A 57,671-nucleotide genomic window follows, 5' to 3' on the forward strand; every position below is an offset into this window, starting at 1 on the left:
TTCCACCCGTCTTGGTGCCACCTACTCGTTAAACTCCCAGGTGATCCCCTATATGTCTTATTCCACCGGGTTTTCTCCCCAGTCTGCAGAAGATCAAAATACCTCTGAAGACGGGAGTTTATTCGATCCGGAAGAAAGCCAACAATTTGAAATGGGTGTACGCAGCTTTTGGTTCGATAAAAAAATGAACCTAAACCTTGCCGCGTTTCATATCGAACGCAAAAACATGTTAGCCGAAGATGTAGACAACGATGACTATAACGTTGCCATTGGAAAAATTCGCAGCCAAGGCCTTGAGGTAGATATTATTACCGATATTACCTCACGCTGGGTGGCCAATATCAATTATGCATACAACGATGTCACCGTCAGTGACACCGATAATGATTACCAATATACGGCCAATATTCCACGACATCAATTAGGGGTATGGACCCGCTATGATTTCCCCAGTATCAACTCATCTATCGCCTTGGGTATGGATTATGTGAGTGAGCAGCGCAATCGCAGCAATCAAATTGTAAAACCCTATACAATTTTCGATTTGTCGTGGCAAACCCAATGGCAGGATTGGAAAATTCAGGCCAATGTGAAGAACCTATTTGATAAAGAATATGCCATCAGTGGCTTTACCGAAACCATTGGCTCGTACGTGGGTGAACGCCGCCGTCTTTATTTGATGACATCTTATGATTTTTAGTCGCACCGTTAGCGTGGGGTAAATGCGGCTTATAAGGCGACTATTTCATCTAACATAAGGGGCACGATTTCATAAGCCATTGTTTGACGCTGAAAGGTTGTTGCCTCGGTTTTGATAATTAGCTTTAAATACCGCGTCGTAAACTCCGCGACGTTTAGCGTTACGCTACTGCCATCATTTAGCAAATTATCTTCTTTGGCAGTTATCACTTTACTCCAACAAACCCCATCGTTTGACTGGCACAGTTGAACGTACCGGGGAGGAGCAAAGTGTCGGTGTAACCCCGGTGTATAACCTAAGGTTACCTGGCTGAAGGTTTGTGCTTGCATAACATCAATTTCAATTTGCGCTTCGCCGGTAGGAAAGTGCGCCCATTCATCAGCATGAAAACAGTTCAATTTACGACTTATTCCACTGACTAAGGTTTTTTCTGGTGCAGGGTTCCACTCTCGATTGACCTGACAATGACGTAAACTCAACCTTGCTCCCACCAGTTTACTGTTTAGGGTGTGAAATCGGCTTTTGGAGTACCATCGACCATGGATCTTATCCTGCGCTCTGACGCTTAAATTTGTATTCCCTGTTAACACCAATGGCTTATCAACGCGCTGACCATATTTAGGATCAGAGCCATCTAAAGAGTAATACCAAGTAATGTCATCTTTAATTTCAGCGGACAACGAAATGTGATGCTGTGCGCTTAGCCCAGTTCCTATCAAAGACGAGGAGATATCCGTCGCATAAATGGATTCAGAAACGTTTATTCCCATATAGGTGAATCGTTGCATCAGGTGCTTAAGCCGGCCACTAAACTCAGCCCAGTTTTTTTCTTCTGATTGTGTCCATGCCACTTCTGCTAGCGCCGTCATGCGTGGGATAGCCATATATTCCACTTGCGCTAACGTAGTAAAATACTCACTCCACAGCTGCCCCTGAATACCAATAATATGATCCTTTAACGGCGAATCGCGATGTTGTGCCGGTATGGGTTGGAAATGATAAACATCAGACGTAGACGTAAGCCCATGAATACTCATGGGTTCGTCAACAGATTTTGATTGATAAAAGTCGAAATAGGTACTCGATGCGGGGCTCATGATAACTTCATATCCTGCTTCAGCGGCATCTAATCCCACCTGGGCGTTTTGCCAACACATTATTGTGGTGCCAGGTATCTCGCCGCCTTCTATTACCTCATTCCAGCCTATGGGCTTTTTACCCAACGAGATAATGATGTCAGAAACCCGTTTAATGAAGTAATGGTGAACACGGTCGTAGCTTTGCCAACCCTGTTCTTTCATGAGTTCACTCACAAATGGACTTTGCTGCCACTGGGTCTTAACCACTTCGTCACCACCAAGGTGAATATAATCTCCAGGAAACAAATCGGCAATTTCCCGAAACAAAGTATGAAGGGCCTGGAAGGTTTCCTCGGTAGGACACAATACATGCTGGAAGATACCAAAACTTTCTTCGACTGGTGGCTTGTTGCCGGTACAACCAAAGTTTGGATAAGCATGCAAAAAGGCAGTAGCATGGCCAGGTAAGTCGATTTCTGGTACGACGACAACGTGTTTTGTTTGGGCATACGCCACAATATCCCGCACGTCGTCTTGGCTATAATACCCGCCATGGGCGATACCATCCCCGGTAAAATCGCCATCCAGCGTGTGACCGACTACGGTTTGATTGCGCCATGCTCCCTGCTCTGTCAGTTTGGGGAAAGCGCGAATTTCTATTCGCCAGCCTTGATCATCGGTAAGGTGCCAGTGAAAGCGATTGATTTTATGCAGCGCTAGCAAGTCAATAAAATGCTTAATAAAGGTGACCGGCATAAACCGTCTAGCCACGTCTAAATGCATCCCTCGATAAGAAAACCGTGGGCTATCTTTGATTTCAACCTGTGGTAAGAGCCAGCTTACCTGACCTCCCTTAAAGTCTAAAAAGGCGGCATTGGGTATCAGTTGAATTAGGGTTTGAAAAGCATAGAACACCCCTGTTGTGGACGATGCCGCAACACCAATAGCAGTTTGACTTACCTTCAGCGTATATTCTTCAGGTCCAAGAGCTGTGTTTTTTTCAACCGTCAGCCTGGGCACGCCGTCAACTTGTGCTTTTGCGAAGGATTGACTGTCAGTAGAGGTCGCTTGGCCTTCCCACTTAACATCGTCAAGTAGCAGCGAGACATTAAGCTCTAATTTAAACCAACGCTGCCAGCGCGTTATCTCGTCCACAAAACAGGCAGCCGTAAAAACCCGCAACTGCGAACCTAATGCAAACCTTCCGACATGAAATGTACAGTATTGCGGTTTGGGTATGATACTCGGTTGGCGCCAAGATAGTTTAGCGTTCCTAGTCATTTTATTTATATTACTGATAACCCATGCCCCTTGTTGTTTGCTACACAGATACGTTAACGCCCCATGAAACCATCGGCTGACTTGTCACTCGCGCCACCCCATCCATAGACAACGTTGTCAGTTATAGTAATTCATTGTAATATCTTTGCCTATCTAAAATGTGTCTTGTTGATCAACAATATGATGAGTGATCCTGCTTGTAAGCTTAGCAACAATAAAGTTATGCATACGATTTCAATTGGTGAGCATAAGGCCCTGTGTATTGACAATTTTTTAGACCAACCAACGCAGCTCATTGATTATGCCAGACACAGTCAGTACGACCCCTATCCCGGTTACCAATCAAAGAAAGGTTACCCTGGTGTACGGGCTCCGGCACCGCAAAATTATTCGTATAATTTAACCACCTACATCGAACCGATATTAAAACGCGTTTTTAATGTAGGAGCCGGTAAAGATATTCGAAAAAGCCTATGCGCCATGTCGCTGCTCACTATGGCAGAAGACAGCCTGAGCCCCATTCAATCTACCCCTCATTTTGATTCCAGCGAACCCAACCATTTAGCCGCAATTCTCTACCTTTCCGGCGCAGAACATGGCGGTACCGCCTTTTACCGGCATTGTTCCACTGGCATTGAACGCATCACCAAGCAAAATGTAGATGGTTACTTAGATCGTTATTACGAAGAACTCAATACGACTGCTTTGCCCACCCCAACCTATCGTTTCGACAGTAACTCACAGTACACTAAAATAGGGTATATCGAAGGCGTGTATAACCGATTAGTGGTTTATCCTGGGGGGCTTATCCACAACCCCTATATTAAGAACAGTGAACTAAGTATCAGTACCAGCCCGCAAAACGGACGTTTAACCGTCAACACATTTTTTGACTTCTAATCCACGCCTCCTTTGCATAACTACATGAACTTGCCCTTGTGAGTGGGGTTTTATACCTAGTTATTGGTGTGAAAACTGCGGATAAAAAAAGCCCAACGTGGGTTGGGCTTTTTTAGTCATCAATTATTTTTTACACGGTATTACTAGTACTTGTAGCTTACACCGAATTTCATTGTGCGCTCACCCATAAAGGACCATGCTGGGTAGCCTTCTTTAAGGGCATCTTTCACCGAGGTGTCCATATCTGCGGCACCATATTGCACGTCGTCTTCTTCTAGAATATTGGCTACTTCTAATGTGAATTTGAAGTTATCAGTGGCATTCCATGCAAAGCTCGCATCAAGGGTGCCGTAGTCGTCATGCATACGGTTTCCGTACCAACCTGTTTCACGAACCATATATTTTGAACGGTAGTTATAAGCCGTTCTTGCCGAGAACTGCTCATTTTCCCAATAAACAACAAGGTTTCCTGTGTGCTTAGATGAGTTGGTAAATACGGGTATTTCATCGGTGAAACTTTCTTTTGGCGCTTTGGCGTCAGCATAGGTGTAGTTAATTATCGTACCAAACCCATTTTCAAACGCATGCTGAATCTGAAACTCTGCACCGTATATATCGCCACTACCAGCATTAACATATTGGTTTACTGTCCAGCTATCTGCATCAATGTCAGGGCTGACAACACCAATCGACTGAGACACTTCCGTCTGAGAAACAATAAAGTTAGATACATGCTTGGTGAAAAGGCCCACCGACATTAAGTTACCTTGACCATAGTAGTATTCAAATGCGACGTCCGCTTGCGTACTTTTTTGCGGCTCAAGACCAGGATCACCAAAGGTGACTTCTTCGTTTCCTGATATATTGTCGTTATACCCTTCCATAGAAGCGAGGAACATACTTTCATAGTTCGCTCTTGTAATTGCTTGGGAAGCCGAGACTCGAATTATGATATTTTCGTCTAATTCGTACTTCAAATTAAAACTAGGTAAAAAGTCATCATAAGAGGAAGACTCAGAGGTAAGATCATATCCCCAGCCATCATTGTTGGAAACATCGTCGGCTGTGATCTCTGTGCCATCTAGACTATAACCGCTGGCTGACGCCTTAGTGCGAATATACCTAAGGCCTATGTCACCACTAAAATTATCCCCTTCAATGATTAACATGCCGTAAACCGAAAAATTATCTTCTTCAATCAATCCGTAATTGGAGCGCTCTTCTACCCAGCCGGCAACGTTATCTATGGTATTTGACACCATGGCAGAAATATTCGGGCGAGGGAATGACCAACCATTTTCACCCATTTCGATGGTACCGCTATAAAGGTCTGCCGTATCCACATAAACGATGTCATCATCATCGACCCAGGTTGCGCGATACTTTTTCTGCTCTAATTCATGGCTGGTTGCCCGGACACCGGTTTTAAAAGAGGAGAAGATGCCACGGTCAATATAGTACTCAAGATCTAGCTGAGCGTAAGTTTCTTCATCGGTATTAGGCCCTTTGGTGGTCGCCCATGCACCAGATGCAGTAGTTTCAGTAGGTAGGTTATCTAACGATACGCTTTGATCAGAAGTGGGGTTGATATCAATTTTATGCCCTGTGGCATCAATGGTTCCCGTCCAAGTGGGTAAACTGGCACCTTCAGTAGAGGCGTCATAAGAATAGTTAGTGGTTAAATCGGTTCCGCCATCAGCCTGCGTATTACCCACCACAGCCGTTAACTCGTAATTATCTCCGGTATATTTAAAGTCCAAAGTAACGCTATCGGAACTCATGGAAGCTGCACGTGCCCAGGTTTGCACAAACGCATCGGTGGCATTATCCGCTGATGTGTCACTGGCAATACAAACGCCGTCCGGGTTGTAGTCAGAGGTAACCTCGTTACGAAGCGTACAATTATCTTCATGGAAAATGTAATGGCTGGTGTTTGAGTTATCAGCATCCAATGTCATACTCAACCAATGAAAACCAATTTCCAGTGCATCAGTAGGTCGATACTGAGCTGAGATATCAAAAGCAGTACGCTTTCTTTCCTGTACAAAAGTAGTTGGAGAAACATCACTGGACCAGCGAGTATCGGCTTCTGTACCCCGACGGATATAATCTCCATCGGTAAATGCCCCGGCCACAAGCACCCCAAAGTTATTGTCGTCATTTTTCCAACTGTACAAGCCAGAGTATTCTTGACCGTCATCACTGACTGTACCGACAGAATATTTCGAGCCTAAGTAGAGAGTATTGGCATCTAAAGATAACGGCTTTCTGGTGTTTACGATAACCGTGCCGCCAATGCCTCCTTCGGGTAAATCGGCGCGAGACGTTTTATACACTTCCATACCACTGATCAATTCAGAGGGCAGCATTGAATAGTTAAACGAGCGATCCACAGCCACCTGGTCATACCAACCGGTTGACGCCACAGACTGACCGTTCAAGGTAGTGTACGTCATTTGTGGGTCCGTACCTCTAATAGACACTGAGGCGCCTTGGCCAAATGCGCGATCCACACTGACACCAGGAATTCGTCCAAGAGACTCACCCACATCAGAATCTGGTAGTTTACCCAAATCTTCCGCTGAGATGGCATCCAGTATACCTACCGAGGAACGCTTGGTTTCCACCGCTTTTTCTAATGCACCGCGCACACCCGTCACCTGGATGACCTCAGTACCATCGTTCGCCGCACCAGCCTCTTGACCGAATGCATAGGGAGTAGTTCCTGACAATGCTGCAAGGATAGAGACAACAGTTGGAGACAACGCGAATCGCTTAGGTTCGTTTGTGTGATTTTTTAGCCATGAACTCATATCAATTTCTCTCTGAATATTCTACTTATGTAGTGGTATTACTCGAATTCCACATCGACACTTATTGGTTTGCAAGCCGCTGGCAACGTTGTCATTTTAAACGAATAAAAAATGGTGTAACGCGAAAAATATTATTATGTTATTGGCCTGCTATTGTCTAAATTATTACCATGGGACAACGTTGTCAATGCACATTTAACATTTTTGTAAAATTTTTATATTTTACTGTCAGATTGCTACTTTTTTATGACGCCGTGTTGGCAGCTTTTTGTAACCAGATATCGTTTTCTAAAAGGTGGAACTTGAGCCCTAAAATTACCCTGTAAGACATTGTAATAACTGGTAAAAATAAAATCTATCTAGTTAAAATTCGGTGGTGGAATCTCTTACCAGAAGTTCTGGACAAAACACCTGATTATCCTGTGGTTTTTGCGTCGGGGACTTTATTTCTTTGATCAGCATTTTTGTGGCAATTTTAGCGATATCCACATTATGTTGCTTTGCTGTTGTCAGGTATGGCCATGTTTGACGGGAATAGGGACTATCTTCAAAGCCGGCAATACTTAATGTTGTGGGCACATCAATGCCTGCAGCACGAGCCGCAAACAAGCATCCTGCCGCAATTTCATCGTTACAGGCAAATATCGCCGAAGGTAATGCGGAACCTCTAGCGAGTAATTGATTTGTACGTAAAACCCCTGAATCAAAACTAAAATTGCCCGATAAGATGTTTTCGTCTTTCACATTAAGTCCCCTATTCGCTAATGCCTGTAAAAAGCCATTTAAACGCTCAGTATTACTTTTGTGTTGGGCATCTCCGCACATAAACACCAAATCTTTATGGCCAAGTTCAATAAGGTGAGTCGAGATTTCATAAGCGGCTTGCCTATCATCAATTAGCACAAAAGGCCCAAATTCATCGGGAGGGGCAGAACCTGAAACAATTCGCACAAACTTGATCTGTTTTTTAGCTAATTTTTTAACTAAGGCAATGTTGTCAGACACCGGAGGGGTAAGAATAAGGCCGCCCACCGTTGAACGAGAAATCATTTCAATGATTTCATCTTCCAGCGAGACATGGTCACTTTCACAGGGATGGATAAGCAATTCGTAACCGGAAGCTTGGCATTCTTTAAAAATCCCCTTTTGCATATCGATAACATAATTACTGTTCGGATTATCATATAAAAAACCGATAGACGATGTGCTTCCCCGCAACCCTCTGGCACTCAAGTTGGGCTTGTAATTCAGTTCTTGAATGGCTTGCCTAACTTTGACTTGCAACGCTTCGCTAACGGTACTCTCATTATTGATAACGCGACTTACCGTTTTAAAAGACACCCCGGCGACTTTCGCCACATCTTTAATGGTTGCATTCATTGTCATTATTTACACAGCACGTGAGTTTTAACCAAATATTTACCTTAGTTTACGAAAAAGAGCAGGTTTTGGCGAACCAAACAAAATCATCATGAAGATATGGGTGCCAGCAAAGGCCGAGAAAAGATGAGGTAACGGAATAATTTAAGGCGCAGCAAGGAACAAAAAAACAGGTAAAATGTGCCAGCGGGCATTGCTGACACATTTTTCAACGAATATTCGATTTATGACGACACGCAGATACGCCACTTATCGTGTATTAGCATGAAGGCTTTGTAAAACCCTTAGAGTGAATTATTTTTAACAAAAGCAATAATTTCACTGATATGGCCAAATGCGATCCCGACTACAGTATCCGCGGCACCGTAATACACTGCAATCTTGTCATCGTCAGAATGTAACGATGCACAAGGGAAGATAACATTCGGTACATCACCGTTTTGCTCATAGGAGGTCGCAGGGGCTAATAAATAAGGCTGAGTTCGGTATAGCACCTTATCTGGCTGTTCTAAATCAAGAAGGGCAGCCCCCATGGAATAACGCAAGCCACTACAGGTTTTAATTACGCCATGATAGAACATCAACCAACCTTCATCGGTTTTCACCGGCACACCGCCCGCCCCGACTTTGAGACACTGCCAAGCACTATCTTCAAAGGGGGTTGTTTTCATCACACAACGGTGTTCGCCCCAATACTTCATATCCGGGCTATAACTTAAGTAAATGTCACCAAAAGGCGTGTGTCCGTTATCACTTGGACGACTTAACATGCAGTACTTACCATTAATCTTTTCAGGAAATAAAACACCATTACGATTAAAGGGTAAAAATGCATTTTCACATTGGTGAAAGGTTTTAAAGTCAAAGGTATAAGCCATACCAATGGTGGGACCATGATAACCGTTACACCATGTGATCCAATAGCGGTCTTCGATAAAGGCGACTCTGGGATCATATTTGTAGTCCGACTCTATCATGGTGGTATTTCCGGCCTCCATGACGATTGGCTCATGCTCGATATCCCAGTTGATCCCATCCTTACTAAAACCAGCAAAAATGTTCATTTGAACGGCTTTGTTATCACATCTGAAAACACCAGCAAAACCATCACCGAAAGGGACAACCGCACTATTGAAAATACTGTTAGAACTGGGTATTGCATATCGATCAATGATGGGATTATTGGAATATCGCCACATCACATCATTGCAATCAGCTGGTTTGTCTTCCCATGGGATAACACTACTTTTAGACATTAAAAAATTCTCCAGTCTATTTTGCTAAACTATTATTGAAGGGCACATACTTTGCGACTAATAAAGAAGGAACAGTGGCAATTAGCACCCAGATAAAAAACTTTTCATAACCCAACCAATCACTGAGCACACCACTCATCATAGATGGCAGCATAAACCCTAGATTCATGATCCCAGTGGCAAATGCATAATGTGCAGTACGGTATTTACCCGGCGCTATTTGCTGCATCATAAATAAGATTAAGGCAACAAAACCAAAGCCGTAGCCAAAGTATTCAAAGACCACGGCCAGTGAAATAACCCACAGTTGATCAGGTTGAAACATGGCGAGAAGGGTATAAACGGCAAACGGTATGTTAAACACCAAAGCTAAGCGAAAAAGACTCTGTTTCAGGCCTTTAGACGAGATATAGTAACCCCCTAACAGAGAGCCTATAACGAAAGCGCCAGCGCCAAAAGTACCGTAAATCACCCCGATTTCGGAGGTGTCTAAACCCAAGCCTCCTTGTTCTGTGCTCGCTTTAAAAAACAAGGGGGCAATTTTTATGGCAAACCCTTCGGCAAACCGATAAAGCATGATAAAAACAACATACCAAATCACGTACTTCTTACTAAAAAAGGTTTTGATCACGTCAACCAGTACAGTAAGGCCTTCTTTTAATGACTTAACATTGGTATTCGCCTTTCCTTTGGGAAGAAATTTTATGTGGTAAATCCCCATTACCAGCATACAAATACCATAGGCTGACATAACCATTGACCAGGCGGAAATCACACCGATGGTTTTCTCTAACTCGCCAGCGACATAGACAAACGCGCCACCGGAGACGATTTTAGCAATGTTGTACGCGGCTCCTTGCCAACCGATATATTTTGCTTGTTCTTCTGAACTAAGCACATTGATATACACGCCATCAGCCGCTATATCATGGGTCGCACCACTAAGGGCAACCAGGCCTAACAGCGCAATAGAATATTGAAAGAAGTTATCTAATGGCAGCGTGAAAGCAACCAACACGAAGGTAATGCCCGTAAAAAGTTGCGTTGCAATAACGAAATACTTTTGCGTTCGAAACATCTCTAATAGCGGGCTCCACAGCGGCTTTAGTGTCCATGGCAGCATGATAAGACTGGTCCACAACGCGATTTGGGTATCGCTAACGCCGAGATTTTTATACATAAGCGCCGACGCCTGTGCGATTACCACAAAGGGCAGTCCCATGGCGAAATACATACTGGGGATCCAGCTTCCCGGATGAATACTCTCGCGACTGTTATTTTCGTTATTATTCAATTTGCTTACTCACCGTTGATATAGCCAATAGCGCGCTCTATGCGACATTACTGCTATAACACCATAGAAATTTTGCGGTGTTATATCACAGAGCTGAAAAAAGTCTTTAACAAAATGTAATCGATAACATTTCTATCCAGAGTAGTGCTTTAATCCTGTGGCTGTCAACAGAGTTTCATCTACAAAATATCAATGATGATACTAATTATTGAAAAATAAACGCTTTTAAAGTTAATACCAATTTTACTCGAACACAAAAAGTAGGCGGCGAGACCGTATTTATCACAAAAGGTCAACTCACTACTATCACTCTCTACGGGCTAATTTTTATCGGTATGGTCGTGAAATTTGCCTCATCGCCCACCACCAACGGGTAAGGAAAGCCGCTCGGAAAATTTTATAAACACATGTTTTATAATGACATTGAATAATATTTCAGCATTAGTTGTAAAAATATACTCATGAAATAAAAGCATGTGCCTCTAAGTCAGGCTCATGCTTTACACTTAGCCTCTAAGACACAATAAAAAATATATTTATTCCTTTACATTCATACTGATAGATAAAAATCGTGAATAATGGCTCTGGTAGACAACCAAGATGAAATCGATTACATTGCGTACTCTCATTACCTTTAATCCGTTCGTCATTCCCCGTTGTTCTACCACTTTACGATGGCGCCTTGGGTTGAGTTGGCATCTGTAGAGCACAAACAATTAACAATTTGCACTGTTGTTTCAGCGTAACAAGGAAATAAAATTTGATGACACGCCACCATAAATCTTGCCATGTTAGCCCTAAAATGAGCGTTCAGCTTTGGTCTGTTAATGATGCTTTACAAGAGGATTTTGAAGGTACGCTTACCAAGCTTGCTCAAATGGGCTTTGATGGCGTGGAATTGGCTGGTAGGTTTGGGCCTTTCGCTGACGACCCCTGCGCTCTTAAACGTTGCCTGAACAACTTGGGTTTAGAAGTAAGTGGTGCCCATGTGGCAATCGAAACCCTCGATGAAGAGAACCAAGAAGCGACCGTGAGGTTTTATCAGCAACTTGGGGTTGATTTGCTTATTATTCCTTACGATGAAAGGGCTTGGCATCCCCAACAAGTTAATCACTTTATTGACGATCTCAACAGGCTATCCACCCAATTGGCTCGCCATAACATGGGCATTGGGTTTCATAATCATGACAAGGAGTTTGGTGCATATAAAAATGCAACGTATTGGGACTATATTGCCGAAAACACCCACCAACAGGTTGCACTTCAGCAAGATGTTGGTTGGATAACCTATGCCGGTCATAACCCAACGCTCTACGTAAATCGGTATGCCGATAGATTACCTAGCATACATTTTAAAGCATGTGCGCTTGAAAACGCCGCCGCTCACATACCGCTCATTGGACAAGACTCCGTTGACTGGGCCCCGCTTATTGCGACCACCACATCCCTAGCTACAGTTCCTTGGGTAGTACTTGAACAGGAAGTTTATCCTTGTGGACTCACATCAATGCAAGCGGTGTCAGCATCTAAAAAAGGCTTAGATGAACTATTGTCTCAAGCGCTTGCTCAATAATACGGGTGTGCCAAGCCTTTAGATAGGATCCATGGTTAACAAGACGCGCCATTGATCATGTGCGAGGGCGCAGGAGCGATGCACTGCGCCTTGATGATTTTCATCCCACGCACTCCCTTTGAACAAGGCCACATCGCGGGTAGCTAACTGCACAATATGTTCATCTTTAATACGTTTTAACGACTTCGACAGTGGCTCGTCTGGGGAGATGCACTCGTTTGGGATCCACTCGGTTGCCGGCCCCATATAGGTAGATATTAGCCGAACGGGGATATTGTCCCTATGAAACTTAGGACACATAGCCTGATTAAGAGCAGCCAGTCGTAGGCCCACTTCCTGACAATCAAACAAGCATGTCAACATATCGGCAAGTAAATAAATATCATCAATAGCCTGGGATTTCCCAATGCCTTCCGGTAGCTGTTCGTGCAAATTTTCTTTTAACGTAGACAGCGAAAAAACGCTTCGAATACCTATTTTCAACGCCGGTGCGGCGTTGTTAAAATACGCGCTTACCACAGAATGTTCAGGCCTTTGCCAGCAAGCAACGCTGACGGATTCTTTAAATACCTCACTAAACACCAGAGGGGAAGAATGCATGACGTAGGAAGCACTTGACGCTATAGAGAGTGGTTGCATGGAAAATTATCGACATCAATATTATATTGTTATACTATAACATATCATCAAACGGGCGCATTTCAAGTGCAAACTGCTCCTGTTATAAGCAATACCTCGATGTATTAATAGGTCGGTTATTTATGCCTGATAGCTGGCCAAAAAAGCATCCACGGCACGTTTTACCACGTCATCAATTAGCCCTTGCTCGACATTGTCGATACATCCCATTTGGTAAGGTTCATGTAACTCGGCATAGAGCAATGCTTTAAAATGCTTTGCGGCAACATCGGTATCGCAAGGTTTCAGTCGCCCTTCCGAAACTTCATGATCGAAAAATTCCGCAATGCGCTTAATTACCAGTCCCGGTCCATTCTCGTAAAAATGCTGACCGATATTTGATCGTTGGCTTTCTGCTAGCACCATTCGGCGAGCGGCAATCACATTTGGCGCTAAGGTTATGCGCAGGTACTCGCCACCAAACTGGGTTAATAACCTAGACAGCGGTTTTCCCTCATCTTGTCTTAATATAAGAAATATAGGACCAAAATCCGTTTCTACCGTATTTTGCACAACCGCAAAAAAAATCTCTTCTTTGGATTTAAAATAATTGTATAAGGTCGCTTTAGAGCCGCCGAACTCTTTGGCAATCATGTCCATTGAAGCCACTTCAAACCCGTACTGGCGAAATACATATTTCGCAGCTTCTACAATAGCGTGACGTCGCGCTTCAGTTTTCACTCTCATCTCTTATATTCGTCCTTATACATATTGAATGTTGACTTCATGAGTATAACCCACTATAAATAAACCGTACAGTTCAGTTATGTAAAAAAGAGGTTTATTTTGTTTCATCAATGTAAGCTGAATTTCGGACAATATATGCATACATCAACGGTGTTTTTCCCCCTGATATGTCTGCTTTTATTAAATGGGTGTGCAACACCACAAAGTCAGGAATTAGCCGTCCCCAAAGCGATTCAGGAATATCAGTATCAACAGGCCCTCGTGGACATAAAAGCCATGGATTGGCCAAGCCAGCAATGGTGGGTGTCATTACACGATCCCCAGCTCAATCGTCTTATTGAGGAAGGTTTATCTGATGCTCCAGGCATTGCCGCTGCTCAAGCTCGACTGCAAAAGACCCTTGGTGTAACACATCAACTACAAGGCAGCGAAGCGCTACAAGTAAGTGGTGAAGCCTCTGTTTATGAAGCCAAAGCAAGTTATAGCTACACCACTTATGTGCCTGAATCAGCCTATAACTGGAATGATTTCGCCACCGTCGGTTTAAACTTCTCTTACGACTTAGATTTCTGGGGAAAAAACCACAAACGGGTAGAGGCTGCGGTCAGTGAAACCGCCGCTAAAGAAGCTGAACTGGCATCTGCCCGCTTACAAATATCCACATCCATCGCCAAGGCCTATGCTGAACTGACTAGGCTTTATTACAACCTCGATACGGCTAAAGAGGTTGTGGAAATGCGCACTAAAACAACGGAGTTACTTTCAAAACGTTTTGATAATGGTTTGGAAAACAAGGGCGCTGTTAATCAGGCTTCATCTCTACAAGCCAGCGCCGAAGCTGATCGACTGGCTATTGAAGAAACAATTGCACTTCAAAAAAATGTCATCGCTGCATTGGTCGGCGCAGGACCAGACAGAGGCTTAGTTATTACTAGACCCATCGTGGCACTGACGCAACCTTTAGGTCTTCCCAAGGATGTCGGCGTAGGACTTATAGGTCATAGACCAGACATCACCGCCTCTCGTTGGCAAGTCGAAGCCGCCGCTAAACAAATCGGCGTTGCCCAAGATAACTTTTATCCGGATGTGAGTATCAACGCCTTTATTGGTTATCAGTCTTTCGGCATCGACAACCTTGTCAGTTCTGATACGTCTGCCGGAAATATTGGCCCCGCCATCTACTTGCCTATTTTTAATGGTGGTCAATTGCAAGGCCAGCTAACAGTGGCTGAAGCGGAATATGAGTTAGCGGTAAGTAATTACAATCAAAACGTAACAAACGCATTAAAAGAAGTGGCGGACGTGGTCACCAGCGATCAACGTTTGCAGCAGCGTATTGATGAAACCAAGCGCGCACTTTCCCACGCACGTGAGGCACAAACCATTGCAACTAATCGTTATAAAGGCGGTTTAGCCACTTACTTAGACGTGTTGACTGCCGAAAATGCCGTCCTTAGCAATCAACGTGCACTCGTCAATTTACAGTCTCGCTCGTTAGCGTTACATGTCCAACTTATCCATGCCCTTGGTGGCGGTTTTGCAACACAGTCAAGCGCAAATAAAGGTTTATCATGAGTACTCAAACCCAATCAACTGAACAATACGATCAGCAACAAGCCTCCAATTCACGCAAAAAAGGCTTTACTCGCCTAGGCCTCGCAATCATTTTGGCAGCAATAGGTTACTGTGTTTATTGGTATTTTGTTAGCTCGCACTATATTTCAACGGAAAACGCCTATGTTAACGCCTCGAGTGCCATCGTTACTCCTGCGGTTAGCGGAATTGTTACCCAAGCGGATATCTATGACACCCAACAGGTAAAAAAAGGCGATGTACTAGTTCGCTTGGATGACACAGATGCAAGAATTGCTGTGCAACAAGCAGAAGCCGACTTAGCGTTGGCGAAAATTCGCGTACAAAGTTATATGGCGAACGACGAAGGCTTTACCGCGCTAGTAAATGCACGAATTGCAGATGAAAACAGAGTTGCCGCGGAATTAGCATCGGCGACAGCCAGTTTTGAGCGCGCAAAAATCGACCTTACTCGCCGGGAAAACTTAGTAGAATCGGGCTCAGTATCTGGTCAGGAAGTGACAGACGCACGCTCAGTATTTGCACAAGCTCAGGCTAACCTTAACGCAGCAAAAGCCGCAGCAGCGCAAGCTAAAGCCAATCGTCTATCCACTATCGGTCAGAAAAAGGCGAATAAAGCCAAGATCCTTCATACCGGGGTTGATGATAATCCAGAAGTCTTAGCCGCCGAAGCCGCGCTGGAACAGGCCAAAGTAAACCTAGCCCGTACCGTGATCCACGCGCCAATATCCGGCGTGATCGCAAAAAGTGATATTGAGGTAGGCCGACGTATTCAAGCTGGCGCTAACCTTATGACCATTGTTCCGTTAGACAAAATCTACGTAAACGCCAACTTCAAAGAAGTGGAACTAACGGATGTGAAAGTGGGTCAACCGGTCACGCTCACCGCCGATTTATATGGCGATGATATTGTTTACCACGGTGTGGTAGCCGGAATTTCACCAGGAACCGGCTCTGCCTTCTCGATTATTCCCGCACAAAATGCCACCGGCAATTGGATTAAAGTGGTGCAACGGCTGCCGGTACGGGTAGAACTGGCGCCCAGTGAACTTGAGTCTCACCCATTGCAAGTTGGGTTATCAATGAAAGCCACCATTGATACCGACGCAGATATCGATACTCAAAAAATTGCCCAGTATCGTCAACAAAGCCAACAACCTAGTCGCAAAGGGTAATAGGACGTCGAATGAATTCGTCTACGGAACAAGTCCAGCCCCTTACCGGCTTTGCCCTTTTTATTGGGGCAATTTGTCTAGCCATGGCTAATTTTCTTGCTATTTTAGATACCACCATTGCTAACGTTTCTATCGCCAACATAGCGGGAAGCTTAGGGGTTTCCACCAGCCAAGGCACCTATGTCATCACCTCTTATGCGGTCGCTGAAGCTATTTCAGTGCCACTTACCGGATGGTTGTCCCGTCGCTTTGGGTCCATCCGGGTATTCGTTACCTGCTTAACCTTATTTGGGGTGTTGTCGATTCTTTGTGGAATGGCCACCAGTATGGGCATGCTCGTTATATTTCGTGTTTTGCTTGGACTATCCGGTGGCCCGCTTATGCCTTTATCACAAACTCTGATGATACGTATCTTTCCAAAGGATAAAAGCCACGCCGCCATTGGCATATGGAGTATGACTACATTAATCGCTCCCATAATGGGCCCCATCTTAGGAGGCTATTTGTGTGACGAATACAGTTGGCACTATATATTTATCAGCAAAGCGCCCTTCGCCATTGTGGCGGCTTTTTTCTGCTGGCGTTTACTTAAACAATTTGAAACGCCGTTGGTAAAAAGTGCCATCGACAAAGTGGGGTTGTTCTTACTGGTCGCTTGGGTAGCCGCGCTGCAATTAATGCTTGATGAAGGTAAAGATCTCGACTGGTTTGAATCTACGCGCATTCAAGTGTTAGCCGTTGTCGCTGTCATCGGGTTTATTGCCTTTTTAATTTGGGAGCTTACTGAACGAAATCCCGTGGTGGATTTGAAGATTTTCCGCCACCGCGGCTACAGCGTAAGCATGATAACCTTGTCTTTCGCCTTTGGCGCGTTCTTTGCCATCTCCATCATCACACCGCTTTGGCTACAGGGCTACATGGGTTACACCGCGACAGTTTCGGGGCTAACCACCGCTCACATGGGCATGGTGGCAGTCTTTCTTGCCCCTATTATTGCCAATATGGCCAGTAAACGAGACCCAAGACCCCTGGTTTTTTTCGGTATTATTTGGCTAGGACTGTGGACCTGGTATCGAAGCTTTGGCTCATTAGACATGACTTATGACCAAATCAGCTGGCCCATGCTGATTCAAGGCATAGGGATGCCTTTCTTCTTTGTGCCACTAACGGCAATTGCTCTAGGATGTGTAAACGAAGATGAAATGGAATCTGCTGCGGGTCTAATGAACTTTATCCGTACATTATCTGGTGCTATCGCCACCTCCGTCATGACCACTTATTGGACGAATGAAACTCGCCATGTTCACGCCGAATTAGTTGGGGTAACCCATCAATCTGATACCCTTAATCAGTCGCTGCAGGCGGCCGGCGGCGCAGGTGAGCAAAGCCGTGCTTTATTCGATTTAATGCTGCAAAATCAGAGCGGTATGATTGCTACCAATCAAACCTTCATGATGTTATCTGCTGTGTTTATCGTGGCTGGAAGCCTTATTTGGTTAGCACCTAAAGTGAAAAAGACCTCAACAGAGGTCTAGTCATTAACGGTGTAGTATCGGTCAGGTAACCTCCTATACATTATTAGCATGTATAGGAGGGACAATACATTCTATTCGCCAAACACGTAACCAAAATGCCCAATGTCTTTAGCATACAATCGGTTTACATGAGCAAGCAGTTCGTCATCAAAATATTCGGTATAGTGTTTTTTCACCCGATCCTGTTGACGGCGAAATAAGTGCCTGAATTTTCGCAACATCACCCTGCGGGAGCAGCACGAATTATTTTTGTGGGGTAGCGTGGCATCATCAATGCCCAGCCTGTCGCACACTAATGAAAACCCCTTTTGTAGATCCTCAAACCGGCCGATGAAATCGACGTTTTGATTTCCTTGTGAATCGAACAAATAATCGTATTGGGGAATCACGTGGCGATAGGCATCGCAAACGGGATCCGGTTTTGGAAATCCGTGCAATACAAACTCTTTCAGTGACATCTTGCTGTCGATTTTCTTATGCAAATACTCTGACACTAATCGTTGCCATGGGTTGCGGACAAAAGCAAAAGTAAAGTAATCATCATAGGTTTCTGCATCAAGATGACCACAGGAAACATACTCGTCGCTACGTAAATGGGCCAGCCTTTGCGGGCCTTTTGAGGGATCGTCATTTTTGCCTAACAGCAACTCTTGGCAATATTTACTGTTTAATTGATGCTTTTCTTTGAAAAATTGCTCAATACTTTGTCCCGCCGTCTTAGGTACATGAACAAATACACACTTAAATTTGTGAGAAATCATAAAGAGAAATTTACCTTTGCAAAAATTGATAAATAGTATTGGTGAATATTACCGGCTTAGTTTTACTAAATATTAAGTAAAACAAGATTTTAATAGACGATTAAAGGAATGGCGATTTACTGGATGCGCCCAATAAATGGTGAATGTAAGCCGCATTCCATGTTCCAATGACGAACAACAAGCCTGCTATCTATGACTCTGTAATGTGTGTTAGTGCCATGATTTACGCAATCTTTTCAAAATCTATAGCCCTAGAATTCTAAGCCAAGTTTACGTCAATAAACTTAAAACAACGTAAAGTATCCGTAAAAGAACAAACCTCTTTGTTGTGAATCAGTCAGAATAAAAAGTAACCACTATCACAACAACACTATGACTAATTCAATGACCCAAAATCCTGCAGTTATCTGTTTAACCAGCTTATCCCATTCTGGCTCTACGGTTTTTTCCATGGCCCTAGCCTGTCATCAAAATACCGTATCTTTAGGCGAGGTTTATCAGGTGCTCCGCGAAGGGCCTGAATATTGGCTAAATGCCAACGACAAAATATGCAGTTGTGGGCAACCTGCTGCAAAGTGTGATTATTGGGGGCCGGCGCTACGCAAGCTCATTGAACAAAAAGTGACATCACCAAGTACTGACGGTTATTTTGAACAGGCCTATCACTTGTTGCTCGATGAATTTCGTCATCTTTATTCACCGCAAATGCAAGCTATAGATACCTCTAAAGGGGTGAAACACCTGAAACTACTTGCAGATAGCGGCAACATCGATACCCGTGTGGTATTTCTGATTCGAGACGTGCGTTCTTACTCTTGTTCACAAACCCGCTTAGCACGTTCAGAAAACAGAAAGGGTTTCAAAAAAGTGAAGGGGCACCATTGGTATCAAATGCTGCGTTGGTTAATCGACAACAAAAAACGAGAATCTCTTTTGTCTTCGTTAGCCCTGCCCTACACCACCACAGGATACGAACCTTTCTGTTTTGAAAAAGAAAGCGTATTAGCCGACACATTCGCATTTTTGGACTTACCAAGTCGTAGTAGTTCAGCCAACTTAGCCGAATCTAAACATCATGTATTGTTTGGCAATCCCATGCGCAACTGCGAATCCCGTAAACAAAAAGTGCACTATGACAGCCGCTGGTTTAATGAAACAGGCTACCTAACCCCAGCCGCCATGTTCCCTTTTGTTATGCAATACAATAAAGCAAAGGTATACCGTGCTCACGAGCCAATAAATAACGATGTCACAGCACTCTTTCCCGAGTTCGGTGCGCACTCTTAAAGAGTGGTACTAACACCAGCCAATTAAGGGTAAATAAAAGCTACGGTATATCTGCTGCAAATCTGCACATTCACTTCATATTTAGGGCATAAGCTAGGACTTTATGTTTGCCACAAAAAGTGAATTATCATGGATAAAAAATTGTGCTTTTTAAGAAAATCTCTTTTGTGTTCAGCTGTGCTGCTCGGTTTATCAGCCTGCTCGGGAGACGATTCAGAGAGTGAAGATACAGATTCCGTAGACGCCATACCGACGGTGGATGCCGGCGACGATCAAACCGTTGACGAAGGAGACACCGTTACATTATCAGCAACCATTGAAGACGATGGTGACTACAGTATCAGTTGGTCGCAAACTGGCGGTAACTATACCGCAGATCTTTCAAATTCTGATTCAGCTTCACTTTCATTCACCGCCCCCGACGTTGATGCTGATGATGAGCTTACCTTCGAAATCTCTGTTGACGACGGTGTGAACGCCGCCGTATCAGATACGGTAATGGTTACCGTCAATGATACGTCTGACAGCAGTGATTCAGACCTTGATACCAGTGTATGGATCATCAATGAAAGCGGTGAATTGTCTGAACATATTCTCGACTCAAATACCGGTATCGGAGTGGAAGTCAATGTTCAGTCTGTGGATCTTGAAGAGGTTGATGGCAAAGACTACATTGTGGTCTCATCCCAGGGGATCCCAAATTACGAAACTCTGATCACCCAAGATATACACGATGGATTAACCGGGCGCCCTAAAGCCAGTTCAGATTTTGCGGATGGCAGCCCTACAGTATCGGTAGGCGATGTTGTCTCTTTTGGTGAAGATATTGGCTACAACAGTAACACTAATTGCACCCTTGATTATGGCTATGGTTATTGGCCGCCTGGTCCTGAATGCCCAACTCAAGATGAAAGAACCGTATACCTTCCTGCCGAACCTACACCTGCGGAAGAAGACTGCGAGAATGGCCTCTCTAAAGTAGGCATAATGGTAAATGGTACATCCATTTACAACTGGGCCGACGGTATGAGTTACAACAATCAAGGCGATTGGCAAACCCTCGCGCCAGAGGCAGAATTATATGATGTAGACATATGTGGCGGCCATGCTGCGGGTACAGATTATCACCATCATTTTTATAGCTCCTGCCTCGCAGACCTGTTGCAAGATGATGGCTCGGCCCACTCCCCTTTATATGGTTATGCCGCCGATGGCTACCCGATTTACGGTCCTTACGAGGCTGCCGGCCAACTGGCTGTAAGCTCGTGGGTGGTTCGTGATTATTCCGATCCAACAGTAGGCTGTGATGATGAAGCGCGCAGTTGTAGCCTCGTTGATCAATATGATATTAGCCTTGGCACAGAAGAAGTCAGTGATGGTCCAGCATTTGATGAAGTGGTCACTTCGTTATCCAGCAACGAGTTTGTCGCCGAAAATGGCTTTTATTATGAAGACTACTATTGGGATAGCTCGTTAACGGCGTTAGGCGGTGTATACCTCGATCAATACAATGGTCATACCGATAGTGAACGGGGCTACCATTATCACATGACGTTAACCATAGATGAAGACAACAATATCTCTCCAGCCTTCCCCTATATCATTGGTACACGTTACGCGGGACAACTTGAAGATAATGCCATGGCGTCATGCAGTAGTGATGTACAGGGCCCGGGTCCCGGTGGTTTATAGACTGTCCATTATTAACAGGAAGCGTCATGAAACAAGCTCACCTTATCCCGATCTTGGCGATGCTATTGGCACCATTAACCGCCAATAGCATTGAGATCCATGATCACGTATCAAAAGATATTGGGGCCAATACACCGGTCCCTAAAATAGAAATCCATATTTTTAAGGACACCATGGATGGCGTGAATCTACACGTAGCGGTGGAAAATTATTCGCTGGATGCGCCAGACAACGTAACGAACAAAAGTGATTTAACCGATGATGGGGTATTGCAAGGTCATGCCCATGTGTTTGTTAATGCCACTAAGTTCAGTCGTCTATATGGAAACGATATGCACATCCCTGCCTCTGCGCTAAAAGAGGGCGTAAATCAGATTGCCGTATCGTTAAATAGCCATAATCATGAAAACTGGGTAAAAGACAATCAAGACATTGTTAGCTCAGTGTTTTTCGATTTATCCAAAGACCCCATTATTCTGCATAACTTTACGTCTCAACCTCTTGAGCACACATACATGCACCATAGTGGCCACTAGCATGTGGTTTACCCCCTAAAACACATACGCATGCATATCAATTTCACGGGAAAATGCCTGAGCAACAAAGCGTTGTTGCTCGGGTGTATATACCTTTTGATAAGGGCGATGATCATCACGATAGTTCCCTTTTGCTCGCACCCCTAACCCGCCGTCAAAAGGAATCGATAATTGTTTAAAAACCTCGCCTAATTGGCTATCTAACGCTTCATAGTTTAATACTCTATCAACCAGTACATTCCCTCTCTGATCGCAATATTTAGGATAATTAAGGCACAATTTTCCATTAGCAAAATACTGATCTAACGTCATATTCATATTATGGCGCTTTCTTAACATATGGTAGTGAGATAAGGTTTTATCCCAAGGGTTTCGATCCACACAGAATTTAAAATAATTATTCCAAATAGATTTAGGTACGCGATGCTTAACATTTACTGCAGAAGCGTGATTTCTAAACTTTTTCCCCTTCATCCAATGTCCTAAAACAGTCATTCTCTCTTTTGTAGAGGCCTTACACATCTCAGGAATCGGGTTCCAGTAACCCCGATAATGTTGGGCTTGATGCGGCGCCACCGCAGGATAAATTGGCGTAAGAATGTCTTGCTCGTCACAAAATTGGGAAAGGTACACTTCAATACTGGTACCCGCCGTTTTTACGGTTTTGATAAAAATAAACTTATGTTTGTGGGAAATAATCACAGTGCGCCCCGACCTTTAAATCTGTATGACTTGTTGATTGAATAGACTGTATAACCCTCTAATAATTTTCTAATTTTACCTTTATTTACATTTGCAAATGCATTCCAAGGTTCATCCGTGCTCTTTGTCTTGCGCCAATTCGTCTCACCTTCCCCCTTACAAGCATGATAAATAGCCAACAACACCAACTTAAGCAGAGAATTAAAGAATGAAATGTTAGCAGTTTGTAAATAGTGGATTTAACATTATAAAAACACTTGCATTACAACTCCAACCTACGTAAATTACATGTAAGCGCTTACAAAGCACTATATTACAAATTGTAAGCGCTTACATTACTAGTTAGCGCTATATCTAATGTTATGATCAATTTAGCAACAACATCGAATAGCGCATGCCAAGTGAATAGTGAAGTGAGAAAGAAGACCTAAAACGTCCGCTCATCTTCAACCAACACGGCTGGGAAAACCATGAAACCAAACGCATTTAAAAAGACTCATTTAGCGACAAGTTTGTCGTTCGTATTAGGCGCAATGACCACTTTGCCTGTTCTGGCGCAGCAAAGTGAAGGATCGAATCTTGCCACCAACGACGTTGAAATCATCGAAGTTAGCGGCATACGCGGCAGCTTGGCCAAATCCATGCTAACGAAAAAAGCGGCATCGGGTGTTGTGGATGCCATCTCTGCTGAAGACATGGGGAAATTTCCTGATACCAACTTAGCGGAATCGCTACAGCGTATCACTGGGGTCTCCATAGACAGAACAAATGGCGAAGGCAGTAAAATCACGGTGCGTGGTTTTGGTCCCGATTACAATATGGTTACTTTAAATGGCCGCCAAATGCCGGCGGCGAATATTGAAGAAACCAGTGCCTCCTCCTCCCGCTCATTTGATTTCGGAAATCTGGCTTCTGAAGGTTTTTCAGCCATCGAAGTGTATAAAACTAGCCTAGCATCCCAGCCAACAGGCGGTATCGGTTCCACGGTTAACTTGGTTACGGCTAAGCCTCTCGACAATCCTGGGTTAAAAGCCAGTGTTGCCGTAAAAGGCGTGTACGATGGGTCCACCGATACAGGCAGTACCGTAACACCTGAATTATCCGGTATTTATAGTCAAACATTTAATGATGATACCTTGGGTATTCAATTAATTGGCTCTTATCAAAAACGAGATAGCGGCGTTTCCAGTGCCGAAACAAGTAGCGGTTGGTACACCATTAAAGGAAACGGCGGCGATTGGGGCTCGTTACCCCAAGACGGCAGCTTTGAAAATCCACCTGGGGAAAACGACGTTTACTCGGTGCCCCGAAACCTCGTGTATAACTTCGACGAAGTCAGCCGTACCCGGGTAAATGGTCAGTTAACATTACAATATCAACCCACCGATGATCTTACTGCAACACTGGACTATACGTATTCAGAACTCGAGACCCACACCACACGACAACAGCTGTCGACCTGGTTTAATGGAATTCCTTCCTATGGCGAATACACCGAAGGCACAAATACCGTTGGCTCAGTTATCGGCCCTGTTATTTACGCTGATGATACAGGGACAGATATTGGGTTAGGCACCAGCGATTACACGACCTTTAATAAAAACAATTCCCTAGGCCTTAATCTTAAATGGGTAGCCAATGACAACCTCAACCTTGAGTTAGATGTTCATCACTCTACCGCTGAAGCAGGCCCCGCCAACAACTGGGGTAGCAGTAACGTTATTAGTGCGGTGCAGTTCGACAGAGTTTCCACAGAAGTGGATTACTCTCAAGATTTCCCAATAATGAGCATTACCTATGCCGACGGTGTGGATGGCCTTGACGCTAGCAGAATGTCTACCTCAGGCACTTCATTTCGCAACAGTTACATGAAGTCTGAAATTAACCAGGCCCAGTTCCGAGGTAACTATTTCTTCGATGATGGTGTCATTACCAGCATTGATTTTGGTATTTCTAGTACCGAAGTTAAAAACCGCTCTGCTTATTCTGTTGCTCAACGGGATACATGGGGAGGCTATGGCACCGCTGACGATTACCCTGATGATATTTTCGTTCAGGAAGATTTAGCCAGTCAATTTGATGGCATACTTGGTAGCAACGCAGACAACTTAGAAGCCTTCTATTATTCCAGTGATTTTGGCGATTTAATTGATGCCATTTCCGCCATCGCATCGGCTAATGGCGAGACATTGAGCACCTGTGGCACTGAGCTGTGTATGGATCCGGAATATTCCACCGATCGCCGTGTAACAGAACAACAATACGCCGCCTATGTGCAAGCGAATATGGAGTTTGATATTGGTGACATGGTGGCGTGGATGTCATTAGGACTGCGCTACGAAGACACCAACGTTGACTCAACCTCATTGGTTCCTAACTACAATGAAGTACAGTGGGTATCAACCAATGAGTTTTCCGTCATAGATGACGGCGAAACACAATTTGTGTCTTTGTCAGGTGGTTATGACCATATTTTACCGTCCATCGACTTCAAGCTTGAGGTGGTAGAGGATCTCTACACCCGTGCCTCATACAGTAAAACAATCACCCGCCCTGGATATGCTGACATACAAGCCGGACTGACGGTTTCTCAGGGTGCGAGGGCACAAGGCGGAACAGGCTCAGTCGGTAATCCTGATTTACTACCTTATGAGTCGTCAAACATTGATATAGGTACCGACTACTACTTTGGCGAAGGTAGTTATGTATCGGCCGGCTATTTCTATAAAAACGTTAAAAATTTCATCGGTTCTACGGTTTATACCGACACCCCTTATGACGTCTATACGCCAGTGGGCGGGGAACGTTATCAAGAAGCCCTGTCGGTGCTAGGTGACGATGCAGAGCTTGTGGATATTCGTCAATACTTCATCGACCAAGGTTATGCCGATGCAGATGGTGTGATTGTGGGCATTGAAGGGGAAGATCCGCTACTGGAGTTTGATATCACGCAAAAAGTGAATTCTGATGACACCTACACCGTCGATGGCTTTGAATTCGCCGTTCAGTATTTATTTGGCGATAGTGGCTTTGGTACCTTGGTAAACTACACCATCGTCAATGGCGATGTGGAATATGACGATTACCTGGTTGGCGAAACACAATTTGTCTTACTAGGCTTAAGCGACACCGCCAATGCCGTTTTATTCTACGAAAACGACGATTGGGAAGTACGGGCGGCATGGAATTGGCGAGATGAGTACCTTGCGGCTACCATTGACGGCAACGGCGGCGAAAACCCAACTTATGTTGAAGCCTACCAGCAGCTAGATGTGAATGTACGCTATCACTTCTCAGAAAACCTGGAGGTCTTTGTAGAAGGGATCAACGTAACCGGCGAATATAAACGCAGTCACGGTCGCCATGAAAACATGGTGGTTGGTGTATACACGGCTGAACCTCGATACAATATCGGCGCCCGATACACCTTCTAAAAGCACTACGGAAATATGGCAAAAGGCGTTGCTGCAGGGATGCAACAACGCTTTTTTGTTCATCGTAACATCACATTCAACGGCCAGGAATGATGCCCCATGACAGCAAAAAATAATGACGACACTATCCACTCTATAGTCATTGTTGGCGGCGGTGCAGCAGGCTGGCTAACGGCAGCCATTATTGCCGCAGAACATAACTTACCCAATAACCCTGCCTTAAATGTCACCTTGGTGGAATCCCCCGATGTGAAAATTTTAGGTGTAGGCGAAGGAACATGGCCAACCATGCGCGATACACTGCGTAAAATTGGCATTGATGAAACCACGTTTTTATTGGCTTGCGACGGTTCATTTAAACAAGGCACCCGGTTTATCAACTGGCGCACCGAAGCCACTGATTCAACAGTACAAGACGTCTTCGATCACCCCTTTGGCTTACCCGCAGGCTTTTTTGATACAGATATGGCCGCTTGGTGGTTGCTCAATCAAGAAGCAAACCCCCTAAACAACGGTGAATTTTCCACCCTGGTTAGTACCCAAACGAGCCTATGCGATCATTTCAAAGCCCCTAAACAGTTGCAAACCCCCGCCTATGCCGCAGTGGCTAATTATGGCTATCACCTTAATGCCCATAAATTTGCTGAATTGCTCAAAAATCATAGTATTAATAGCTTGGGCGTGACGCACACTCTGGCCCACATAGAAAAAGTACAAGTGGATAGTAATGACAACATTATTGCCCTTGAAAGCACCGCCAAAAACGGCGAAAGCTCCCTTATCAAGGGTGATCTATTTATCGACTGCAGTGGTTTTGCTGCCAAACTGATCCAAGGTCATTATCAACAGGCCATAACGCCTGTCTCGTCGGGGCTAAAGAATGACAGCGCCATCGCCGTGCAAGCAAATTATGCCCATGAGCAAGGCCCTATCGCATCGGCTACCTATTCAACGGCCCACTCCCACGGCTGGTTGTGGGACATTGGCTTACCCTCCAGAAAAGGCGTAGGGTGTGTATATAGCAGCCAATACTGTGACGAAGACACCGCCATCTGTACGTTGTTAAATTATTTAGATAAAGACCCTTCAACGGCCCCTGTGGATACCGCAGCCTTAAGAAAAATCACCTTTACACCCGGCTATAGGAAGCAACCTTGGGTAAACAACTGCGTCGCGATTGGCACATCGGCTGGATTTGTTGAACCTTTGGAGGCGTCAGCCTTGGTAATGGTGGAGCTTTCGGCAAAATACGTCGCCGAATACCTGCCGGCAACAAAAACTCTGGCAAGGCAAATGGCAAAGCATTTTAATTCCAGTTTTAGTCAACGCTGGCAACGTATTATCGATTTTCTCAAACTACATTATGTATTGAGTGAACGTACCGATACGGAATACTGGCGGGTGATGCGTGACCAAGCAACCGCATCAGAGCAACTAAATGACTGGTTAGCACAATGGCAACACAGACCGGTTGCTATAGGCGATTTTATTTATGCGCAAGAGCTTTTTCCTGCAGCAAGCTATATGTATATTTTGTACGGCATGCAAAGGCAACCTAAAACCGCCCTTAACAAGGCTCGCTATACCTCAGAAAAGTTAAATGCCGCGCAGCTAGCAGTAAAACAAAATCAGCAACGTACTCTACAACAACTGTCGGCCCTGCCCACTAATCGTGAATATATCAACGCCATGCGCCATCGCGCGGGCTTATAGGACTCTTTATGGCAAACCATGCGCTACTTAACAATAATCAACATAAACACCTTCACATCATTGAAGGATTCGGTGACGCCTACGGACACGATCAAATGTGTGTCCCTGTGTTTCCCGCCGAAGCTCGACACGCCCAAGCACACTATCCTTTAGTTTTCGCCAAAGACGAAAAGGGTCAGTTTCAGATGGTGGCGTTACTCGGGGTTATGCAAAACGAAAACCTGTTTATTCATAACGGCCAATGGCGGGTTTCCTACAAGCCCTTGGTTATTGAAAAAGGCCCGTTTTTGATCGGTCGTAGTCGCGGAAAAAATGGCGAAGATGCCATGTCCATCTATGTTGACTTAGATGATCCTCGGGTTATCGATTCACCCACCCCCGTTGCCAATGCCCACCCGGTTTTTTTACCCCATGGAGGCAATACCGATTACATCGATAATATCGCCAATGTACTCAGTACCATTCATAGCGGCCAAACCGAAAACAGTGAATTTGTGACTGCATGCCAAGCCCTTGAGTTAATTGAATCCTTTGTTGTTGATATGGATATTGAAGACACGGGAACACATAGGCTTTCCGGTTTTTACACCATAAACGAAGACAAGCTCAAGCAATTAAAGGGCAATGATATTGCGGCCTTGCACGAAAGTGGTCACTTACAAACTATTTATATGATGTTGGCATCGCTCTCCCAATTAAGGCAAGTTATTGGGTACAAAAAAGCGGCGTTAGCCTCCGCTTAGGCATTGATTTCATTTAACGGTAATTGGAAGATAAACATTTGTCAGCATCAATAGATTTACTCAGCGCCTGCGCCTCTGTTGGCGAAGATACGCCTGCAAATAGGCACGACGAGGGTTTTAATTTAGCCGACACCCTAATGAGTTTAACCCAACCAAAGGTATTTCGCGGTTTGGTTTCTCACTGGCCAGTCGTTCACGCCGCCAAGCAATCTAATGCTGATTTGTGTGCCTACTTATCTCAATTTGATAACCAGGCGGTGGTAGATGCCCTTCAGTTACCCGCCGGCGAACATGGGCGTATGTTTTACAACAAAGACATGACGGGTTTTAACTTTAGCCGCACACGCATGCCTTTTCGTAACGCGTTAGAACGCTTACAGGTTTTATCACAACAAGATAGTCCCGACTCCCTGTATATCGGTTCCACTACCGTGGATAGTTGCTTGCCAGGTTTTCAACAATCTAACGATATAGGGTTAGCATCCTTAGCCCCTCTCGCCACCTTGTGGATTGGCAATAAAAGCCGTATTGCCGCCCACTATGACGCGCCTGATAATCTTATCTGCGTCACCGCTGGCAAGCGACGGGTAACCCTGTTCCCCCCAGAGCAAGTTGAAAACTTATACATAGGCCCGCTGCACTTCACACCCGCAGGGCAAGCCATTAGCTTGGTGAATTTTGCGGATCCTGATTTTGATAAACATCCAAAGTTTAAAGAAGCATTAAAGCACGGTCAGGTGGTGGAACTGCATCCTGGCGACGGGTTATATATTCCCTCTATGTGGTGGCATCACATTGAAGGGCAAGACAGCATGAATATGTTAGTGAATTTTTGGTGGCGTACCGCACCGCCTTATATTGGGCGCGCAGAAAATGTTCTATATCATGCCTTGCTTACCCTAAAGCAGTTACCAAAGGCGCAGCGTGAAGCGTGGCAAAAACTGTTCGATTTTTATGTCTTTAACCATGAACCAACACGGTTTAATCATATTCCACCGTCTAAACACGGCCCCCTTGGTGATATCGACGAAGCCACATTACGGCAATTTAAAGCCTGGTTGGCCAATAACTTAAAGTAGTATTCCAGAGGTATTTATGAGCAATTCTGCAAAGCAAAAGAAGCGCATTGTCATCGCCGGAGGCGGCACCGCTGGCTGGATGGCGGCCGCGGCATTTACCCGTCTGCTCGGAAAAGAAGTGGATGTCACCTTGGTTGAAAGCTCAGACATTGGCACTGTGGGGGTGGGCGAAGCCACCATTCCAACCCTGGTCTTTTTCCATAAGCTACTTAAAATTAACGAACAAGAGTTTATGGCAGCCACCAATGCCACCTTTAAACTGGGTATTAATTTCGAAAACTGGAAAGATCGGGATCACGCATATTTACACGCTTTTGGAGTCACCGGTAAGGATTGTTGGGCCGCTGGCTTTCAGCATTTTTGGTTAAGAGGGTTAAAAGAAGGGTTGGCGACGGATTTCGGTGACTACTGTTTAGAACGTCAGGCAGCCCATGGCAATAAATTTGCCCACTTACCCAAAAATGGCCTTAACTATGCGTTTCATATGGATGCCACAAAATATGCGCTATTTTTGCGTAACCTAGCAGAAAAAGAAGGCCTCACCCGAGTAGACGCCAAAATCGCCGATGTGACTTTACGTGAAGATAACGGCTTTATCCAAAATCTCCTATTAGATAATGGTGAGGTCATCGAAGGGGATATATTTATCGATTGCACCGGTTTTCGCGGCCTACTCATAGAAAAAGCCCTTCATACCGGTTATGAAGACTGGTCGCACTGGTTACCCTGCGATAGCGCTGTGGCGGTGCAAACCGAATCCGTGTCCACGCCCATACCCTATACCCGCAGCATTGCCAGAGAAGCCGGCTGGCAATGGCGTATTCCGTTACAACATCGAGTTGGCAACGGCCTCGTTTTCTGCAGTAACTATGTGTCAGATGATGACGCCATCTCTTCACTAATGAGCAATATTGAAGGCACGCCCTTAACCAAACCCAGAATTATTCGCTTCAAAACAGGAAGACGCCGTAAACAGTGGAATAAAAACTGTTTAGCATTAGGGTTAGCCAGTGGCTTTTTAGAGCCATTAGAGTCCACCAGTATTCACCTTATTCAACAAGGGATCGTGCGGTTTCTGCGGATGTTTCCCGTAGCGGGCATTGTTGAAGAAGATATTACAGAGTTTAACCGTCAGGCAGACTTTGATATTGAACATATCCGTGACTTTATTATTTTGCACTATCATGTCACCCAACGAACGGATACGCCATTTTGGCGTCATTGCCGACACATGGACATACCAGAATCGCTTTCTCATCGCATTGAGTTATTTAAGAAAACTGCCCGAGTATTTCGTGAAGGCAGTGAGCTATTTGATGATTCTTGGCAACAGGTAATGATAGGACAAGGTTTGATGCCAGAAAGCTATCACCCCATTGTGGATACCATGAGTAGGCAAGAGCTTGAAGCCCTTTTAAATGGCATACGCCACGGCATAACAAAAACCGTAGAAAAATTACCGCCTCATCAAGATTATATCGCAAGATATTGCTCGTAGAGGTGTTATCCCAGTAACACTCAACACCAACACAAGGCGTGGTGACTATAGCGACGTCTTGTGCTTTGGTTAATCTCCCGCCCTATTCGCCCGTTTTACCGTTACCCAATTTTGTTGGATGAACTGCGATAAGGTTTTTTTATTAAATTCGTCATTTAAGCAGCGGTTATCATTGACGGATTCTAGCCCCACCCAAGTATTTTTGCCTGCCTCTTTGGCTAGATACAAACACGCATCTGCCATGGCAAATAAGGTTTCCCAATTCCCCTTTTCCTCGCTATTTATCATACTCGGATAACAGGCATAGCCAATTGAAGCGGTAACTGAGATTAGCTTCCCTTCGTGGACGGCAAAGTGAGCCTCATTCAATGCCTGTTTAATTCGTCCAGCCAATCGCGAGGCACGTTTACGATCGACAAACCGAGCCACGGCAACAAACTCTTCGCCGCCCCATCGGACGACGTAATCCGATTGCCTAAATACCTGTGTGATCCGCTCGGCAAATTCCGCTAAGATTTCATCACCAATATGGTGACCGTAGGTGTCATTTACCGCTTTGAAATCGTCAATATCCAGCACAAAAACAATAAGATCAGAACGCAGAGGCTTGGGACTTTTCCCTTCACGCCAATCGGCATACTCCCGATCCACAAGCAGGATATCTGTGTCGATGAACTTTTCTAGATAGCGGCGATTTTTTAGGCCCGTTAACGCGTCGGTAATACTGTCAGACTCAACCAGTTTTAATGCCTGAACAAGTTGATCGTTCTTTTCGTTAAGCTCTCGGGTTTGCACTCGCACCTGTTCGCTAAGATATTGATTGTTTTTCCGCAGCAATTGTCTACGAAAAAGAAAGAACACCAGAATAGAAAGTAAAAGGATAAGTACAATAAACACATTTCTCAGTAAAAGCTGGCGATTGAGTTCCGCCTCCTGTAATGCCCGCTCTTTGGTTTGCAGCTCAAGCTCCAATTTACTGCGTATGGCTTCGGTTTGCGCTTGGGCAACAGAAATGGCTTTTAACTTACTTTCATCATTTAATTTTCCGTTAATTTCCATCAGGGTTTGTAACGCGCGATATCCCTTTTCATACCGGTTGCTGTGTTCCAGCGCAGCCACCTTTATTTGAAAAAACTGTTCTTCAACTGGCATACGCTCAGCGTTTTGCGCTTGTTGAATGCCCGTTTCAGCTAAGCTGACCGCGCGATCGTAATCTTCCACTTTCAGTGCAAGATCAGCAGCCACCAACAGCGTATTTAAAGCCAAAGCAGGATAATGGCCATCGGCATCTTTATACACTTGGTCAATAATCCCTTGGGCTTTTTCATACTCACTTGATGCAATATACACTTTGGCCAAAGTGAGTTTATACATGCAGGCATATTCAACAGATTGAGTTTGCTCAAAAAGACGAATGGCAGTGGTTGCGTGGCTTTTCGCCCGCTCCAACTCATCTAGATGATAAAGAGACTCAGCAATAAGACCGTTATTGAACGCAATGTTCTGTACCACGCCTTGTTTTTCGTCAATTTCCAGCGAACTGGAAAAATACTCCAACGCCTGTCTGTGGTTGCCTAGTTTGGCATTTAACCCCCCCAAGCTGTAAAACGCTTGGGAGGTTTCATTTTCATAGCCGGCTTCGATGGCCGTTTCTAGCGCGGTTTTATACGCTAAAATTGCGCCTTTATAGTCACCAATCGCACTTAGCACAAGCCCAGTATAACTATTCACCATGCTTTGGCCTTTGGTATCTGAATACAGATCAAACAATGTCTTGGCCTGATAGTAATAATCCAACGCTTGTTTATATTCAGAAAGGTTGTAGTAGGAATAACCTACATAGGTATAGGCATTGGCTAAGCGACTGTGTTGATGTTGCGCTTTTAAAGTGGGGATAGCCGCATAAAGTTTGTCTATGGCCTCTTGATACTGGTTACGGCTAATATCATTTTGTGCACGCACAACCTGTAAATCAGCAGTCACCATAGGGTCTGCTCGATTTGTAGCGATAACTGCGAGCTCTTCTGTGAGCTGTTCTGTCTGTTGTAACTTCCCTGCTTCTCTCGCCGCCACAATTGCCGTTTTAAGAGATTCAATCCTCTCGGCATCCTGCGCGTAAACGAATGGGAGTTGCATCAGCAGAATAAATCCGAATAAATTTACTGTGCGCATGAACATCCTGGACAAAATGAGTTTTACTAGCCTGACATGTTCATCTTAGATGTACCCAGTTTTTTTTCCACCATTTAAAGCAGTTAACGCAACTTTGTTTCCCCTCTGTGGCATGCCGCCGCGGTAAATAATACGTCCGTCGAACTGTTTAGTGCGGTTTCTGCCGAATCTTGTAGTACGCCTAAAATAAACCCTACAGCCACCACCTGCATAGCAACGTCGTTAGGGATATTAAACAAACTGCATGCCAGAGGGATCAGCAATAACGAGCCCCCAGCCACGCCGGAACTGCCACAAGCCGAAACGGCAGCGATCACGCTCAATAAAATAGCGGTAGAAATATCGACAGGAATATTCAAAGTGTGCACGGTTGCCAGCGTTAACACAGTGATGGTGATCGCCGCGCCGCCCATATTGATGGTAGCACCTAAAGGGATAGACACTGAATAGGTATCTTCATCTAGCTTAAGCCGTTCACACAGCGCCATGTTTACAGGAATATTCGCCGCTGAACTGCGGGTAAAAAATGCCGTAATGCCACTTTCTTTTAAACACCTAAACACCAGAGGATAAGGGTTGCGGCGGATCGTCAAATACACCAATAGGGGGTTAGTAACCAGTGCAATAAAAAGCATTACGCCAATTAACACCATCAGCAGATGGGAATAACCAAGCAACGCCCCAAAACCGGTGCTTGCCACTGTATTGGCTACCAAACCGAAAATACCCAAGGGCGCTAAACGGATAACAAATTGCACTACAAAGGTCACGCTTTCAGCCATATTATGTAATACAGCCTTGGTTGCTTCCGAGCTATGCCGTAAACCAAACCCTAATCCCACTGCCCATGTAAGTATGCCAATATAGTTTCCACTCACCAGGGCATTGATGGGATTATCCACCATATTAAATAATAAGGTATGCAACACTTCACCCACACCTTCGGGTGCAGATTGACTGACATCAGAAGTCACCAGACTAAGCGTACTTGGGAAGGCAAAACTGAACAGCACAGCACTAATAGCTGCGAGAAATGTGCCCGCTAAATACAAAACGAGTACCGGTTTAATATGGGTTTGTTGATTTTTTTTATGGTTCGCGATGGAAGCGGTGACCAAAACGAAAACCAACAAGGGGGCGATGGCTTTGAGGGACTTAACAAATAGTTCACCAAGTATCTCAACAGAAGATGCAGCAGTCGGGAGGAAAACCGCCAACGCGATACCGCTGACAATACCCACGACAATTTGCAATACAATATTAGTGCCCAGAAAGCGCTGAATTAAGGTTAAAGAACGAGTCGAAGCCATGTAATACAATCCAGATTTTTTTGCAGGGTGCACCATAAAGCATCATCACAAAAAAATAAATTTTTTAATGTCATCACAAAGGCTTAATCTCATTACAAAGACACAGTTACATTCATCACGATATATAGCCCAGCGCTATTTTGTGACAATTATGTCACCAATAGGTTTAATTTCCTGCTCTCTCCAAAAAAAAATCAAAAGTTATAAAATCACCTCTAAAAACCCCAGCAAGAAACTGATTTACCTAACATTAACGACTTACTCTTCGATACTAAAACTGCCTAATTTCATCGGTCTTCCGCGTACATTTAAAACATTTTATTTACAAATAAAAATCTCCATGCTAACTTTATCTTAATCGATTAAGAAAACGTTTTCGCAATTTTTAACCATGTTCTCTTTTTGCTCACTTATAGTTAACTGAGCGCCCGGAGAACTCACTTGGCTTTGGAGAAGACTCATGCACACACCATTTGCGAAAAATATACTCAGCGTAGCCGTTTTACTGGGGCTACCCAGCGCCGCGTTTGCGCAACAAATAAGTGACAACGAGGAACCGAACAAATACGAACAAATTGTTGTCACCGCCAGTCCCGCTGGGATCTCCGCACAAGAAACCAGTGTTTCTGTCAGTTCATTTGATGAAGAAGCGGTGATGAAACTGGCCCCTCGTTCTACGGCAGAGGTATTCCGGGCGTTACCTGGCATACGTGCGGAATCTTCCGGTGGAGGCGGTAACGCTAACATTACAATTCGCGGGATCCCTCTAGCCACCGGGGGCTCCAAGTTTATGCAAATCCACGAAGATGGCTTACCCGTACTGGAATACGGGGATATTAACTTTGCCAACACCGATAACTTTCTTCGCTATGATTGGTCAGTAAAACGGGTTGAGTCAGTAAGAGGCGGCTCTGCCTCTACCTTTGCAAGCAACTCCCCAGGTGGGGTAATCAACCTCATCAGTGACACCGGTGAACTAGGAGGGGGCTCAATCGGCACGTCTTTTGGCCTGGATTATGAAGAGTTTCGTTTAGACTTTGCCTACGGCGGCGAAATTAACGACGACCTTTATTTTCATATTGGCGGGTTTGCCCGAGGCGGCGAAGGGGTCCGTGATACGGGCTATAACGGCGACCAAGGTGGTCAGATAAAATTCAATGTCACCCAATTGCTCGACAATGGCCATTTACGTTTCTACTTTAAACATTTAGATGACAGAGTAACCACCTATTTACCCGCCCCCGTTAAAGTAAAAAGTAACGGCAGCTTCGGTTCCGTTGAGAATTTTGACGCCAGCAGTGAAACCCTGCAATCCCCATACACCACCAATATTTCCACCTTCGATGCATTTGGCAATGGGGTAAACCGTGATCTGACGGACGGCATAGAATCTGAAGTCACCGCATTCGGTTTCGAAGCTGATTTAGAAGTGGCTCCCCAACTTTATCTGCTGAATAAATTCAGGATGTCAGACATAGGTGGTGGCTTTATTGCCCCCTTTACCGACACCTTCGGCGATTACGGTCCCCAAGCGGCAAGCTCTATGGCTGATAACATTTGCGCTTCGGCCCTTGATGGTGACGGCAATCCATTTAATTGTGCATCGACCTCGGTGACGCTGGCTAACGGCCCTAACGCCGGGGAACAATATGATGGTCTGGCGTTCGTCAACCTCTTGTTTGACGCCACCTATAACGATTTGGGCAATATGATCAACGATTTTAGTTTGCGCAAAGAATTTGATAATGGCGTATCTGTGACTGCTGGCTACTATTATTCCAAACAGGACATTGGCATTAGCTGGAACAGTTGGAATACCTATATTCAAACCGTAGATGGCACGAGTTCTCAATATCTGCACATCGAAGATGCCGATGGCAACGCACTGGTTGACCAAGGGCTGTGGGCACCCAGCTTCTTGTCTTACGAGTGGGACCTAAACTACACCACCACCGCCCCGTACCTTAATGTTGGGTTTGAAGTGGGTGATAATTGGCTGTTTGATTTAAGTGCCCGTTACGACACGGTACAAGCCAACGGCGAAATGATTAATTCATGTTGTGGTGGCAACACCGATGTGGATCTCAACGGTGACGGGGTTATCTCAGGTAACACCGAAGATGCTTCGGCATCCAATGGTTTTGGCTTTGGCGGCGGCGTCATTGTGCTTAATCGTGCCAACGCCAGCAGCCAGATTGTCAATTACGATGCCAGCAACACCTCGTTTTCGTTAGGGGGGTCTTATCTTTACAGCGACGATCTCACCCTTTTTGCCCGCTATAGCGAAGGGGGACGCGCCATTGCCGACCGCTTATTACAAATTGCCGGTACCCTTAATACCGATGGCAGCTTAACCAGCACAACCTCAGGTTTTGACGAAACGAAGCAGCTTGAAACAGGTTTGAAATATGCCGCGGGGAATTTGCAAATAAACGCCACCGTATTTAGCACAATTACAGAAGATACTCAGGCTGAAGTCACCAGTGGACTTACATTTATTCGTGAATATGAGGCCACAGGAATAGAATTTGAAGGAAACTACGACTTTAACAATGGATTTTCAATTTCCGGTAATGCCACCTGGACCGATGCCGAGATTAGCGAAGACAAGTTCAATCCTGCCCTTGTAGGTAAAACCCCTCGCCGACAAGCCGACTTTATTTATACCGTTATCCCTCAATATGATTTTGATGCCTTTACCCTAGGCGCATCATTTCAAGGGTCTTCTGAATACTATCTACAAGACAGCAATGAGCTGAAACAAGATGCCTACGTGGTGGCTAACTTATTTGCAACCTGGTATGTATCGGACCAATTTTCTGTTTCTCTGAATGTTAACAACGCCACCGACGAATTTGTGATTACAGAGTCGGAAGAAAGTGCAGCATCTGCGGGAGATATTATCCGTGCTCGGCCCATTAGTGGAAGATCATCATCGCTACAGTTGAAGTATTCCTTTTATTAAGCCCTATGTCGCGGGGGAACCCGCGACATATCAACCTACGTTGTAGCTCTAGCACTAAAGGTAAATAGACATGGCAGTAAACCAAACAGGCGAACACAATTTAGGTCTCATTCGCTACCTGACCTACTTGATGTTTATGATGTTTGCAATGACATCCGATTCGGTAGGGGAAATCATCAAGGAAGTTAAACTGGAATTTGGTGTATCGAATACTCAAGCCAGCTTAATGCATTCATTATTTATGATAGGCATTGCCTTTTCCGGACTATTCCTTGGTTTTTTAGCGGATAAATTTGGTCGCAAAAAAACCTTGATACTTGGTCTAGCCCTATTTGCCACCTCCTGCTATTTATTTTTATTTGGCAGTACCTTCACCTTTATTTTAAGTTTAATTAGCTTATCTGGGCTGGCCGTGGGCGTATTTAAAACCGCCGCACTGGCACTGATAGGTGACATTTCACGTTCCACCAAAGAGCACACTGGCACCATGAATGGGGCAGAAGCCTTTTTCGGTGTGGGGGCGATTATTGGTCCCATACTGGTTGCCTGGCTTATTACCCAAGGTATCCATTGGAAATGGTTATATGTGATTGCCGGCACATTATGCACCCTACTTATTGTGTTAGCCCTCACCGTGAATTACCCCCAACATCACCCTCAGCAAAAACAGCCTGTTCGGCTTATGGATAGCCTAACGTTATTAAAGGACCCCTACGCTTTGGCTTTCTCCGTGGGCGCATTTTTATATGTGGCCGCAGAAAGTGCCATCTACGTATGGATGCCGAGCTATTTACTCTGTACCCCAACCACCGGTGAAATGGGGTATTCCTGTTACACCGATAGCCTGACCCAATGGTTCGCTATCTATTCTGTGTCTGCGTTTTTCGTCTTACGTGCACTAGGCCGTTTTGTTGGCATTTGGATGATGCAACGCTTCGACTGGACCAAAGTACTGGTGCTATTTAGTTTCTTAATCATGCTGTGTTTTATCGCCGGATTAATGGCCGGGCCATCCCTCGCCGTTTTTCTGTTTCCTTTAACCGGCATTTTTATGTCAGTGATCTACCCCACCTTTAATTCAAAAGGCATTAGTTGTTTTGAGAAACGCCAACACGGTTCCGTTGCCGGCGTTATTCTATTTTTCACCGCCGCAGGCGCGGCCGTCGGCCCCTTCATTATGGGTGTGGTAAGTGATGCCTACGGGGGGGAAGCAAAATATGGCTTTATCGTCGCAACCGGTTTTTCAATATTGCTGTTTGTTGGCCTGCTCTACAACGCCATTAAGCAACCGACCCGATCAAGATTACAGATAATTGAGCAGCAGGAATACGGCACCCACTGATCACGTTACCTTGACCAATACTCGCACTGAACATTCTGTGCGGTACAAAAATAGTTTTTTATGGAGTTTTTATGTCTTTACGCAACGGCGTTCACCTTATCACCTACGCAGACCGATTGGGGCAAGGCACCCTTGCCGGTATTAACCGTTTGATGAATGAAACGTTTAACGGCTTGTTTAAGGGAGTACACATACTGCCTTTTTACTACCCCTTTGATGGCGAAGACGCGGGTTTTGACCCCATTGATCACACCATGGTTGATAAACGGCTAGGTACTTGGGATGACATCAAACAACTCGGGACTTCCTTGGATATTATGTCGGATCTCATTGTCAATCATATGTCTGCCCAATCCCCTGCATTTGAGGATGTGCTGCAACACGGACGTGATTCCCAATACTGGCCGCTTTTTTTAACCAAAGAAGACGTGTTTTCCCAAGAGAACAGTGAAGATATAGCTAAAGTTTTCCGTCCTCGCCCGACTTCTTTTTTCACCGACTATAAGGTAAACAACGAAGAAACCGTGCCCTTTTGGACCACCTTCACCGCGAACCAAATCGATATTGATGTGGAGTCTGAACAAGGTAAAAATTACCTTTCCTCCATTTTAGAATCATTTACCCAAAACAACATTGATTTAATTCGTCTGGATGCCGCCGGTTACGCCATAAAACGGGCGGGCACCAACTGCTTTATGCTGGAAGAAACCTTTGCTTTTATTGAGTCGTTAAGCCAGCGTGCCCGAGGGATGGGGATGGAATGTTTGGTGGAGATCCACAGTCACTATGAAACCCAGATTGAGATTGCCAAGCGCTGCGACTGGGTATACGATTTTGCGCTGCCGCCACTTGTCCTTCATGCCCTCCTTTTCAACGATGCTAAAGCGCTAGCACACTGGCTGTCCATTGCGCCGCGAAACGGTTTCACCGTATTGGATACCCATGACGGTATTGGCATTGTGGATGTCGGCGCGAGTGGCGACAAACCCGGACTGCTAAATGAGCATGAAATAGATAACTTGGTTGAGCGCATTCATGCTAATTCCAATGGGGAATCTCGCCGTGCTACGGGCGCCGCTGCCAGTAACGTGGATCTATATCAAGTTAATTGCACCTACTACGATGCCTTAGCCCAGGATGATTACAAGTACCTCTTAGCCCGCGCTATCCAATTTTTTAGTCCAGGCATTCCTCAGGTGTATTATGGAGGGTTTCTTGCTGCCACCAACGACATGGCATTGCTTACCAAAACCCATGTTGGACGAGATATTAACCGTCCTTACATCGATGAAGCGGGTATCGATAAGGCCTTAGCTAAACCGGTGGTACAAGGGTTAATTAAACTCATTGAAATCAGAAATACACACCCGGCCTTTAACGGCGAATTTACGGTGGCATACTCCAATGACCAACTCACCTTAAATTGGCAACATCACCAGAATAGCGCCACGTTAACGGTGGACATAACCACCCTTAATGCTGAACTGACGTTGGTGGATGTAAAAGGGACTGACACCCTGTCATTGGCTTCCCTAATGTAAACCACCATTACTATTTTTTGATGCAGCTACACCTTGACCATGGGTGTACAGTGAGTAAGGTATGAGTTGGCTAAGGTGTTTAGCTGTATTCATTTAAAAAGGTAATGTGTGACAACATCAAAATTAACGATAAAAGAGGTCGCAAGTCGTCTGAATGTCTCCACGGCCACTATTTCCAATGCGTTTAATCGGCCCGACCAACTCTCAGCTAAAAAGCGAGAGGCGATTTTAAAAGCCTGTGAAGAAATGGGCTACATGGGGCCAAATAAAGCAGCACGATCATTGCGACGTGGAAAGAGCAATATTGTCGCCTTGGTCTTACCTGACAGCCTTGACTATATGGTAAGCGACCCAGTCGCAAGTCAATTTATTCGTGGCGTAACCCAAGTATTAAAAAATACACCGGCCAATCTACTGCTGTTTTCGGGAAACAATGACAACGTAAATGACATCGTGGATTTTGTTGATGGCTTTATATGCTATGGTGCACCGAGAAACCCTAAGCTTCTTAACCAGTTAACGAAGATTAAAAAAACCGTTGTCACTGCCGATTTTAATATTCCAACCGCACCATCGGTCAATATAGATAATACCCAAGCGGCTTATGAAGTTGCAAAAATCGCCCTAAACGCCACGGCCACAAAGCCGGTGATCCTCGGGTTAAGGCTAATTGACAGTGAAATAACACGTTCAATAGGAAACACGCCACTGATTGATAGTGAGTATTCCATTTCTCATCGTCGACTCGATGGTTATCTTAAAGCGATCCATGAACACGGCTTGAAAATGTCTAATACTGACATCTGGCACATACCTGAAAGTACGCAAAATCACGCGAAAAGTGCGGTGGAGCAAATTCTTTCACATACACCTCTGCCCGATACCCTGTTGTGTATGAGTGACGTTATCGCATTAACTGCCATGCAAGAAGCCTTAAAACGGGGGCTACGAGTTCCCGACGATATTCGTATTGTTGGCTTTGATGGTATTGACGAAGCAAGCCGCTACCACCCCACCTTAACCACAGTGCAACAATTTAACGATAAAAAAGGCGCCCTAGCCGCCCAATTGTATTTAACCCAAGAAAAAGAAAACCGGCTTCTGCCTTTTGAGCTCGTTGAAGGTAACAGTACATCCCATTGACCCCTACCCACCTTATAAGCCGGTGATCATCGGCTTTCTATAGCGCCATATTTTTAACTTATTTGTTAAAGGTAGTTTTTATTGATCCTATTTTAAAAAACTTCGTACCCACTGCCTTCTAAGTAGTGATAGCTGTCGAAGATCCTGCCATTTCAAGTTTTCCGCATCAGTTAAATACAACATCGACTATTTCACTTTAGGAATAATTTTAGGAAGTAATTTTGCAGTTTAGAAAAGATATCAACGGGCTACGGGCTATAGCAGTCATTGCCATCGTACTGTTTCATTTTAACGATAATTGGATGCCCGGTGGATTTGCCGGTGTGGATGTATTCTTTGTTATATCTGGCTTTTTGATGACAAGCATTATCTTTACTGGCATCAAAAAAGAGACGTTCTCAACAATAAAATTCTATGTTTCACGAGCCAATAGGATCATTCCTGCCCTGGCCTTTTTATGTTTTGTGCTGGTCATTTTCGGCTGGTTCTATCTTACACCTACCGATTATCAAACACTGGGTAAACATGTAGGCAGCAGTGTTGGCTTTTTATCCAATTTTATTTATTGGCGAGAAGCGGGTTATTTTGATGTGGACTCCCATAGAAAATGGCTACTTCATACCTGGTCTTTATCTGTGGAGTGGCAGTTTTATATTCTGTACCCCTTACTACTTGTTGGCCTCAGTAAGTGTTTGTCATTAAAGAGCATAAAGGTAACCCTACTTCTTGCCACTGTTTTCGGTTACCTGCTTTGCATATACGCAACTTATCGATGGCCCGACCCTGCATACTATCTGCTACATGCTAGAGCTTGGGAAATGATGGTAGGCGGGCTAGCATACCTTTATCCCTTTAATTTATCCGATGGCCGAAAAAAGGGAATTGAGTGGCTAGGTTTAGCCCTTATTATCTTGTCTTATGTATTCATTTCAAAAGCAAATTTCTGGCCCGGCTATTTGGCTATCTTCCCGGTATTGGGCGCATTTTTGCTGATCCAAGCTCAAAGAAATGACAGCGTATTCACCGGTAATCGCATTTTTCAAGCATTGGGAAAGTGGTCATATTCCATCTATTTATGGCACTGGCCCCTTGTGGTAGCCATCGGCTACTTTTCCTTAAGCAGGCACTATCTCTTTTTAGGCCTGCTGCTGAGTGTCGTCTTAGGCTGGGCAAGTTATCACTTTATAGAACGCCGGCGGTTTAGAAGCGACATTTACAGGCCCGCACAACTTATAAAATGCAAACCCATTTACTTTACCTTGGGCGTAGGTTTGCTTGGTTCGGTCATTCTTGCTACCCAAGGGTTTATCAAGCAAAGTCCCATTGAATATCAAAAACTGGTTACCGATACTCGACCAAGTCCACAGCGAGATAGTTGCCACATTCATAGCTACCAATCACCGGATGAAGCCTGCGAATATTTTGGCAAAAATGTCACCTGGGCCACCTTCGGCGATAGCCATACCGTCGAAATTGCCTATGCGTTAGCAAGGAAATTAAAGCCCTATGGACAAGGTATAAAACACTTTAGCTTTTCTGGTTGCAAACCCGCTTATCAAGACAGGGAAAGTACCCCTTGTGCAAAATGGTACAATGATGCGGTGGATTATATCATCGAGGACGAAGGGATCAGAAATGTGGTGTTCAATCACCGCTTCACACAGCAGTTAATGGGTGGCAATGCTGATCACTACCCCGCTCACCAGCAATACACCGAAACGGATGAAGTGCGTGAACTTACAAGTCATATTGATAAACTGATTTTGCTTTTTGCAGCTAAAAAAGACAACGTTTACGTCTTTTATCCTGTGCCCGAGTTACCTAAAGACATCCATCAATTAATGGGGGATAAATTACGACGTGGCGCATCTCTTGATAATATCGTGGGCACGGATACCCAGTGGTACGAACATCGAAATGCTTATATGATTCAACATTTCGACAACGCCAATTACCCCGCAAATGTGCATTTATTGAAGCCGCAAGATGTGTTTTGCGATCCTGTAAACTGCTACGCGGTTAAAGAGGGAACCGCCCTGTACTTTGATGAAGATCACCCTTCAGTGGCTGGCGCTAAAAAGCTGGTAGAATTAATTGAGTTAAACTGAATTTGGTAGATACTATCTTGGGGCCTGCTTATACAGGCCCACAATAAAATACGTTAATCTAACGAAAACTCATCAAACAAAATAACATCTGCATCCAAATCACTGGGCTTTAAACCTTGTTTACTAATTTGTCGCTGACAATTTCAATGGGATGACGGGGCTTACTGCCTTCAAACCTGGCGACTTGGCTACGGCAAGAAAACCCGGTGGCCAGTAACTGCTGTGTCCCTTGTTGTTGTACATGTTGCGCCCAACTCAAGTTATAAATGCCTTTAGAGTTATCCTGATGGGTGCGTTCATGCCCATAGGTACCGGCCATACCACAACAGCCCGCAGAGAGGATCTCCAGCTTACAACCGAGTTGCTCAAACACCTGCTGCCAGATACGTTCAGTAGTCGGCAACGCTGTTTTTTCGGTGCAATGGCCAATCATGGCATAGCGGTGGTTGTCTTGTGTTTCCGGGGTTGGCCAACAGGTGTCAGGTACTTGAGCTAACCATTCATGACACGTTAATACATGAAAATCGCCCCGGTTATCGCCGAGTATTTTGTTGTATTCGTCTCGATAACACAGTACCAATGACGCATCCACCCCCACCATCGGCATACCCAGAGCCTGCACTTGGTTTAAAAAGTCCGCCGTCCCTTTCGCTTGCTTGGCAAACTTACCTAAAAAGCCTTTCACATGGGCAGGTTTGCCATTGGGTTTAAATGGCAACAATACGGGGGTAAAGCCTAACTGCTGTATCACCTTGGCCATACTTTCTACCACGGCAGCGTCATAAAAGCTGGTAAAAGGGTCTTGTACAATGGCCACGCGGTTTTTACGTTCCTCTGTACTCAAAGCCTGTAACTTTGCCAGATCAAAGGACTCTGCCACACCATTTATCCGCTTTGACAGCACTGGCACCGACAACGCTGGCGTATCCACATAGCCCACTTTATTTTCTAATAGCCATGCTACAGGTTTGAATTTCATCAGGCTGTTAATCATCGCTGGGGCTTTTGCCAGCATAGGGGTCATGGTTTCTACGTTGCTAACCAATAAATCTTTTACCGGTCGAGCATAGCGCTGATAGTAAATAGACAAAAAGCGAGCACGAAAGTCTGGCACATCCACATTCACCGGACACTGGCTGGTACAAGATTTACAAGCTAAACAGCCATTCATCACCTCTAATACCTCATGGGAAAAGTCTTCCTGAGTAGACAAGTAGGTATTTTTAAATCGTGTCCAAAAGGAGCTTTTAAATTGGGTGAACGTGAGGCTATGGGTATCGACCTGCTCTTTGGCTAACAATCGCATCCACTCGCGGATCATACCGGCTCTGCCTTTTGGCGTATGGCGACGATCAGCGGTAATTTTACTGGACGGGCACATAGGGGACTTGGTGTCATAATTAAAGCACAAGCCATTGCCGTTACAGCTCATCGCCGGGGCCATTTCTTCTTTAAATGCCACGGGAATGGTTCTATCCAACGTGGCTCGTTTTTCGTCAGTCACGCGCACCAAGGCGGCATCGCTATCTAAAGGCGTACAGATTTTTCCCGGATTCATTTGATTGTGAGGATCAAATGCGGCTTTTACTTTGCGCAATTCGGTAAACAGAAACTCGCCAAAAAACGCCGGGGCATATTCACTGCGATAGCCTTTACCGTGCTCCCCCCACATCAAGCCGCCATATTTGGCTACCAATGCCACCACTTCATCAGAAATCTGATGCATCAGACTTTCTTGCTCTGGGTCAACAAGATCCAGCGCCGGTCTAACATGTAATACACCGGCATCCACGTGGCCGAACATGCCATACTGTAAACCATGACTGTCTAGCAAGGCCCTAAATTCGGTAATGTAATCGGCCAGTTTTTCTGGGGGCACAGCGGTATCTTCAGCAAAAGCAATGGGTTTGCGTTCTCCTTTGGTTTTACCCAACAAGCCTACCGCTTTTTTCCGCATGGCATAAATTCGCCCAATATCTTTTTTATCGTAGGTAATTTGATAACCGATGACGCCGCATTTGCCTGTGGCCACTTCATCATCAAGGCGGGCTTTTAAAGCATCGATGTGACCTGCCATCTCATCTTGGCTTTCGGCGTTATATTCCACCATATTCAGCCCGAGCAAGGTTTTGTCTGGTACGTCGGTAATCAATGTTGAAATGGAATGCCAGATAATGTCGGTTTTGGCTAGATTCAACACCTTGCTGTCGATGGTTTCCACCGACGTGGCGTTGGCTTCAACCATCGCCGGCGCATGACGCAACGCCGAATCGAAAGAGTCGTATTTAATATTGATAAGGGCTTTTTCATTGGCAATAGGCGTGAGGGATAATTTCGCCTCGGTCACCATGGCGAGGGACCCTTCGGCCCCAGTAATTAGCCTGCCAACATCAATCGTTTGTTGCGCTTCATCATAAACGTGCTCAAGGTCGTAGCCGGTAAGAAACCGGTTTAAACGGGGAAATTTGTCTAAGATAGCTTGCCGATGACCCACACAAGTTTCCAGAGCTTGTTGGTAAATGCGCCCTTCGGCGGTATTTAACGCGGCCTTTTTCTTCGCCTCTTCAATACTGACAGGTTGGGTTTCAATTTGCTCACCATTGGCAAGTACTGCAGTTAGCCCCAGTACATGATCGCTGGTTTTACCATATACCAAGGAGCCTTGCCCGGAAGCATCGGTACTGATCATACCGCCTAAGGTGGCACGGTTACTGGTGGAAAGGTCCGGGGAGAAAAAATACCCGTGAGGACGCAAAACATCGTTTAATGCATCTTTCACCATGCCAGTTTGAACGCGGATCCACCCTTGTTCAAGGTTAAGTTCTAAAACCGCATTCATATAGCGACGAATGTCGATGACGATACCTTCAGTGAGGCTTTGTCCGTTGGTTCCTGTACCGCCGCCTCGTGCACTAAAGGCCACTTCGGGGTATCTTGCCGCTAACTTGCCAATGATTTCACAATCTTGGTTCGAACGGGGAAACACCACAGCCTGAGGTAATTTTTGATAAACAGAATTGTCCGTTGCCATGGCAAGACGAGCACCGTAACTGGTTTCGATGTCGCCACTAAATTTCATCGCCGCTAAGTGCGATAAAAATTCAACATACTGCTGTTTTAAATTCGATTCAGGGTTTAAGGCGGGTAGCGTCAATTGAAAAACTCCAACTGCCGTAGCGATTGTGCGCCAAGGACTTAGGTTTAAAAGCCTCTATTGTCTATTTGTCATGCTTTTTTACAAGGGTTTAAATAGAAAAGTTTTGATCATCTTATGCCTCGAAGGCTCATTGTCCTTTTCCTAACCCTATATTAGGTCTACCACAAACTAGGGTATTGACGAAATAATGAGGGCCAATCGTCGATGGAATGCACGCCATAAGGGCCATTCTTTTCATCCGGAGTGTTGCTTTTAAGGTGTGTCGCGCCTGCGTAACGTACCACTTGCATATTCGCCGCAAGGGCGCCTGCAATGCCGGCATCCGAATCTTCTATCACCAAACAATGCTCAGGGGCTACGCCCATTTTAGCGGCGGCATGTAAAAAGATATCCGGTGCGGGCTTGCCGTTTTTCACTTCACTACTGGTGGTGATGCGCCCGGCGAAATAATGAAATAAACCCGTGGTTTGTAACGCAAACGTCACCCGTTCTGGGCTACTACTTGTGGCCACACAATAAGGTGTTTGTAGCGAATTTAGCATTTCTTCAAGATGCTGAGTAGGTAGCAATTCGTCTTCAAAAACCTGAAGCAGTTTATCGAGATACCCTTGCCGAAAACCGGCGGGGAGGGAAATAGAAAAATCATCCTGTATTTGTGCTTTGGCTGACGGATAACTTTTGCCTAAGAAGAACTTATTGAAATAAGCTTCAGAGACTCTTACCCCCTGTTCGGCCAGTAACGATAACAACACACGCTGACACAAGATTTCACTGTCGATGAGCACACCATCACAATCGAAAATGATAAGTTCAATGTTACTATTGTGTCGTGCTGTACCAACGTTCGCCATAATATCTTCACCGCGTGTATAAAAGTATTGAAGCCGTTGCCCTATTGTTAGAGCAACGGCGCTTTGGGGTAGTTCAAATTAGGCCGATTTTACCACCGCTTTTTCTTCCCAAGACAAAGACGGTATGGTCATGCCCGCGCCATCAAAATGCATAATTTTGTTGTCATCGGCGGTAAGGTTTATTTTGTCGCCGTGTTGCAATGGACACTCACCATCCGCTTTTACGGTCAGTGTGCTGCCATTGGCTAGGTGTACATGTAAAAAGGTTTCTGAACCAAGATGCTCAATGACACCCACTTCGCCAGACCACAACCCTTGTTGTTTGGTGATTTTAAGGTGTTCTGGGCGCACCCCTAAACTACATGTCGGATCACCGGCTTTCATATCCACATCAATAAAGTTCATCTTCGGCGAACCGATAAAGCCTGCAACAAAACGATTGACCGGTCTTTGATACAGTTCTAATGGCGTGCCCACCTGCTCAATAATACCGCCATTAAACACCGCAATACGATCCGCCATGGTCATGGCTTCCACCTGATCATGGGTAACATAAATCATGGTGGTGGCTAAACTCTGATGTAATTCAGAAATTTCCAAGCGCATGTTAACACGTAACGAGGCGTCTAAATTCGACAAGGGTTCATCGAACAAAAAAGCCGATGGCTGACGCACAATGGCGCGACCAATAGCCACACGCTGACGCTGGCCACCAGATAATTGACCGGGCTTGCGATCAAGATAATCTGTCAAATTTAACATCTTGGCAGCAGCGGTAATTTTTTCTTCAATAATCGCCGGGGCGACCTTCGCCCGTTTTAATGGGAAGGCAATGTTATTGCGTACTGACATATGGGGGTACAAGGCATAGGACTGAAACACCATGGCTAACCCCCGCTTTGCTGGCGGCATAGCCGTGGCATCTTCGCCATCTATTTCTATGGTACCGCTGGTGGTATCTTCTAAACCGGCGATCATACGCAATAACGTCGATTTACCGCAACCGGAGGGGCCAACAAAGACAATAAATTCGCCTTCACGGATATGTAAATCTAAGGGTTTTATGACATTCACGTCACCAAAGCTCTTTGTAACCTGCTTTAAAGTAATGCTACCCATTTGAATCTCTCCTTACTTAACCGCGCCGAAGCTTAGGCCGCGCACTAATTGTTTCTGACTAAACCAACCTAATATCAGGATGGGAACGATGGCCATCACAGAGGCTGCTGATAATTTTGCGTAAAACAAACCTTCGGGGCTTGAATAACTGGCGATAAATGCCGTCAGTGGTGCCGCATTGGCGGCTGTTAATATGAGTGTCCAGAATGCTTCGTTCCACGCTAGGATCACATTGAGCAGCAAGGTTGAGGCAATACCAGGCAACGCGATGGGCAATAACACATGAAAAATTTCTTCTTTGATTCCTGCACCATCCATGCGAGCGGCTTCTAAAATTTCGTGGGGAATTTCTCGAAAATAGGTATAAAGCATCCACACCATAATCGGCAGGTTGATAAGGGTCATTACAATCACCAACCCCAACTTGGTATCGAGTAATCCAAAATCACGGAACATCAAATAGATGGGGATAAGAACCCCTACAGGGGGCAGCATCTTGGTAGATAACATCCACATCAGTAAGTTTTTGGTGCGTTTGGTTTGCACAAATGCCATAGACCAGGCCGCAGGCACTGCAATGAGCAGTCCCAGTAAACTGGAGCCTAAAGACACCACCACCGAGTTCCAGAAATGATCAAAATAGGGTGAGCGGGCAAGCACATCTGAATAGTTTTCTAGTGTCCAACTAAACATAAACAAGCTCGGTGACGAAGCGATGGCCTCGGCTTCGGTTTTAAAGCTCGTTAAAATAGTCCATAAAATGGGGAAGAAAAGCATGCCGCTAATCCCCCAGGCTAATAGGGTATAAACGAGTTTTGATTTATTGCTGTGATTGATAGCCATTGCCTAGCCCTCCAGATTTTTGCCAATAAGGCGCATAAGGAAAATGGCGACGATATTGGCAATAATCACAGCCACAATCCCACCGGCAGATCCGCCGCCTACATCAAATTGCAATAACGATTGGGTATAAATTAAGTAGGTAATATTGGTTGAGGAATAACCCGGCCCACCACTGGTAGTCACCAAAATTTCGGCAAAAATAGACAGCAGAAAAATCGTTTCTATGAGAATAACCGCCGTCACCGCCCGAGATAGATGGGGTAACACAATATAGGTGAATTTGCTAAACGGCCCGGCACCATCAAGATCAGCCGCTTCTAATTGCTCTCGATCCAAAGACTGGATAGCGGTAAGCAAGATCAAAGTGGCAAACGGCAACCACTGCCATGACACAATAATAATGATGGACAACAAGGGCAGTTCAGCGAAAAAATCAATGGGGGCGACGCCAAGAAACTCGGCAAAGTGGGCGAATAACCCGTTCACTGGGTTCATGAACATGTTCTTCCACACCAAGGCCGAAACCGTGGGCATAACGAAAAACGGTGCCAGCACCATAATACGCACGTAGTTACGTCCCCAAATGGCTTGATCCAGCAATATAGCTAACCCAATGCCACCGCCTATGGTGATAAAAAGTACCCCGCCAACCAACAATAGGGTATTAAAAAACGACTCGATAAACGCCGGATCCGTTAAAAAGAACTCGTAGTTTAAAAAACCAATAAACTCATTTTCGCCCGGCATCAGCAGGTTATAGTCTAAAAATGAAAAATATAACGTCATGCACAGTGGAACGATCATCCATGCCAATAACAGGGTTACTGACGGCAGTAACATCATTTTGGCTAACGTTCTCGATTGGGTAGTTGCCATAACCTGAACCTCTTTCAATCAATACGGGGTAAGGGACCGTTCCCCTACCCTACGGCTTACAACTTGATTATTTTGGATAACGGGCTTTACGCATGGCCCGTTCAACCAAGCGTTGGGAGGTTTGCAAAGCTTGCTCCACCGTCATCCGCCCGGTTAACGCTGCGCTAAATTGCTGCCCAACCGCTGTACCAATACCTTGGAATTCGGGTATGGCGACAAACTGCACACCCACGTAAGGCACAGGCTCTACGGTCGGGTTTTTCGGATCTGCAGATTGAATAGAATCGAGGGTGATCTGAGCAAAAGGTGCCGCTTTCATGTACTGCGGGTTTTGATACAAGGAGGTGCGAGTGCCAGGAGGCACTTTTGCCCACCCTTTTTTATCGGCAACCAGGCTTGAATAAGATTTAGACGTAGCCCAACTGATAAACTTCATTGCAGCGTCGCTTTTTTTACTGCTCGAAGGAATGGCCAAAGTCCACGCCCATAACCAGTTGCCTCGCTTGCCTAAACCCTTGTCCGGTGCCAAGGCAAAGCCTACCTTATCAGCCACGTCAGAGTCGGCTTCGTTGGTGACAAACGCACCGGCTACGGTGGCATCTATCCACATGCCGCATTTACCGGTTTGAAACAACGCCAAATTTTCGTTAAATCCATTGGCCGATGCACCAGGAGGACCATATTTATCCATTACATCCACGTAATATTCCAAGGTGTCTTTCCAGGCTTTAGAATCAAATTGAGGCTGCCAATTTTCATCAAACCAACGGGCACCAAAGGAGTTTGACATAGAGGTAAGTAATGCGATGTTTTCACCCCAGCCCGCCTTTCCTCGTAAGCAAATACCGTAAACACCCGCGTCTTTATCGGTCATGGCGGCTGCAGCTTGGCGGATAAAATTCCACGTTGGGGCTTTAGGCATTTGTAAGCCGGCTTTGGCCATAAGATCGGTGCGATACATCACCATGGAACTTTCACCATAAAATGGCGCGGCGTATAATTTGTTATCCACAGACAGACCGCTACGAATGGCCGGTAGCAAGTCATCTACATCATAGTCTTCGCCCAATTCATCAAGCTCAGTTAACCAGCCTTGCTTACTCCAAATGGGCACCTCATAGGTACCGATAGTCATCACATCGTATTGACCACCGCCGGTGGCCACATCGGTAGTCACCCGCTGGCGTAAAATATTTTCTTCCAGCGTAACCCACTTAAGGTTGATGTCTGGATAGCGTTTTTCGAAATCACCACTAAGTTCTTTCATGGTGATCATGTCGCCATTGTTCACAGTGGCGATGGTGATGGTTTGTTCAGCATAAGCACCGAATGTGAGTGCGCCACAAAGTAGCAAAGACAGTTTTTTAAACATTGGGGTTCCCCCTTGAGATAGGCATGTCGTGGCTTACTGAAGCATCGTCCAATAAGACACGACTTTAGATAAGTTAGAATTTCACAGAAATTTCAGAGGTAAGACCGGAGAATCCACGGCCAATTTGACCACCGGAATTCACCCCTTCGTCTTGATCCACGTATTCCACTTTCCACAAGGTTCTGTCGTTGATCCAATACCCAGCAGACACCTGTAAACGTGTCACTTCATTGTCGGTTTGTTCAATAAGATCCGAAGTATTTTCTGCCGACGCATAGCGGGCGGCCACATACAGCTTTTCAGGTAAAATGTACTGTTGGGCTTCAACTACCCAGTAATCCACTGAAGAATCGCCCTCAATAACCTGATTAGAATCAAAGGTAGTTCCGGTAGGGTCAATGACACCGTCAGTGCCAAAGTAGGTGATCCCAGCAACGGCATTTCCTTCAGTATCAGCAAAGGTATAGTCATCGCTACTTCTACCTAGCATCACAACCACACTGGTTTGATCTGAGGGTTGGTATGCTAAGTTTAATTGCATGGTTGATTGGTTTAAGCCTGGCAGTGCCCCTACGTGGGTATCACGCTCGCTGGAACCTGAAGCTGAAAAATTGTAGTTTTCACCATCACCAAAGCGATAGTTTGTGGTAGTCACGCCGGAAAGGCTTGCCATGCCATCCACAAAGACCAGTTGGTCGCCCTGATTTGCATTGAGGAAATTAACCCCTGCTTTAAAGCCCCCTTTAAATTCCAAGGTGCCCTGTAAGCGGTAGTTGTAACCGCGATTTTCTTGAAAGGCTTCGCCAAAACTGGAGGTGGTCATATGACCAGTAACGTTATAGGCACGAATTACACCGCTATCATAGGTTTGGCTGTAGCTTAGCTGAATACCATTTTCTGCGGTGGCGTAGTCGGTAATACCGTTACCGATAAGGGCATTTCCCTGGTTATCCGCGCCATCTTGGAAGCCTTTAAACTGAAACGCCGAAGCGCCAATATTCCCCACCCGCAAAGTAAGGTCGTTGTTGTGTTTTTCGGTGTTGGTCAGGCCAAATAAGTCAAACTCGATTCCGGCAAAATCTTGGTGAAAGGCAAAATCTTGGTCTCCGTTATTACCAAAATCATTGGGCTCTTCGGCAATATCAATATCCGCTACGATGTTCTCAGTAATTTTGAATTTGAACATCAAGTTCACTCTCAAGCGACCAAAACCATTAGATTGCTCTTCATCTTCAGGCCGAAAAGCGCCGTCTTTAGCCTGGATTGCCTGATAATTTTGCATCGCTAAAAAGTTAACCTGCACACGCCCATCTAAAAACTCATTGGGTTCGCTAGGTGGAACATACATTGGCTTGTCATCGCTCAACTGATCGTCGGCAGAGGCTACCGTGGAGGTTGTAGCGGCAATGATTGCGGCAGCTAACACCCCTAATTGAGCTGACTTGCTAACTGTGTTTTTTGTTTTTTGATGGCGTTTACAATTTTCTAGCATAGTGAATTCTCTCAGTTTAAAGACAAACGATATTCTTCAAAACGCGAACTCATGGCGTAATAGCGCATCAGTTCGGTTGCTCTCTAGGAGCGCCATAAGCAACGACCTGTGATGTAGAACCCACTTAATGGTCATATGCTCAAGTTAGGAGCATATGACCATTTTCTTAAATTGACGTCAACCTATTTTTAACAATGCATTTTCATTTAACACTCAAAAACAGGAAATTCCGTTAAAAATCATAACTTTAATAATTGGTAGGATGAGATGAGAAACCGTATAATGTAAACGCCATGATTAACAGCAGTTATCACAAGCGTAATTATCGTGAGAACATTAAACAATATTGTTACACCTACCGTTAACAATTATTCATTTCATGAGTAGATGTAATGCCGACAAAGGGGAGTCAAATTATAAGAATGACGGGCTTCAGCCCGAGGCAAGAAAGTGAAAATTGGGGAAAGTAAGGAAAAAGCAGTGCTGGATCATTCCCGATGAATGATCCAGCCTTTACGCATTGTTGTTACGTATTGGTATCACTTCTGGCGGTATCCGTTGCCGGATCAACGGCATTGTTTTGAGCAATGCCTCCCCCCATAACCCGGTATAAGGTAATACGGTTTTCCAAATCGCTTTGACGCGTCAAAATGAGTGACTGCGCTGCGCTGTAGTAGGTACGCTGCGCTTCCAGCGCAGTTTGAAAACTGTCTACCCCTTTTTTATAACGGGCCAACGACAATTCATAACTTTGTTTAGATGCCGCCACAAGGGCTTCTTCTGCGTCTATTTGTTGTTGAATCGTCGCTCTTCGTGCCAACGCATCAGCCACTTCAGAGAACGCACTTTGGATAGCATATTCATAAGCGGCTAGATATTTTTGTTGTTGGGCCTTGGCATAATCTAGGTTTGCCTCGTTCTCCCCTCCATTAAAAATAGGCAGTGAAATCGAGGGCGCTAATGACCATATCTTGGTAGCACCCGAACTAAACAGATCCGATAGACTTAGGCTCCCAAGGCCTCCCGCCGCGGTAAGGGAAATAGAAGGAAAGAACGCAGCACGAGCCGCATCAATATCAGCATGGGCGGCTTTTAAGTCATGCTCGGCCGCAAGTACATCTGGCCGGGTCAACAATATATCAGATCCTAACCCCGCCGGAATGTCGGTCACTAGTTCATCACTGTCTGGCAACATGGTTGCTAATACCGACTGATCAACATCGCTACCAACCAGTAACCGTAAGGCGTTAATATCTTGATTCACCTGGGTGGTATAACTGGCAATGTCTGACTGGGCAGCATAATAAGTGGTCTTGGCACTGGCAACATCAATCCGAGAATCAACACCTAGCTCCATGCGCTTTTGCGTAATCGTTAGCGTTTGCTGAGCATTATCGGCAGTTTCCTTAGCTAGGCTCAGTAAGTTTTGATCCGCCGCCAAGGTAAGCCATGCGTTGGCAATTTCGCCAATAAGGGTAATCTTCGTGGCTCTGAAAGTGTCTTCACTGGCTAAGTAAGTTTCCATTTCGGCATCAGTGAGGCGTTGGTTTTTACCAAATAAGTCAATTTCATAACTGCTTAAGCCCACCTCAGCCGCATAGCTACTTGAGGTGACGCCCGATGTCGAGCGCGCCCGTGTACCGCTGACACTAACATCTATATTCGGGTAAAGATCCGAACGCTGAATACGGTAAGTGGCCCGTGCCGCCTCCACATCAGCGAGGGTTTCCCGCAAGCTACGGTTGTTTTCCAGCGCTAAGGTTATCACCGCCTTGAGACGCTCGTCTTTAATGAACGTCTGCCAAGGCACTGCCATTGCCAATTGGCTTGATAACCCTGGGGCATGCGCGCCAGCTTGCGCAGATAGCTGATTGCTCACAGGCATGGCAGGGCGCGTATATTCGGTAGAAAAACTACTACATCCCCCCAGCAACACACCGACCATTACCACCAGGTACTTTCCCTTGCTCAGAAAGTGTTTGTCTCGGTTATTCATGGCCCGTCTCCTGCTTATTTATATCATTGTATTGTTGCTTCTTTTTAGGAAATATCCCGCGAATAAGCACGAAGAACAAAGGCACAAAGAATATCCCCAGCGCGGTGGCAGTTAATGTGCCGCCCACAATGCCCGAGCCAATGGAAATACGGCTGTTGGCACCAGCACCCGAGGAAACAGCAAGTGGAACAGTACCCACAATAAATGCTAAGGATGTCATAATAATTGGCCGCAAGCGCAGTTTGGCCGCCTCCAGTGCCGCATGGCTAAGAGAAGCGCCTTTTTGGTACAAGGATTCGGCAAATTCCACAATTAAAATGGCATTTTTTGATGACAGTCCAATCGTGGTTAGAAGTGCAACCTGGAAGTAAATATCATTTTCTAACCCACGTAACGTGGCGGCGATGGCTGCACCTATCACGCCCAGTGGGATCACCAACATCACAGAAAAAGGCACCGACCAACTTTCATAAAGAGCGGCAAGGGCTAAAAACACCACCAGAATTGAAATGGCATACAGTAAGGTTGATTGCCCGCTAGACAGCTTTTCTTGATAAGACAATCCACTCCAAGAATAGCTCAGCTTTCCTTGTCCTACTTCTTGGGTTAATCGTTCCATTTCAGCCATGGCCTGACCTGAACTCACCCCGTCTGCCGGTGCGCCTTGTATTTCGTAAGCCGCTAAGCCATTAAATCGAGATAAGGTTTGCGGCGCATCAGACCATGATACATCTGAGAAAACAGAAAAAGCAGTCATGGTAGTATCGCCATTGGCATCACTTCCGCGAACAAACCATTCATTAAGATCTTCAGGTTTAGAACGATAGTTAGCATCGCCTTTTATATAAACCTTTTTTACCCGTCCGTTATCAATGAAGTCATTAACATAACTTCCAGCCCACGCATAGGATAAGGTATTGGTGACATCAGACACCGACAAGCCCAGCGCCGAGGCTTTCACGGTATCGATATCAATTTTCAATTGTGGTGTGGTAGACAGTGCCCCTTCGCGAATACTTGTAAGAAGCGGACTTTGTTGGGCTTTATTCATGAGCTCACTTTTCAGCGCGGCCAATTCAGCACGAGTGGTTCCCGTCGCTGCCTGCAACTCGAAAGTGAAGCCATTGCTTTGTCCTAACCCACGAATTATCGGCTGAGACATCGCAAATACTTTGGCATCGGTGATAGCTGAGAGATTCTTGTTCATGCGACCAATCACCGCACCTGCGCTGTCCTCATCATCGGTTCGCTCACTCCAGTCAATTAACGACACAAAGCCCATTCCTGCATTTTGTCCGGTGCCTGAGAAATTCGACCCCGAAATAGAAAATGCCCGCTTCACTAAATCACCTTCTTCGTTTAACAAGTAATCTTCTACTTGCTCTGACACCGCACGGGTACGGTTGATTGATGCCCCAGAAGGCAGGTTAACCTGAAACATGATGCTGCCTTGGTCTTCCTCGGGTAAAAAGCCGGTGGGCAAGCGCACAATTAATACGCCCAACATAACAACAATCACGGTGTACAGTACAAGCCAGCGACCTTTCTGTTTAATAATGCGCTGCACGCCCCCAGTGTATGACGCAGTCAAATTATCGAACTTACGGTTAAACCAAGCGAAAAAGCCTTTCTGTGCCCCAGTATCCTGGTTGTGCGGCTTTAACATACTGGCACATAGGGTGGGACTTAACGTTAAGGCCACAACCACCGATAACACCATTGATGAAACAATGGCAATGGAGAATTGTCGATAGATCACCCCTGTGGAGCCGTCAAAGAACGCCATGGGCAAAAATACTGCGCTCAGTACCACGGCAATACCAATTAACGCGCTGCTAATTTCAGACATGGATTTAATTGTGGCATCCCGCGGCGACAATCCTTCCTCTCGCATCAGTCGCTCCACATTTTCTACCACCACAATGGCATCATCCACCAGTAACCCAATGGATAACACGATACCAAACATGGTCAACGTATTAATGGAATAACCAA

At 45.2% G+C, this 57,671-nt stretch carries 39 protein-coding genes (2 of these 39 only partly in view); 19 read left to right on the forward strand and 20 right to left on the reverse strand.

What is annotated here, in order from left to right; all coding sequences use genetic code 11:
• A protein-coding gene (locus tag KO501_RS15125; protein WP_216030496.1) for a TonB-dependent receptor crosses the window boundary here: on the forward strand, positions 1–700 show its end. 1,427 nt of this gene lie to the left of the window's left edge; only the last 700 of its 2,127 coding nucleotides appear in the window; its start codon lies beyond the left edge, outside the window; it ends in the stop codon at positions 698–700.
• Positions 701–729: 29 nt separating this feature from the next.
• On the opposite strand, the gene KO501_RS15130 is transcribed toward KO501_RS15125, so the two are convergent.
• On the reverse strand, positions 730–3,060 hold the full coding sequence (locus KO501_RS15130; RefSeq protein ID WP_216030497.1) for a family 20 glycosylhydrolase: 2,331 nt from the start codon (positions 3,058–3,060) through the stop codon (positions 730–732).
• Positions 3,061–3,282: 222 nt separating this feature from the next.
• On the opposite strand from KO501_RS15130, the gene KO501_RS15135 reads away from it, so the two are divergent.
• Positions 3,283–3,960 carry a DUF6445 family protein gene (locus tag KO501_RS15135; RefSeq protein WP_216030498.1) on the forward strand — a complete coding sequence of 226 codons (678 nt, stop codon included), beginning with the start codon at positions 3,283–3,285 and terminating at the stop codon, positions 3,958–3,960.
• A 143-nt stretch (positions 3,961–4,103) separates the two neighbouring features.
• Here KO501_RS15135 and KO501_RS15140 read toward each other — a convergent pair whose 3' ends face one another.
• The 4 genes from KO501_RS15140 to KO501_RS15155 form a co-directional block, all read right to left on the reverse strand.
• The gene (locus KO501_RS15140) at positions 4,104–6,773 is read right to left on the reverse strand and encodes a TonB-dependent receptor (RefSeq protein ID WP_216030499.1); all 2,670 of its coding nucleotides are present in this window, start codon (positions 6,771–6,773) and stop codon (positions 4,104–4,106) included.
• Positions 6,774–7,136: 363 nt separating this feature from the next.
• Positions 7,137–8,153, reverse strand: coding sequence for a LacI family DNA-binding transcriptional regulator (locus KO501_RS15145; RefSeq protein WP_216030648.1), 1,017 nt, complete (start codon positions 8,151–8,153; stop codon positions 7,137–7,139).
• Positions 8,154–8,437: 284 nt separating this feature from the next.
• Entirely contained in the window at positions 8,438–9,409 is a 972-nt protein-coding gene (locus KO501_RS15150) for a glycoside hydrolase family 130 protein (protein ID WP_216030500.1), read from the reverse strand.
• A 16-nt stretch (positions 9,410–9,425) separates the two neighbouring features.
• Positions 9,426–10,703: an MFS transporter gene (locus KO501_RS15155; RefSeq protein WP_216030501.1), complete on the reverse strand. Its 1,278-nt coding sequence runs from the start codon at positions 10,701–10,703 to the stop codon at positions 9,426–9,428.
• A gap of 802 nt (positions 10,704–11,505) precedes the next feature.
• Between KO501_RS15155 and KO501_RS15160 the strand changes: the two genes are divergently transcribed.
• The gene (locus KO501_RS15160) at positions 11,506–12,276 is read left to right on the forward strand and encodes a sugar phosphate isomerase/epimerase (RefSeq protein ID WP_216030502.1); all 771 of its coding nucleotides are present in this window, start codon (positions 11,506–11,508) and stop codon (positions 12,274–12,276) included.
• Positions 12,277–12,294: 18 nt separating this feature from the next.
• On the opposite strand, the gene KO501_RS15165 is transcribed toward KO501_RS15160, so the two are convergent.
• Entirely contained in the window at positions 12,295–12,876 is a 582-nt protein-coding gene (locus KO501_RS15165) for a DUF1826 domain-containing protein (protein ID WP_216030503.1), read from the reverse strand.
• A 159-nt stretch (positions 12,877–13,035) separates the two neighbouring features.
• On the reverse strand, positions 13,036–13,635 hold the full coding sequence (locus KO501_RS15170) for a TetR/AcrR family transcriptional regulator (RefSeq protein WP_216030504.1): 600 nt from the start codon (positions 13,633–13,635) through the stop codon (positions 13,036–13,038).
• Positions 13,636–13,776: 141 nt separating this feature from the next.
• Here KO501_RS15170 and KO501_RS15175 point away from each other — a divergent pair, with 141 nt between their 5' ends.
• From KO501_RS15175 to KO501_RS15185, 3 genes are read left to right on the forward strand one after another with little or no spacing between them, the layout of a single operon-like run.
• Positions 13,777–15,216, forward strand: coding sequence for an efflux transporter outer membrane subunit (locus KO501_RS15175; protein ID WP_216030505.1), 1,440 nt, complete (start codon positions 13,777–13,779; stop codon positions 15,214–15,216).
• Positions 15,213–16,409, forward strand: a complete 1,197-nt coding sequence (locus KO501_RS15180; protein ID WP_216030506.1) for an HlyD family efflux transporter periplasmic adaptor subunit — start codon at positions 15,213–15,215, stop codon at positions 16,407–16,409. Before KO501_RS15175 ends, KO501_RS15180 begins: the two co-directional genes overlap by 4 nt.
• 11 nt (positions 16,410–16,420) lie before the next feature.
• Positions 16,421–17,944 (forward strand): DHA2 family efflux MFS transporter permease subunit, encoded by a 1,524-nt coding sequence (locus tag KO501_RS15185; protein ID WP_216030507.1) that lies wholly within the window; start codon positions 16,421–16,423, stop codon positions 17,942–17,944.
• A 71-nt stretch (positions 17,945–18,015) separates the two neighbouring features.
• On the opposite strand, the gene KO501_RS15190 is transcribed toward KO501_RS15185, so the two are convergent.
• Positions 18,016–18,705 carry a sulfotransferase family 2 domain-containing protein gene (locus KO501_RS15190; RefSeq protein ID WP_216030508.1) on the reverse strand — a complete coding sequence of 230 codons (690 nt, stop codon included), beginning with the start codon at positions 18,703–18,705 and terminating at the stop codon, positions 18,016–18,018.
• A gap of 384 nt (positions 18,706–19,089) precedes the next feature.
• Here KO501_RS15190 and KO501_RS15195 point away from each other — a divergent pair, with 384 nt between their 5' ends.
• The 3 genes from KO501_RS15195 to KO501_RS15205 all read left to right on the forward strand — a co-directional run bounded on the left by KO501_RS15195 (position 19,090) and on the right by KO501_RS15205 (position 22,220).
• Complete coding sequence (locus KO501_RS15195; protein WP_216030509.1) at positions 19,090–19,992, forward strand: hypothetical protein; 903 nt, start codon at positions 19,090–19,092, stop codon at positions 19,990–19,992.
• Positions 19,993–20,121: 129 nt separating this feature from the next.
• Positions 20,122–21,684, forward strand: coding sequence for a YHYH protein (locus KO501_RS15200; protein WP_216030510.1), 1,563 nt, complete (start codon positions 20,122–20,124; stop codon positions 21,682–21,684).
• Positions 21,685–21,710: 26 nt separating this feature from the next.
• Positions 21,711–22,220 carry a hypothetical protein gene (locus KO501_RS15205; RefSeq protein WP_216030511.1) on the forward strand — a complete coding sequence of 170 codons (510 nt, stop codon included), beginning with the start codon at positions 21,711–21,713 and terminating at the stop codon, positions 22,218–22,220.
• 15 nt (positions 22,221–22,235) lie between these two features.
• Here the strand turns inward: KO501_RS15205 and KO501_RS15210 are convergent, their stop codons facing one another.
• Positions 22,236–22,922, reverse strand: coding sequence for a sulfotransferase family 2 domain-containing protein (locus KO501_RS15210; protein ID WP_216030512.1), 687 nt, complete (start codon positions 22,920–22,922; stop codon positions 22,236–22,238).
• Between the two features lie 470 nt (positions 22,923–23,392).
• On the opposite strand from KO501_RS15210, the gene KO501_RS15215 reads away from it, so the two are divergent.
• The 5 genes from KO501_RS15215 to KO501_RS15235 all read left to right on the forward strand — a co-directional run bounded on the left by KO501_RS15215 (position 23,393) and on the right by KO501_RS15235 (position 31,389).
• A complete protein-coding gene (locus KO501_RS15215; RefSeq protein ID WP_216030513.1) occupies positions 23,393–26,356 on the forward strand; it encodes a TonB-dependent receptor in 2,964 nt (987 codons plus the stop codon).
• A gap of 99 nt (positions 26,357–26,455) precedes the next feature.
• A complete protein-coding gene (locus KO501_RS15220) occupies positions 26,456–28,069 on the forward strand; it encodes a tryptophan halogenase family protein (protein WP_216030514.1) in 1,614 nt (537 codons plus the stop codon).
• Between the two features lie 8 nt (positions 28,070–28,077).
• A complete protein-coding gene (locus KO501_RS15225) occupies positions 28,078–28,812 on the forward strand; it encodes a SapC family protein (RefSeq protein ID WP_216030515.1) in 735 nt (244 codons plus the stop codon).
• Positions 28,813–28,850: 38 nt separating this feature from the next.
• The gene (locus tag KO501_RS15230) at positions 28,851–29,891 is read left to right on the forward strand and encodes a cupin-like domain-containing protein (protein ID WP_252728434.1); all 1,041 of its coding nucleotides are present in this window, start codon (positions 28,851–28,853) and stop codon (positions 29,889–29,891) included.
• A 16-nt stretch (positions 29,892–29,907) separates the two neighbouring features.
• Entirely contained in the window at positions 29,908–31,389 is a 1,482-nt protein-coding gene (locus KO501_RS15235; RefSeq protein ID WP_216030516.1) for a tryptophan halogenase family protein, read from the forward strand.
• Between the two features lie 69 nt (positions 31,390–31,458).
• On the opposite strand, the gene KO501_RS15240 is transcribed toward KO501_RS15235, so the two are convergent.
• Together KO501_RS15240 and sstT are read right to left on the reverse strand one after the other, a co-directional pair.
• A complete protein-coding gene (locus tag KO501_RS15240; protein WP_216030517.1) occupies positions 31,459–33,561 on the reverse strand; it encodes a tetratricopeptide repeat-containing diguanylate cyclase in 2,103 nt (700 codons plus the stop codon).
• Between the two features lie 83 nt (positions 33,562–33,644).
• Positions 33,645–34,871 (reverse strand): serine/threonine transporter SstT, encoded by a 1,227-nt coding sequence (sstT, locus tag KO501_RS15245; RefSeq protein ID WP_216030518.1) that lies wholly within the window; start codon positions 34,869–34,871, stop codon positions 33,645–33,647.
• A 460-nt stretch (positions 34,872–35,331) separates the two neighbouring features.
• Between sstT and KO501_RS15250 the strand changes: the two genes are divergently transcribed.
• The 5 genes from KO501_RS15250 (at position 35,332) to KO501_RS15270 (ending at position 43,970) form a co-directional block, all read left to right on the forward strand.
• Positions 35,332–37,836 carry a TonB-dependent receptor gene (locus tag KO501_RS15250; protein ID WP_216030519.1) on the forward strand — a complete coding sequence of 835 codons (2,505 nt, stop codon included), beginning with the start codon at positions 35,332–35,334 and terminating at the stop codon, positions 37,834–37,836.
• 130 nt (positions 37,837–37,966) lie between these two features.
• Positions 37,967–39,178: an MFS transporter gene (locus KO501_RS15255; protein WP_216030650.1), complete on the forward strand. Its 1,212-nt coding sequence runs from the start codon at positions 37,967–37,969 to the stop codon at positions 39,176–39,178.
• Between the two features lie 71 nt (positions 39,179–39,249).
• Positions 39,250–40,719, forward strand: a complete 1,470-nt coding sequence (gtfA, locus tag KO501_RS15260; RefSeq protein WP_216030520.1) for a sucrose phosphorylase — start codon at positions 39,250–39,252, stop codon at positions 40,717–40,719.
• A gap of 108 nt (positions 40,720–40,827) precedes the next feature.
• The gene (locus KO501_RS15265) at positions 40,828–41,862 is read left to right on the forward strand and encodes a LacI family DNA-binding transcriptional regulator (RefSeq protein ID WP_216030521.1); all 1,035 of its coding nucleotides are present in this window, start codon (positions 40,828–40,830) and stop codon (positions 41,860–41,862) included.
• A 221-nt stretch (positions 41,863–42,083) separates the two neighbouring features.
• Positions 42,084–43,970 (forward strand): acyltransferase family protein, encoded by a 1,887-nt coding sequence (locus KO501_RS15270; RefSeq protein WP_216030522.1) that lies wholly within the window; start codon positions 42,084–42,086, stop codon positions 43,968–43,970.
• A 109-nt stretch (positions 43,971–44,079) separates the two neighbouring features.
• Here KO501_RS15270 and KO501_RS15275 read toward each other — a convergent pair whose 3' ends face one another.
• The 9 genes from KO501_RS15275 to KO501_RS15315 form a co-directional block, all read right to left on the reverse strand.
• A complete protein-coding gene (locus tag KO501_RS15275; protein ID WP_252728435.1) occupies positions 44,080–47,124 on the reverse strand; it encodes an FAD-binding and (Fe-S)-binding domain-containing protein in 3,045 nt (1,014 codons plus the stop codon).
• Positions 47,125–47,285: 161 nt separating this feature from the next.
• A complete protein-coding gene (locus KO501_RS15280; protein ID WP_216030523.1) occupies positions 47,286–47,978 on the reverse strand; it encodes an HAD family hydrolase in 693 nt (230 codons plus the stop codon).
• Positions 47,979–48,056: 78 nt separating this feature from the next.
• Positions 48,057–49,097 carry an ABC transporter ATP-binding protein gene (locus KO501_RS15285; RefSeq protein ID WP_216030524.1) on the reverse strand — a complete coding sequence of 347 codons (1,041 nt, stop codon included), beginning with the start codon at positions 49,095–49,097 and terminating at the stop codon, positions 48,057–48,059.
• Between the two features lie 12 nt (positions 49,098–49,109).
• Positions 49,110–49,940 carry a carbohydrate ABC transporter permease gene (locus KO501_RS15290; protein ID WP_216030525.1) on the reverse strand — a complete coding sequence of 277 codons (831 nt, stop codon included), beginning with the start codon at positions 49,938–49,940 and terminating at the stop codon, positions 49,110–49,112.
• A 3-nt stretch (positions 49,941–49,943) separates the two neighbouring features.
• Positions 49,944–50,816 carry a sugar ABC transporter permease gene (locus tag KO501_RS15295; RefSeq protein WP_216030526.1) on the reverse strand — a complete coding sequence of 291 codons (873 nt, stop codon included), beginning with the start codon at positions 50,814–50,816 and terminating at the stop codon, positions 49,944–49,946.
• 67 nt (positions 50,817–50,883) lie between these two features.
• Complete coding sequence (locus KO501_RS15300) at positions 50,884–52,188, reverse strand: sugar ABC transporter substrate-binding protein (RefSeq protein WP_216030527.1); 1,305 nt, start codon at positions 52,186–52,188, stop codon at positions 50,884–50,886.
• Between the two features lie 73 nt (positions 52,189–52,261).
• A complete protein-coding gene (locus tag KO501_RS15305) occupies positions 52,262–53,680 on the reverse strand; it encodes a hypothetical protein (protein ID WP_354667840.1) in 1,419 nt (472 codons plus the stop codon).
• 526 nt (positions 53,681–54,206) lie between these two features.
• A complete protein-coding gene (locus KO501_RS15310) occupies positions 54,207–55,676 on the reverse strand; it encodes an efflux transporter outer membrane subunit (protein ID WP_216030528.1) in 1,470 nt (489 codons plus the stop codon).
• Positions 55,669–57,671 carry the 3' portion of an efflux RND transporter permease subunit gene (locus KO501_RS15315; RefSeq protein ID WP_216030529.1) on the reverse strand. 1,159 nt of this gene lie beyond the right edge of the window, so the window shows 2,003 of its 3,162 coding nt (coding positions 1,160–3,162); the start codon falls outside the window, past its right edge; the stop codon is at positions 55,669–55,671. The genes KO501_RS15310 and KO501_RS15315 overlap by 8 nt, the downstream gene beginning before the upstream one ends.

The sequence above is a fragment of the Alteromonas sp. C1M14 genome (assembly GCF_018860965.1).
Taxonomy (GTDB): domain Bacteria; phylum Pseudomonadota; class Gammaproteobacteria; order Enterobacterales; family Alteromonadaceae; genus Alteromonas.

Excerpts from the sequence above, each read along its gene's own strand:
- KO501_RS15215 (WP_216030513.1), top strand. The coding sequence starts at position 23,393 with ATGAAACCAAACGCATTTAAAAAGACTCATTTAGCGACAAGTTTGTCG.
- KO501_RS15240 (WP_216030517.1), bottom strand. The coding sequence starts at position 33,561 with ATGCGCACAGTAAATTTATTCGGATTTATTCTGCTGATGCAACTCCCA.
- sstT (WP_216030518.1), bottom strand. The coding sequence starts at position 34,871 with ATGGCTTCGACTCGTTCTTTAACCTTAATTCAGCGCTTTCTGGGCACT.
- KO501_RS15200 (WP_216030510.1), top strand. The coding sequence starts at position 20,122 with ATGGATAAAAAATTGTGCTTTTTAAGAAAATCTCTTTTGTGTTCAGCT.
- KO501_RS15300 (WP_216030527.1), bottom strand. The coding sequence starts at position 52,188 with ATGTTTAAAAAACTGTCTTTGCTACTTTGTGGCGCACTCACATTCGGT.
- KO501_RS15225 (WP_216030515.1), top strand. The coding sequence starts at position 28,078 with ATGGCAAACCATGCGCTACTTAACAATAATCAACATAAACACCTTCAC.
- KO501_RS15305 (WP_354667840.1), bottom strand. The coding sequence starts at position 53,680 with ATGCTAGAAAATTGTAAACGCCATCAAAAAACAAAAAACACAGTTAGC.
- KO501_RS15310 (WP_216030528.1), bottom strand. The coding sequence starts at position 55,676 with ATGAATAACCGAGACAAACACTTTCTGAGCAAGGGAAAGTACCTGGTG.
- KO501_RS15165 (WP_216030503.1), bottom strand. The coding sequence starts at position 12,876 with ATGCATTCTTCCCCTCTGGTGTTTAGTGAGGTATTTAAAGAATCCGTC.
- KO501_RS15190 (WP_216030508.1), bottom strand. The coding sequence starts at position 18,705 with ATGATTTCTCACAAATTTAAGTGTGTATTTGTTCATGTACCTAAGACG.
- KO501_RS15285 (WP_216030524.1), bottom strand. The coding sequence starts at position 49,097 with ATGGGTAGCATTACTTTAAAGCAGGTTACAAAGAGCTTTGGTGACGTG.
- KO501_RS15250 (WP_216030519.1), top strand. The coding sequence starts at position 35,332 with ATGCACACACCATTTGCGAAAAATATACTCAGCGTAGCCGTTTTACTG.
- KO501_RS15235 (WP_216030516.1), top strand. The coding sequence starts at position 29,908 with ATGAGCAATTCTGCAAAGCAAAAGAAGCGCATTGTCATCGCCGGAGGC.
- KO501_RS15175 (WP_216030505.1), top strand. The coding sequence starts at position 13,777 with ATGCATACATCAACGGTGTTTTTCCCCCTGATATGTCTGCTTTTATTA.
- KO501_RS15180 (WP_216030506.1), top strand. The coding sequence starts at position 15,213 with ATGAGTACTCAAACCCAATCAACTGAACAATACGATCAGCAACAAGCC.
- KO501_RS15130 (WP_216030497.1), bottom strand. The coding sequence starts at position 3,060 with ATGACTAGGAACGCTAAACTATCTTGGCGCCAACCGAGTATCATACCC.
- KO501_RS15205 (WP_216030511.1), top strand. The coding sequence starts at position 21,711 with ATGAAACAAGCTCACCTTATCCCGATCTTGGCGATGCTATTGGCACCA.
- KO501_RS15255 (WP_216030650.1), top strand. The coding sequence starts at position 37,967 with ATGTTTATGATGTTTGCAATGACATCCGATTCGGTAGGGGAAATCATC.
- KO501_RS15195 (WP_216030509.1), top strand. The coding sequence starts at position 19,090 with ATGACCCAAAATCCTGCAGTTATCTGTTTAACCAGCTTATCCCATTCT.
- KO501_RS15185 (WP_216030507.1), top strand. The coding sequence starts at position 16,421 with ATGAATTCGTCTACGGAACAAGTCCAGCCCCTTACCGGCTTTGCCCTT.
- KO501_RS15220 (WP_216030514.1), top strand. The coding sequence starts at position 26,456 with ATGACAGCAAAAAATAATGACGACACTATCCACTCTATAGTCATTGTT.
- KO501_RS15160 (WP_216030502.1), top strand. The coding sequence starts at position 11,506 with ATGAGCGTTCAGCTTTGGTCTGTTAATGATGCTTTACAAGAGGATTTT.
- KO501_RS15140 (WP_216030499.1), bottom strand. The coding sequence starts at position 6,773 with ATGAGTTCATGGCTAAAAAATCACACAAACGAACCTAAGCGATTCGCG.
- KO501_RS15150 (WP_216030500.1), bottom strand. The coding sequence starts at position 9,409 with ATGTCTAAAAGTAGTGTTATCCCATGGGAAGACAAACCAGCTGATTGC.
- KO501_RS15135 (WP_216030498.1), top strand. The coding sequence starts at position 3,283 with ATGCATACGATTTCAATTGGTGAGCATAAGGCCCTGTGTATTGACAAT.
- KO501_RS15145 (WP_216030648.1), bottom strand. The coding sequence starts at position 8,153 with ATGAATGCAACCATTAAAGATGTGGCGAAAGTCGCCGGGGTGTCTTTT.
- KO501_RS15290 (WP_216030525.1), bottom strand. The coding sequence starts at position 49,940 with ATGGCTATCAATCACAGCAATAAATCAAAACTCGTTTATACCCTATTA.
- gtfA (WP_216030520.1), top strand. The coding sequence starts at position 39,250 with ATGTCTTTACGCAACGGCGTTCACCTTATCACCTACGCAGACCGATTG.
- KO501_RS15280 (WP_216030523.1), bottom strand. The coding sequence starts at position 47,978 with ATGGCGAACGTTGGTACAGCACGACACAATAGTAACATTGAACTTATC.
- KO501_RS15295 (WP_216030526.1), bottom strand. The coding sequence starts at position 50,816 with ATGGCAACTACCCAATCGAGAACGTTAGCCAAAATGATGTTACTGCCG.